We start from the raw sequence: 56,945 nt of genomic DNA on the forward strand, positions 1-56,945 counted from the left end.
TTTTTAGCTAACTTAATAGATGTTATTTATGGGCCCATAGTCTAGCTTGGTTAGGACGCTACCCTCACACGGTAGTGATCGCGGGTTCAAGTCCCGCTGGGCCCATATTAGATATAGTATTCAATAATGATGAAAATTACACAGAGATAATTTTTCTTTTTTAAAAAAAATTATTTGTACTATACTGAAAAGTTCTTTTTAGAATAATATAAAAATTGAATCTTTAGGAATATTACTTATCTCTTAACGTTATCTGAACTAAAGTTACTTAGAATATTTGTAGCAAAAACCTCATACGATATCTAGATTAATATATTATTCATAATACAAGATAGTTAAAAGAAGCATGAAATTGAGAAAATTCAAGCTCAAGATTCCATTTAACAAACTAATAATGAAAGTTACATCGTTGGTAGTCCAGTTTTTGCTTATACTAGGATTGTTTGCCGTAATACTATCTACCATATTCAGTATAATCTACTCTTTAAATCAAGGTTTACTTGCCGTAGCATCCGTAACTTTGGAAAATGCATTATTGATAGTAGTCTTTCTTGAGATTTATTTAAGCGTTTTTGATTTTTTTGAAGGAAAGGGTAGAAGTATAGTATATGTCCTCGATGCTACAATGTCGTTCATTTCTAGAGAAATAATAATAGATGTACTAACAGCAAATATCAACTATGTTAATATTATATACCTAGGTGGAGTAATAGGCATAATAGCTTTTAGCAGATTCATAATAACTAGAAAAAAATCAAGAAGTACGGAAAAGCACAACTGACTCGTAATTGGGATCTATTTTAACATTTATTATATTTAGCCTTTCTGAGTTTCTATTTTTTAATGCGTCTTTAAGATCCATATAAGTATCAACAGTTATAGCTCCTATTGATTCTAGCTCTCTATCTATATCTATAACATAATTCGTTCTACCTATAGTTGGCATGTCAGACTTAGTAGTATCTAAGTAAGAACTAGCCTCATCGTTAAATATAACTATAGTACCTTTAGCTTCTCTAGATTTATAGTGTAGTAAACTAAGGTTCTTCTCTGCTGTAGATATATCTATTATGCCTAGAGAATTTGTTTTAGACTCTATAATCCCTGCAATTCCAATACCCTTTTCTAATAGACTTTCACTAGTAAACCAAATAGGCCTTTCTATAGGCATTCTTATTGAATCAAAAGTAACTGCAGATAAGTCTACAAATATCCTATCGTAAGTGAACTGTTGAAGTAACCTTACCACATCGTATGGCCATAGATTATTATGTGGTTTCAATGAAGGAAGTTTCTTGTTTATACGAATTTCTTTTTCTATATCAATATCGCGTGAAATATTTTTTTGTTTCAAAAGCGTAAGTAATTCTCTTAAAAATAAATTTGTATCTGCAACTATAGGCTGATGAGGAATTATAATTTTTCCTATATCTTCCCCATCAATATTGTTATGCATAGTAAACCCTTTGAATTTCATTGACCAACCTGCTGTAGATAATTGCGTAAGTCTAGATCCTAAAATCAATATAGAATCTGCTTCGCTTAATAATTTATTAGCAATATCTGTACCAAATAATCCTAAACCTTCTCCAGCAAAAAGAGGATGAGAAGATGGTATTGCGCCTTTAGCTCTAATAGTAGTTATTACTGGTGCTTTTAATATTTCGGCTAATTCTACTAAATCCTTTGAAGATTCACTAGCTATTACTCCGTAACCTGCAATTATTAATGGTAATTTAGAATTAGCTAGAACTTCAGCTACTTTAGCTACAGTATTCTTATCTGGTGTTTTCTTTTCTGGTTTCTGTTCTGCTGGAGATAAAGGATATGCCTTAAGCTTAAATAAGTCTTCAGCTATCTCTACGTATGCAGGCCTCATCCTGTTACTTAAAGCTTCCTTATAGCATTTTTCTACATTAACAGTTATTTCTTCTATACTTATCGCTCTTTCCCTTATTTTTGTTATAGGAGACAAAATTGCAGAAAGATCATCATTAGTTCTTAATTCTCCAACTCTAGCCCTACCTATATCTCTGTAGGATCTTATAGTTGAAATGATTAATAATGGGACTGAATCACTAAAAGCTTGCGCTATAACACCTATGCCGTCTAATAGAGACGTACCTGGAACCTGGATAACTACACCGGCTGTATTATTTTCCATCGCATATGTATAAGATTGCAATAATGCGTCTCTAGATGAAATATTATAATCAAGAAAAATTCCATATTGTTTAAATCTTTCTGCTAAAAACTCAGGTAATGAAATTGTAGTAAAAACCTTATTTACACCAAGTTCCTTGACGACAAAGGCCAGCGCCTCATCCCCAGACATTTCTTTTCCAACAGTTTCTTCTTTCCTTTTAGGCTGGCTCAAAATGCATCAAAATATTAATGAAATTCATTAATTTAAGCTTAAAAGCTGGGGACGGGATTCGAACCCGTGACTAACGGGTCTCTGCGACCCACTGCGGCCCCTAGCGCTACCGATGGGCAGTGCCGCCTTAGACCGCTCGGCCACCCCAGCCTCAAGTATAAAATTATGAGTTAAAAATTATAAAGTAATTGCAGTGAAAGACTTGTGAGGTTAATTGATAAATTTTAATGACATAGGGAAAGTATTATCAGAGATAAAAGAAATAACAGATTTTGTTATAATAGGAGATACAGTAGTCGACCTATGCCTTAAACGAAAAGGAACTGAAAGTGATGTGGATCTTTTCCCATTATCAATAAGTGTTATAACGGAAAGTGATAAAATCAGAGAATTTGCCTATAATAAAGGCTGGGATTACGGTTCAACTCCATTAGACACACCACGACTAGTAATTCCAATAAACGATGATCAATTACAAGTAGATTTCTATGAAAATTTTCAAGACTTTTATGTGCCCAAAGAAATTATAAATAGCGCTAGTGAAAGAAAAATTGGCAAATATGACTTTAAAGTAATTAAATTGGAGGATTATATTCTATTAAAAGCTAATGCGTACAGAGAGGAAGATGAAGACGAACTAAAAACCTTATTATATTTAGTAGGTGAAGGAAAACTTACTATAGATAGAGATTATTTAAAAAAGCATGTTAATCTTTTCGAAGAAAACTCTAAGAGTATAAAAGACAGATTAAATATGATAGGATTTAAAATATAGAAAAAATTTATGCTTTCTTGGTTGGCAACTCTTTCTTTTTTGGTCTTAAATTAGTGCTATGACAACGTCTACATTTTGTAGCTTTTATAGAATTTAATGCGCCACAATTTCTACATACTTTTTTTATGAATACTCTCTGCTGTACTATCTGCAATTTTACGGGGTCTGTAAGAGGCATTCCATTACCCGCTACTTATATATCTGACTAGTTCATAAATATTGCGGTAAAAAAGGAGTGTGGAATTCGGATGAAAATTCCTCTTGATTATTTGTGTGTTAAGAGTGGACTTCTTTGTAATAGGTGCCAGAGCTTAGTAGACAGTGGACAAGTGGACAGTTTTGAGATAAATGTAATGAAAATTCTGTTAGATTTAGAAGATACTCAATTCAAAGAGCTTAAAGATTCTACTTATTATAAAGCAATAAAAGTGAATAATCTTTTAATTCTACTAGTAAGCAGTGGACCTTCTATGACAATACAGAAGTGGATTAAGGTAGCTAAAGTATTACAAGAGAAATTAGGTATGAAAGTAAGAATAATTGAAAAAACAAGTAATATAAAAAGTAGTGCAGTACAACTATTATCTCCAGCTAGAGTTTTAGGAGTTAATACGGTCTGGTTACCTGATGGATCAGTACAATATGTAATAAGAGTATCAAGAACAGAGAGAAGATTACTACCAGCAGACGCACTAGTATTAGAATCTGCATTGTCTAAAATTCATGATACACGAGTAAAAATAAGGGTTGAATAATGCTCAGAACACATTTTATAAACCAAATAGTACCTCAAATGGAAGGTAAGGAAATAACACTAGCAGGCTGGGTTCACCTCGTTAGAGATCTTGGTGGTAAAAAGTTTCTAATACTTAGAGATAAGACAGGATTAGGCCAAATTGTAATAGATAAAAATTCTAATTCCTTTCAAGTTGCTAAAGATCTAACTCAAGAATCTACAATAATGGTAAGAGGAATAGTAAAGGCTGATAATAGAGCACCTAACGGAGTAGAAATTCATGCAATAGAAGTAATACCTTTAAGTATAGCTAAATCACCATTACCTTTAGATGTTTCTGATAAAGTAAAAGCAGACCTTGATACAAGATTAAAAGAACGTCTATTGGATCTAAGAAGATTAGAGATGCAAGCAGTAATAAAAATTCAAAACAATGTAGTAAAATCCTTTAGAGAAACACTATATAACGAAGGATTTACAGAAATTTTTACACCTAAAATAATAGCTACTGCAACTGAAGGAGGAGCACAATTATTCCCTGTTATATATTTTGGGAAAGAGGCTTTTCTTGCCCAAAGCCCACAGCTTTACAAGGAATTATTAGCTGGTGCTGTAGAAAGAGTATTTGAAATAGCACCTGCGTGGCGTGCGGAAGAATCCGATACCCCGTATCACTTGGCAGAATTTGTCAGCATGGATGTAGAGATGGCATTTGCAGATTATAATGATATAATGAACATAATAGAGAACTTGATAGTTAACATGGTGCAATATGTTAAAAAATATAATGAAAATGAACTAAAAACTCTTAACTACGAATTACCTGAAATTTCAAAGCCAATAAAAAGAATAACTTATTCTGATGCTATCGAAATGTTACAAAGTAAAGGGACAAATATTAAATTTGGAGATGATATAGGAACTCCAGAGTTAAGAATACTAAATAAAGAATTAGGGCAAGACCTATATTTTATAACAGAATGGCCAGCCTTGGCAAGGCCATTTTATACAAAAAGAAAGGATGATAACCCAGAAATAAGCGAAAGTTTCGATCTAATATTTAGATGGTTAGAACTAGTATCTGGAAGTACTAGAAATTACAGAAGGGAAGTTCTTGAGAAGGAACTAAAAGCTAGAGGGCTTAATCCTATAAACTTTGAGTTCTTCATTAAATGGTTCGATTATGGAATGCCTCCACACGCTGGGTTCGGAATGGGTTTACAGAGATTAATGATAATGTTTACTGGATTACAGAATGTAAAAGAGATCTCATTATTCCCAAGAGACAAGAAAAGACTAGTGCCTTAAGTAATCTCCAAAGGGTTTGCGTTTAATAATTCTTTTAAGAATACTGTTGCATACATTCCTCTATCTATTGCAAATGTTATACTACCGTTTTCATATTTCAATTTTCTTATTTTCATGAATGCCTTTCTAGTTATAGGTTTAAGGTTAAATTTTAATTCATTATTCTTAAATTCCTCTTCGAAAATACCTTCTTCATCTAATATTCTTATACAGTCGTCATCACATTTTGAAATTTCTAAAGGAAAGGTTAATGTGAAGTTATCCTTATCAGGAATATCTCTTAGTTCATCAATTTTTCTTGATAAGTATCTATTAAACAAATAACTCTGATAAGCTTCTACATAAAAATATAGCGGTATTTTAGAAGATTTTAGTGCTTCATAACAATTTCCAGACCTAATAAGATTTTTTAATAGCGTTTTCTCCTGTGCAAATGAACTAGGGATATATCTTAATGCCTCTTCATAATTATTGTTATAAATCATTTTCCTTATATCTCGCATTATATCTGACTCTGAGTAGAAGGGCATTGATAATATATACATTATAGCCTTACACCATTCTTCTTTAAGCAAATACCTACCTACGATATGTGTAATAGGTCTTTTGGTTCCAAAACGCTGATATCCTATATATGCTGGTAAATAAGGATTTTGAGAAATTATATTTAATCGTGTTTTTATTTCCTCCTCGTCATCAGAAATTAGACGAATATTAAAAATATTTCCAGTATGAGATATTTTAGAGTTATAATATCCTAAAAAAGTTACATGGAAATTATTTCCATTATATTCTTTCACGTTTGAGGGAGCATCTGTATAAATTAATTGAAAAGTAATTGCGTTTGTATCTTTAATACCTAAATACCTTACCTTCTTATGAAATATTCTGCTTAATTCATTAATTACTGAAAAATGATCCCTATTAACTTTTTCTAATAAATAAAACGCAAAATTCCCTATTTCGTCTCCTTTCCATTCCGTTACAGGAGTGTAATTTACTTCTTCTATGACTGTAAATCCCTCTGGTCTAGGTATCTTTGCACTAATTTTATTCCAATTATAATATAATTTTTCAATACCTATAGAAAGATCTAAAGGATCTAAAGTAATTTTAAATCACCCGTAATTTTATCTATTAAATAATCTTCTGAAGGACCTATTCCACCACATGTTACTGTACCTGGTTCCAATTGCGTCCTTCCTGCGTCTTCTATTAATGAAATAGGTAAGCCTAGTTCTTTAGCTTCTTCTATTTTAGTATTGAGCTCGACAATAGAATTTACTTTCACTACTATTTTAGGCTGACCTTCATTTAACCATTCAAAAAGCCAACTTTTCCATCTTGAATTACTTGAATTCAATATATCTATGACTAAAGATACTGCTGCATGAGCTACTTGAGCTGCAATTTTCCCTTTCCCCATCTTAATGTCCGTTCTTACAATTATAACCATCTTCATTTATATCAAAACCACTCTGATACATTTATAAGCTATATAGAGTGGTTAATAAAAGGGATTAGAAAATGTCAGTTAAGCTTAGTTTGAAGGAAGAAATAGTTCCTCCAGTATGCTCAAGCTGTGGAAGAATAATACATCCTAGAGAAAGAGGAGTAGCGTTCTATTGTCCTAATTGTGGAGAGGTTCTAATACAGAGAGATATGTATTGCAGATTACAGGGCGTTGAATATACATGCCCAAAATGTGGATTTACTGGACCGTAAGGTGGTATAATGACAGATGTATTAGTTGTACTGAAGGTTTTTCCTGAAGGAGACGATGTAAATCTAGATAATTTAGCAGATAATATATCGAAGAAATTGCCTGAAGGATATAAATTAGTTAGAAAAGATACTGAACCAATAGCGTATGGCTTAAAGGCGCTTGTTCTATATATTCAAATGCCAGAGCAAACAGAAGGTGGGACCGATACTTTGGAAAATTTGGCATCAGAAGTTGAAGGCGTAAGCCATGCTGAAGTTGTTGGAATAACAAGGCTAGGTTTTTAAAAAGAATAAAGTTAATCTCTTTTATCCTCTGTATCATATTATTTTAGTGGAGATAAAACTTGAGTGCTAGTTCTCAGGTTCAACCAAACCAGAGACGTGAGTTAATACTTAAAGTGCTTGAAGCTAGACAAAAAGATGTAGGTAGAGGAAGAGTAAGAATTGACACTGATATGATGACACAAATAGACGTTAGTCCAGGCGATGTAGTAGAAATTGAGGGACAAAGAAAAACTGCAGCAATAGCATGGCCTTTGGCTCCTGAGGATATGACAGGAGAAAAAGATATAATAAGAATGGATGGTATAACAAGGAAAAACGCTGGCGTCTCAATAGGAGATAAGGTGGTAGTAAGAAAAGCTAATGTAAAGACGGCTACTTCTATAAAGTTAGCTCCTTCAAACTTCTCTATAACTGTGGATCCAGGTTTCGTAGCATATGTAAAGAAAAAACTAAAAGAATTTCCTTTCGTAGAAGGAGATACAGTTCTAATACCAGTATTAGGCCAAGCTATACCATTTACTGTTATTCAAGTTAGACCTACAGGAGTAGTAATGATAACTGACGAGACTAGTATAACTATAAGTGATAAACCAATAGAACAGAGTAGGTATCCTAGAGTTACTTATGAAGACATAGGAGGAATGAAGAATGTAATACAGAAGATTAGAGAATTAGTAGAATTGCCATTACGACATCCAGAACTATTTAAGAGACTTGGAATTGAGCCACCAAAAGGGATACTATTATATGGCCCTCCTGGAGTAGGAAAAACATTATTAGCCAAAGCAGTAGCTAATGAAACAGATGCATATTTTACGTCAATTAATGGACCGGAAATAATGAGCAAGTTTTATGGAGAGAGCGAACAAAGATTAAGAGAAATTTTTGATGATGCAAAGAAACATGCACCAGCGATAATATTTGTTGATGAAATAGATGCTATAGCACCTAAAAGAGATGAAGTGATAGGTGAAGTAGAAAGGAGAGTAGTAGCTCAATTACTTACATTAATGGATGGACTAGAAAATAGAGGTAACGTGATAGTAATAGCTGCAACCAACAGACCTAACGCAGTAGATCCAGCTCTTAGAAGACCTGGAAGATTTGATAGAGAAATTGAAATACCTTTACCGGATAAACAAGGTAGACTAGAGATCTTACAGATTCATACTAGAAATATGCCATTATCTAAGGATGTAGATCTAGAAAAGATGGCAGATATAACTCATGGATATACAGGAGCAGACCTAGCAGCATTAGTAAGAGAAGCAGCAATGATAGCATTAAGAAGATATCTACCAATGATAGATATAAGTCAAGATAAAGTTCCACCAGAGATCCTAGAACAGATGGAAGTAAGGATGGAAGATTTTACTAAAGCGCATAAGGAAATTGTACCAAGCGGATTTAGAGAAATATATATCGAAGTTCCAGAAGTAAAGTGGAATGACATAGGAGGACTAGGAGATATTAAAGAAGAATTAAGAGAAGTTGCAGAATATCCTCTTAAATTCCAAGAGTATTATGAGACTGCTGGTGTTGAACCGCCAAAGGGTATACTATTATTTGGCCCACCAGGAACAGGTAAAACAATGTTAGCCAAAGCAGTTGCCACAGAAAGCGGAGCAAACTTCATAGCAGTAAAAGGACCAGAAGTACTATCCAAATGGGTAGGAGAAAGCGAAAAAGCAATAAGAGAAATATTTAGGAAGGCGAGAATGTATGCCCCAGCGGTTATATTCTTTGACGAGGTCGATGCAATAGCTCCTATGAGAGGCTTATCCTCAGATACTGGTGTCACAGAAAGATTAGTAAACCAAATGTTGGCTGAAATGGATGGAATAGAAAAATTAGATAATGTAGTTATAATAGCGGCAACTAATAGACCAGATATACTAGATCCAGCATTACTAAGACCTGGCAGATTTGAAAAACTAATTTATGTACCACCTCCAGATAAAAATGCTAGATATGAAATTTTGAAAGTTCATACAAGAAAGGTAGTTTTAAATGATGATGTAAATCTTGAAGAGCTATCTGAAAAGACTGACGGATATACAGGAGCAGACCTAGCAGCATTAGTAAGAGAAGCAGCAATGATAGCTATAAGAGAGGGAATGAGAGGTTGCATAACTAAAGTTAGTGAATTATGCCCAAGTGATGACAGAGATTGTAGGGATACAAAAATGAAAGAATGCATGAGTGGAGCTAGCATAAAAATAGAAATGAGACATTTTGAACTAGCTATGAGGAAAGTTAAACCATCAGTAACACAAGATATGGCACAATTCTACCAGAATTGGATAGAAAAAGCTAGACAACAATTACCTAGACAAGTAATAAAGCCCAGTACATTCACGTGAAACTATGTGGAGAGAATTACCGTTAAACTATATAGTCCTTGAAAAAGTTAGAAAATTGGAAGGACCAATAAAAGACGATGATTTATATTCAGAAATTAAGAAGGAAGTTGATTATGATTTTTCTTTCTCTGATTTTCTTCGAGCATTAATGTCGTTAGAGATAAGAGGATATATTTCAGTATCGTTAATAAGAGAGAATATAAGAATGATTAATTATATAGGTGATAAGGAATCGGAGTAGATTTATCTGACTTAGTTGAAGACGTAAAAGCTGAGATAAACTTAGCTGAGTTGCGTGGGAAAAAAGTAAGTATTGATGCATATAATGCAATATATCAATTTTTGACAGCTATACGCCAACCAGACGGTACACCACTTATAGATTCACAAGGTAAAATAACAAGCCACCTTAGTGGAATTTTTTATCGAACCATTAATCTAATGGAAAATGGTATAATACCGATATATGTTTTTGATGGAAAACCACCAGAGCTTAAATCTGCAGAATTACAAAGACGTAAAAAAATAAAAGAAGAAGCGGAAAAGAAGTTAGAGAAAGCAAAAGAAGAGGGAAAAACTACAGAGTTAAAAAAGTATTCTCAAATGGCAACCAGACTTACAAACGAGATGGCAGACGAAGGAAAAAAATTGCTTAAAAGTATGGGTATTCCAATAGTAGAAGCACCGTCTGAAGGTGAAGCGGAATCAGCATATATTAACGCAATAGGATTAAGTTTTGCTACTGCAAGCCAGGATTATGATTCACTATTATTTGGTGCGAAAAATTTGATAAGAAACTTAACTATAACTGGAAAAAGAAAATTACCTAATAAAGACATATACGTCGAAATAAAACCTGAAAGAATTGAACTCGAACCACTACTTAAAAAGCTTGGTATAACAAGAGAACAATTAATAGATATAGCGATTTTAATTGGAACAGATTATGATCCTTCAGGGATAAAAGGAATAGGCCCCAAGACCGCTTATAGGCTAATTAAGAAATATGGAAGAATAGAAAAAATTATTGAAGCGAATGAAATTCCAAAGAATTCTATTGATTTCGATATTAATCAAATAAGGCAACTATTTCTAAATCCGAATGTGAAAAAACCAGAAGAGAATTTAGACTTGCAAAATCCTGAAGAACAAGAAATTATAGAAATTTTAGTAAATCAACATAATTTTAATGAAGAAAGAGTTAAAAGTGCATTAGAAAGATTAAATAAAGCAATAAAAGAAACTAAAGGTCTCTCAAGACAAACTGGACTTGACCAATGGTTTTAAGATTTAAAACAACATTATAATTAGGTTTATATGTTGCGTAGTCGAGAATATATTTGTGTCACAATTACGCTATTTTCCAATATTTCTTGATCTTACTAAATTTAGAGTATTAGTAGTAGGAGGAGGAAGAATAGGAAGTAAAAGAGCGTTAAAGATGTCTAAGTATTGCAATAATGTAACAGTATATAGTCTAGAATTTAGTCAGGAATTACAAGAGAGTAAAATTAATTTAATTAAAGGAGACGCGAAAAATATAGATGAGAATTTCCTAAAAAACTATGATATAATATTCGTAGCTACAAATGATCAATTAGTCAACAAAGAAATATGTTTAAAGGCTATAAAACAAGGAAAATTGTGTAATAATCCTACTGATACAGATATATCACAATTCATAATGCCAATCTTTTATAGTGACGAAGACGTTGAAATAGCTGTTACTACTTATGGAAAATCTAGTCTTGTCTCAAAAATGATTTTAGATAAAATAATTAGTAATATCCTAGATGATACTACTATTAGAACAGCAATTGAAATTATGTATGACATAAAGAATTATCTTAAGAAAAAAATAAATGACCCCTCAATAAGATATAGGTTATATCACGAAATTTTCAATGATAATGATTTTGAAATTTTTATTAAAGATAATAAAATAATAGAAGCTAAAAAGAGAGCAGAGGAGATAATAAATGAATATGCTAGAAAATGAACTAAATAAAAGGTATTATGCATTAATATATACCTACAAAACTATTGGTCTAGAAAATTTAAGTAGTCACTACTTGCGAGAATCTGAAATAAAAGCTTTAGCTTCACACTTTGATGGAGAAATGATTTTATTACAAACTTGTAATAGAATAGAACTCTATTTGTACACAAAAAGTGAGAATAATATAAGTTATTTCCTTGAATATTTAGATAAAATACATGGTAAAAATATAAGCTCTGACGCATTATTACTTACTGGGAAGGAGGTTGCTAAGCATTTATTTGAAGTAGCAGCAGGTATAGATTCACTATCAATTGGGGAATATGAAATATTAAGCCAGATTAAGTTAGCAGTATCTAATTCTAATAGACTTGGAATATCTGGTAAATGCCTAAATACGCTTTTTGAAAGAGCCATAAAAATTGGCAGAAGAGTAAGAACATCTACAAATATTTCTCGTGGAAAAGTCGGAATATATTCACTAGCTATAGAACTAGTTAAATCAAAATTTGGAAATCTTGATGGCAAAAAAATAGCAATCATAGGTGCTGGAGATATAGGGAAAAAATTAGCTTTTATGTTGTATAAGGAAAACGTAACAAATGTAACAATATTAAATAGAACCCCAGAAAAAGCTAAAGAAATAGCAGAAAAATATGGGTTTAAGTATGCTAGTCTTGATTTTAATCTAATAGACAATTATGATATAGTATTCGTTGCTATATTTTACCCTGGCAAGATTACCGTACAAGGAGAAAATATCATAATAGACTTATCTTCACCTACTGTATTTCGAGGAAAAAATGTAATAACAATGGAAGAATTACAAGGATTATCTAAAGAATATTTAGCACAAAGAATGAAAGAAATATCATATGCAAAACAGATTATAAGTGATGGAATAGAAGAATTCTTAAGAGATTATGAAAATATAAGATATAATGAGATTGTATCAAATATAATGTCTAGAATAGAGGAAATTAGAGAAACAGAAATATCTAAAGCTATAAGAAAAATTAGTGATAATAATGCTCAAGAAATTCTTGATGCTATGACCAAATCAATGATAAAGAAAATATTTGCTCCGTTACTAGATAAAATAAGGATTGCACTAGAGAATGGCGACACAAACTACATTAACTACATTTTAGAATTATTCAATAATGGTAAACTTCCCGATATTAAGACCGAGGAGATTAAGGAATAATAAGCTTATTAGAGATTTAGTAGCAGAAACTTCTATATCTGAAAAAGATCTAGTTCTACCAATATTCATTAAAGAAGATATCATTACGCCAGAGAAAATCGAGAGTATGCCTGGAGTGCTTAGATATCCTCCAGATGACTCCCTTATAAAATATGTAGAAGAATCTTATTCTAATGGAATAAGATATTTTATATTATTTGGTGTGCCAAAATATAAAGACGATATAGCTAGCTCAGCATATGATAAAAATGGAATTATACAAAAATCTGTTAGATTACTAAAAGAAACGTTTGACGACAAAATCATAGTAATTACAGATGAATGTACAGATGAGTATACCTCCCACGGTCATTGTGGAATAGTGAAATCTATAAAAAATAGTTATTACGTTGATAATGATGAAAGTCTTAAGATACATGCTAAAATAGCATTATCTCAAGCAGAAGCAGGATCTGATGTTATAGCACCTTCTAGTATGATGGATGGAGTAGTAGGTGCAATAAGGAAAGAATTAGATAATGCTGGCTTCCAAAATACATTAATTATGTCCTACAGCGCTAAGTACGCTTCTACTTTTTATTCGCCATTTAGAGAAGCTGCATACTCTAAACCTGCTTTTGGTGATAGGAAAAGTTATCAAATGGATCCAAGAAACTCGGAAGAGGCTATAAAAGAAGTTGCACTCGATATAGAGGAAGGAGCTGATATAATTATGGTAAAACCTGCTCATACATATCTTGATGTAATAAGCCTAGTTAAGAATAGCTTTCCAGAGTATCCTTTAGCTGCGTATCATGTTAGTGGCGAATATTCTATGATAAAAGCCGCTGCACTAAATGGATGGATCGATGAGAGAATTGCAGTATTAGAAATTACTACTGCGATTAAAAGAGCAGGAGCTAATTTAATCCTGACATATTATGCAAACGAAATAGCTAAATGGTTAAAAGAGGAGATGCCGTTTTGAATAAGGATCTATGGAGAGAGGCCTTAAATTTATTTGCTGGAGGAGTTAATTCTCCAGTTAGGGCTGCAGTTAAACCTCAACCTTTCTATACTGATCATGCATATGGACCATTCCTATTCACTGAAAATAATAAGAAAATAGTTGATTACGTGCTAGGATATGGGCCATTAATATTAGGACATTCACCCCAACAAGTAAAAGAGAAGGTTATTGACCAAATTAATAAAGGATGGCTTTATGGCACGCCTTCAAAAGTAGAAATAAAGTTGGCAGAGAAGATATCGCAACATATTAGAACTGTAGAAAAAATAAGGTTTGTAAATAGTGGAACAGAAGCTACTATGAATGCTATAAGATTAGCAAGAGGTTACACAAAGAGAGAGAAAATCATAAAATTTGACGGAAATTATCATGGGGCTCATGATTATGCGTTAGTGGATGCTGGTAGTGCTGCTACAGAATTCGGAGTTCCAATCTCTGACGGAATACCAAAAGACGTTCTTAAAACAGTACTACTATGTAACTATAACGACCTAGACTGTGTTGAAAATTTTCTTAAAAAAGAGGACATTGCTGCAGTAATATTAGAACCAATAATGGGAAATATGGGTGTTATTCCAGCCGATCAAGATTTTCTAGAAGGATTGAGAGAGCTTACTAAGACATATAATTCGTTGCTAATATTTGATGAAGTAATAACTGGATTTAGAGTGGGTCTAGAAGGTGCACAAGGACTCTATGAAGTTTATCCTGATCTAACCACACTAGGTAAAATTATAGGAGGAGGTTTTCCTATAGGCGCAATAGGAGGTAAAAAAGAGATAATAGATAATTTCACACCAAATGGGAGAGTTTTTAACGCTGGAACGTTTAATGCAAATCCAGTCTCTATGGCAGCTGGATTAGCTACAATAGAAGAATTAGAAAAGGGTAAGCCATACGATATAGCTAATGCTGCTGCAAGAGAAATAGTTGAAGAACTAGACAAGATCCCTATTTTCCATACAATAAATTCTGTAAAAAGTATGTTTCAGATATTTTTTGGTATAGAAGAAGTTCATAATGCAAAAGATGCTAGAAATGCAAACAAAGAGAAATATATAGAGTTCCAGAGAAAACTACTTGATAATGATATATTCTTCCCTCCAAGCCAATATGAAACAATATTCACATCTGCAGCACATACTGACGAAATAGTATCTCTAACAATTGAAAGAATTAAGAAGATTGCAAGTGAAATTAAATGAAAATTAAAATAGCTGCAAGAAATTCATTATTAAGCAAAGTTCAAGTTAATATAGTAGAGGCTAAACTTCATGACATGGGAATAGAAACAGAATTTATAGGAGTTAAGACTAAGGCAGATTACTTCATTTCAGAACCACTATATAGGCTAGGCCAAGGCGTGTTTGAAAAAGAGGTAAATGAATATGTAATTAATGGTGAAGCAGACATTGCAGTGCATAGTATGAAGGACCTAACTACAGAATTAGATAATAGACTATGTATTCTAGCTACAATAAAGAGAGATTCGCCCTATGATGCGCTAGTAGGTAGTAAAGATATATATAAAATAGAATCTAAATCAGTGGTAGGCACTAGTAGCATTAGAAGAAAAAATTTTATAACATTTTTGAGGAACGACCTGGAAGTAAAAGATCTAAGAGGAAATATAGATACACGAATAAGGAAATTGCAAAATAAAGAATACGATGCTATTATAGTTGCTGAAGCAGCTATTAAAAGATTAAAATTAGATGTTCAATATCAACAGTTAAATCCAATTGATTTTACACCCGAAATAAACCAGGGAATAATAGCAATAGTTGGAAAAAAGAGCAGAAAAGAATTATCGACAATAAGGGAGCTAGACGATAAGAATACAAGAGATGAGGCTACTGCAGAAAGGAACGCTTCTCGTATAGTAGGTGGAGGGTGTCACTCACCTATAGGTATATTTTTCAAAAAAGAAGATAACTCGCTGTTTGGCATAGCTAGTTTCAGTAATGGTAAAAGAAAAATTACAGTAGAAATATCATCAAATAAAGAACCAAATATAGTTGGAATCGAATTAGGCAAAAAACTTTTAGAAGAGATGAAAAATGAAGGTATTACTATTTAGTCCTTCATTAAGCGAAAATATACATAATAAAGATATAGAAATAATAAATATACCACTATTTGAAATAAAATGTATTTCATATAAAAAAGACTTTGATGATTATGAAGCGATAGCATTTACAAGCAAAAATGCCGTAAAATGTTTTGATGATTGGGATAAAGTTAAAAATAAAAAAATATTCGCTATAGGTAAGCCTACTTCCGAGTTAATAAGAGAAAAAGGATTTAATTCAATTTATCCTAGTGAATACGATAGTATTCATCTATCAAATCTAATCCTTGAAAGTGGAATTAAGTCACTAGTAGCATTTAGAAGTAGTAAAGCTTCTGCAGATATGAAGTCTATTCTCTCAAATAAAATTGCCTACATGGAAATATATGATTATAAAACTACGATTATCAAGGAGAATGTAAAAAAGGCAAAGGAAGAGCTAAAGAAATGTAATGTTAATATAGTAGCATTAACTAGTTCTGAAATAGCTAGAACCATAGCTAGTTTTTTAAATAATTGCTATAAGATAATAAGCATAGGGCCAATGACTACGAAAACTATAAGCCTTCTTAGGCCGGATCTTAAGATAATTGAAAGCAATGAGCATGATTTTGAAGGAATAATAAGGAAAGTTTTGGGGGAATAGTATGGAGGATGTTAGGGAGTTACTGGTAAAAATTTTGAGGAAATTGGATCCCAAATTTGTTGAAGATAGTCTAGATATAAAATATATACAGAATTTTAAAAATAGATATGATGTTTTTGGTCAGTTTAGAAACGATATAGGAATTTATGAGTTTGCAATAAGTTTTGATAATAAAGGAAACATAAAGCGAAATCATATAAATATGATACGTCCACTTAAGTTCGATGATGAAATACAAAAGAAGCTTAGGGAATAAGGTGTAATTTTTGAAATTTTTATTAATAATCATTGATGGTATGGCTTATCATTTATTTGAGAGATTCGTTTATAACTTAAACACTTTTAGCAAATTGGCAGAAGAAGGATCATATGGCCCATTAGAGAGTACTTATCCTTCCATAACTCCAGTAGCACTAGCATCGATAGTTACAGGACTAAATCCTAAGAATAATGGAGTTACAGGGCCTAGAATATTTGTAAAAGGTAGAACAATCTCCTCTCCTTTAACAGCATATAATAGTTACTCATTAATCGCAGAACCTATATGGAGCATTTTAGGTAAAAAAGGATTTAAGGTTATAGTAACGTCATCACCTCAAGCGCTTCCAGACATATGGAAAAATAATAACGTTATATTATTTGATCCTTACAAGGCTAAAATCAAGAAATGTAGTGAAGGTAAAGTCATTAATGAAGGAGAAAATGAGTTTCTAAATAAGAAATGGATATTAAAAAAATCGGGTGACTCATTCCAGCTTACTTTAGAAACTCCAACAGGTCCTTTAGATATAAAGGCTAATCAAGATGAATGGATAGGACCAATAGAAATTCTTGCAAATTGCAACAACAGAGACGTAAAAGGTATAGTTTTTCTACATTTTAGAGTAAATAATGTTTACATAAGTCCTCCGAGCTTCTTGACAAATTGGGGGAATAACGAGTCTCTCGTTAACGAAGTATGGGAAAAAATATCTAAAAAAGTTGGAATGTTACTCGATGGAGATTATAAATCACTAAGTAAAGGTCTAATAACTTTAGAGGAATATATTAAAACCGCAGAATTGTCTTTTAATTTCTTTTATGAATATTCAAACTTTATTTTGAGAAAAACCGAATGGGATCTAGGAATAACATATCTTCCAATAGTAGATAACTTTCAACATTTATTTTATGGAATAGACGATGGAAAATCATTAGATTACATATTTTCTGCATATAAAATGGCTGAAAAATTCGTAAATTCATTACTAGATTTAGCAGATAATTTAGCAATAGTTTCAGATCACGGAATTATGAAAGCTAAAAAACGAGTATATGTTAATAAAATATTACAGAAAATTAATGTACTTAGAGTAGATGAGAATAAAATAGACTGGAAGAGAACAAAAGCTTTTTACGCCGGCGGTGGAATAATAAGAATAAATCTAGTTGGAAGAGAAGAAAAAGGTATAGTGAAAAAAGAGGAATATCCAAAACTAGTAAATTATATAGTTAAAAACTTAGAAAATTATGTTGATCCTTCTAGTAATGAAAAAATATTTCCAATAATTTATGAAAAACAAACTCCTGCAGGGGATAGAGAAGGAGATATAGAACTGACAATTGCAGAAATGTATTCTATGAGCTCTAATAATGAAAAAGATAAAGAAATAGAAGATATAATACCATATAAAAATTCAAGTGGTGATCATGGATATTATAGAAAGGACGATCTTTATGGGATAATAATTCTTTATGGAAAAAATATAGCACGTAATAGAAAAATTAACGCTAAATTGGTAGATATTGTACCAACGATTTTAAAAGTATTTAATGTAAACTATAATAAGTTAGATGGAAAGCCTATCTTAGATGCTATAAAATGATTTGTGCCAGAAGCAAGAAACAAAGACGATGTAGAATTCCAAAAGATTGTGAAACCGGTCTTCCATATACTCAGATAATTCATAATGGAAGACGAGAAAATTTATGTACTAAAATTTCTTTAGAAAACCTCAATATTCATTCTAGGCTATATTTACCACTAAGTAGTGAAATTATTCATAAAGTGAAAATTTTAAGATATTTTCCAAAAATCATAGAAATAGCCTCGAAAAACATTAGTTTACCGTCGTTTTATTTACCATCTATCGAATATAACGTAGATCACTTATCAATTGAAAACATGATAATAGGAGGAGGAATATCTGGTCTTTCATTGTTAGAGAATTTAAATGAGACAATTTTAATTTCGGATAGTTTAAATGACGATATCTTCTTTGATCCATTATCAGATAAAAATATTGTGGAAAAGATAAAAGGAATTATAAAAGAAAAGAAAGATAAAATTATTAATGGGTTATTCTTGGGAAAGTTTGATGAAGGATATCTAATAAAAACTGAGGATACATTGTTTATTGTAAATGCTAAAAATATCATATTTGCCAATGGCAGTAGATATATTCCACCGTTATTTAAGAACAATGATATACCAGGGATAATCTCAAGAAGAATGTATTTAAGAAATTATAAGTCAATAGGAAAAGTAATGGTTATTGGATCGTCAGATGATGCATTAAAGACTGCAATTATAGCTAAATCCAAGGTACTTTACAAAAAAGGTACTAATATGTTTTCTAAAAAATGGATTAACATTGCAGAAAAGGAAGGAATAGATATTATAGGAGCAGATAAGATTAATGTAAAAAGAAAAGGAAAAGAACTGCATATAAACTTTGATGGAATAGAAGAAAAAATTAATGCAATAGTCTATGCGATTGTAAAACAACCTCGATTAGAGGCTATTTCAAATTCTAATATAGATTATATATTTTATTCATTTTCTCATATATATCTTCCTACTCATGATATAAATGGAAAAGCAAAAGATAATATTTATGTAATAGGAGGAAGTAGAGCCATTTCAGATTATGAAACTTCTTTTTTAAGTGCAAAAATTATTATTGATGAAAAATATATTGACGAATTTCGTAAAAAAATAAACGAAAATGAATCTCATTTGATACATTTCTATTCAAAAAATTGGGAAACTCGTACCTCGCCTTATATTTTCGGTGACAAAGGTTATTTCTGCGAATGTGAAGACGTGACTTTTTCTGATGTAGCAAATGAAAAAAGAAAAGGGTATAAAACAGTTGAAGATATAAAAAGAACTACTGGCGCATGCACTGGAGAGTGTCAAGGTAAAATATGCAGTTATCTTTTAGGAAGTTATCTGGAAAGTGAGAAATTAATTACTTTTAGATCACCCTTATATCCGTTGTGGTAAAAATGAGCATAATTGTAATTGGAGCAGGAGGACATGGATTAAGTCTAGTATATCACCTATATAAAAAAGGTATTAGTGATATTATCCTAATAGAAAAAAACAGAATAGGATACGGGTCCAGCGGTAGAAATGCTAGTAGATTTAGATATCATTTCAATAGTAAAGAAAATGTTAATTTTGCAATAGAGGGAATAAGATTTCTTATAAGAGAATCTAAGGAAATGAAATATAATCCATTATTGCTTAAAACTGGATATTTATGGTTACTAGATAATGAGAACATAGACATTTTTAGGAAGCTAGATAAAACGTGGTCGTCTTTAGGTGTTGGAGGTAAATTTATGGATTGCAATAATTTTGATTTTCTTAAATATGGTGAGACGTGTTACTTTGCCCCTCAAGACGGATCATTTCATCATGATTATATTTTATATAGCTATTTTGAGGTTATAAAAGATAAAATTAAGATTATTTATGACGAAGTAGAAAAAATATTAGTAGACGATAAAGTAAGAGGCGTAAAGTTAAAGAGTAATAAAATAATAGATGGTGATATTGTAGCAGTAACAGCTGGTGCCTGGAGTTCATTACTTATTAACGACGTTCCAATATATCCAGAAAAAAAAGAAATATATATCACGGAAAATATAAAATTCAAAGTTAAGCCGTTAGTTATAGACACCAATCATGAAATCTATTTGTCTCAAACTTTAAAAGGAGAAATTATAGGCGGTATAGAGGATAAAAAGGACTATTCATTTTATCCATTTACGATATCTTTGGAAAATACAATTAAATTTCTAAAAGGGGTAAGAAATCTAATAAAAGGAACAGAAGGAATAGGAATACTCAGAGGATGGAGTGGATATTATGAAATGACTCCAGATCATTCACATATAATGGGATATTCAAATAATTGGCCTGATGGTCTTTATATAGACGCAGGATACAGTGGACATGGAATGATGTTTTCGCCTTTTTCCGGTAAAATTATGGCTGACCTAATAGCAGATAATATAAAATCTAAATTTATTAATATTTTCTCCCCTGATAGATTTAAAAATAATCAACTAATACAAGAAAATATGGTAATCTAAGGAAGACTAAAAGCATTTCTCTTTAATTTATCTCTAATATATTTAGCTAATTCTTTCGAGTAACCGTTTCTTCCTCCATCTGTAATAATAGTTTTTGCAGGCGAATTATCAACATAATATATAGTCTCATCAAAATCTCCATGATCACTAAACGCTACTACAAAAGTTTTATTATCCAGCTTCCTTATAGGAACGCTAAATTGCCAACCAGATAATAGAAAATTGGTAAAATCACTACTACGTTTTTTAAACTCATTAAAATGTCTAAATTCTATATACCAACCATCTTTTATTATATCTTTACTCTCTTCATCTTTTATATTAAATATATCATCTATTTTTTCGCCATATTTTTTAGCTACTTTAGTTATTTCGAATATTTTTCCCTCTGCTAAAAAAGGAGCATCTATACCAGACTTTCTAAGGAATTTCATAACTTCTTGAATCTTACCATGATATGCATAAATTCTAACTGGACCATTTATTAATGAATCTCTGATATAGTCTGGAAATAAGTATTCCATTTCCTGTTTAAATGGTCGTCTAAATTCCGGTTTACCATATGTAGAGTCCAAAATTAGAATATCAGAATCTAAAATTGGTGTCCCGCTACCTGGATTTTTAAAATCGCTAGTATATCCAACACTTGTTCCATCTTTTAATTTTATATATACTTGTGCAGACCCTAAAATATGTTCTGCAGGTTTTAAAGAAATAGATTCTCCTTCCATGTCTAAACTTAAATTATATTTTAGACCGAATTTTTTCTTAAGCGGAATTTTATATCCTAAAATTTCCAATACATCTAAAGTTTGAGGCGTAGCTATAATACCTAAACATTCGTTTATACTTTTTGAAAGACCTAATATATGATCAGCATGAAAATGGCTTACAACCCTAAAATTTCTTTTTGAATGACCGTCTATGGTAAAATTCTTACCTACTATTATTGCTCCTCCACGCTCTATTTCTATGCTCATATTAAAATACATCTTACATAGTCCCTATTATTAGATATTCTCACTAGTTTTGTCATCAATCTTCTTTAGCTGTGAATTATACATCTCATAGATCTCCTTAGAAGTTGTTGCGTCTTCTGGGCTTTTATCTGGTCTCCATCTTATAAATCTTGGAAATCTTACAGAGAGTCCACCTTTCTCATAATTATCTTTACAACAAGTATGTAATGGAGAGATAGTTATCTCAGCACCTATTATTTCAGCTACTAATGATGGAGTAACCCATACATCAGGAATCATCTCGGAATCTACTCTAGGATGTTTATCAGATCTTTTTAGTTCTTCAATTTTCTTTTGCAAGTTATCTAGTTCTTCATCAGTAAATCCAGAAGCTACTTTGCATACGGTTTCAAATACATCCTTATCAGGATTATATGCTGCCATAAGGAAAGAACTATATTTACCACCTTTCTTTCCTTTACCATAAAACGCACCGACTAAAACAAGGTCTACAGTATCTGCCATTTCGCTCTGATAATCTCTCTTAAATTTAATCCATAACCACCCTCTAGATCCAGCTTGATAGATTGAATCATTAGAAATAGATTTTAGCATAACACCCTCTGCACCTTCTGATATAGCTTGATAGAAGAATTCCTTAAGTTTATCAGTGTTATCCACAATTATATGAGTTGCAATATGAATCTTATCATTCTGTGATAATATTGATTCTAGTTTCTTCCTTCTCTCTGGTAAGGGCTTGACTGTATAATCCTCGCCCTCATAGTACATTAGATCAAATAAAAACACATTTACGGGGTATTCTTTTATTGCCTCATGTATATCTGATTTCCTCTTCCTATGCATAAGTTCCTGAAATGGTCTCATCTCGCCACTTTCTGGGTCTACTGGTATTACTTCGCCTTCTACTATGAATTCCTCTCCTCTTATAAAATTACTAACGTATTCCACTACATCAGGATATTGACTTGTTATATTTTCTAGTCTTCTAGAAAATATGAAAATATTATCTTTACTCTTATGAATCTGAGCTCTTTCTCCGTCGTACTTATAGTCGACTAGAGCTATATTGTTCATTTTTTCCATCATTTCTTGAGGATCAGATAGTCTTTCTGCTAACATAGGTCTTATTGGAATTCCAGGTTGAGGCTTTATTGTCTTTATAGCTTCTATTCCATTTTCAACTAATACCTTAGCTATATTACCTAGATCTGCCCTTAAATTATACGCTCTCTCAATAAGAGGCCTAAAATTCTGTCCACCGCCAAAAGTTATTGCTAGCGCATCAAGTACAGTAGCATCGCCTATACCGACTCTGAGTCTGCCATCTACAAATCTTACTAGATATTTAGCTTCTAAAGGAGTAGCTTTCTTTAATAAGCCTGCTAATATTCTTATCTTAATATCTCTACTTCCTTCGCCTTGAGACGTAGCTATTTTAACTAAGTCATCATAAGCCTCTTCTACAGTTAAACCTTGACTTATTTGAGAGCCAAAATAAGATAATATACTAGAATTTTGAGTATTTTGCTTTAGATTAAAAGCTACTTGACCTAAATCTCCTAGATTTTTAAATTCTTTTTCTATTTCCTCTTCTTTAGCGCTAGTAGCTATAGAAATTGCCTTTATTAGAAATTTTTCACCTATGCCTATTTCTGGTTGTCCAGTAAAATCTGGCCACAGTTTACCCTGAATCAGATATACTACCTTATCTATAACAGTTTTATCAGTATTTTTGAACAGGTCAGCTAGAGTGGCTGTAAGTTGAATTCTCGAACTGATTTTTTCTAGTTTATCAAAGTAATCTGCTATAACTTTAAACTCCATAAAAATATCTATTATACAAGCATTATTAATATATTCGGTGATGAAAAAAGGCAAAAGGAGGAGATGACTTATCAGAGTTACTCTGATTTTAATTTTTCAATGATATAGAATATATTTACATATAATTACCCATTTTATAAAATGCAAAAAGGTCTTAAAATGGTACATTTGAATAAAATACTCATATGATTTTAGGAGATAGAGATCTAAAATATTATCTAGAAAAGGGATGGATAATAATAGATCCTCTAAATTCAGATAGTATAAGAGAAAATGGTGTTGATCTAAGAGTAGGAGATCAGATAGCTAGATTTAAGAATACAAATAAAATCTTTACATTAGACGAAAATGATATAAACGAGTTCTTTATAATTGAAAAGGGTACAGAATTTATAATAAATCCTCAAGAACACGTATTACTAACTACAAAAGAAATGATCAAACTGCCAAGTGATGTTATGGCCTTTGTAAATATGAGATCGTCTTTTGCAAGACTAGGACTTTTTGTTCCTCCTACTATTGTAGACGCTGGATTCGAAGGTCAAGTTACAATAGAAGTACTTGGCTCTGCCTTTCCGATAAAAATAAAGGAGGGAACACGTTTTATACATCTTATATTTGCCAAAACATTAACTCCTGTAGAGAATCCATATCATGGAAAATACCAGGGACAAAAAGGAGTTACCTTAGCTAGATTTAATTTGCAAGCATCTTCCAACTTTTAGTGGAATTATCAAAATATACTGCTCCTGCGCTTCTAAGTTTCTGGAAAAGCTTATATTCTGTCCTATTTAGAAATTTTTGAGCATCTACATCGTCTGCTGTATGAATATCATTTAATTTTTTTGAAAATTCCTCAAAAAACTTGGGATCTAGACCTATTCTTTCCTTTTCTGTGTAAACAATTTTGGCTCCTTGCTTCTCTAATTTTTCAAAAAATAAGTCGGGATTCTTTAGTTTTACTTCGCTTTCATATATGGCACCTTGGTCTCTTAAATAATCTATAGCAGTTTTTTTCTCTCTTTGTTCCTTTTGTTCGTTTCTATAAATAGGTTCCTTCCTAGGCTTAGATTCATTTTCCACACTTTTAGTTTCTATATTTTCTATTTTTTCAGAAATTTCTGCAATCTTTCTTTTTAAATCTTCTACTTCAGCAGTAAATGGATTTACCATATCTTGCACTTTTCGCTCTATTTTTCTCACTATATCATCTACATTGGAAATCTGGGTTGGTTGAGACGATGAATTGGATGAATAAAATATACGTGACTTAACATAATCTGAAAGTAAAGCATAACCTTCTCTTCTAGCCTCTTCTTCTAGTTTAGAATACTCTTCGTCTGTAAACTTAAGAATTAATACCCTCATGTACCAAAAAAATTATGCTTAAACCAATTTAAACTTATTGAAAAATAAGACCTTATCATACCTTCTGTTTTTGTATTAGCGTATCAACGAAGTTTTCTTCATTAGGAACGCCTATAAACTCGACAGACTCATTAACAGCTAAAGCTGGTACAGACATTACTTGATACTTTTCAGCTATATCTTGGTTCTCATAAGCTTCTACTACCTCTGACAATACATTACATTTTTCAGCTTTGCACGCTTCGTACGCAACCATATGAGATAAGAGAGCAGCGTATGGACAATATGGACAAGAAGGTGTTACTACTACTTCTACTTTAACCTGACCATTTAACTTTTCTTTTATTGCAGATACAGTATCTGGACTAAGTCCACTTTCTCCTTGTGAAAGCCTAACTATTGTTTCAACCAATGCTCTAATTTCTTCTCCTAAAGGAGCACCAGTCCATCTTATATATCCTTTTAGGAAAGCTACTGTAGGTACTCTAGAAACTTTAAACTCTTCAAACTGCTTATCTTCCCCATTAGCTCTGTCTATTACATTTACCTTAAGTAAACTTTCACCATTACTATCTTTAGGTGCTGCGTCTCTTACAAATTCTACAAATTTCTTAGTTACTTCACAATAATTACAATTACTATCTTTTGAATCAATAAACACATATATATCCACAGGATTTTTCATATCTTTAAGAGCATCCTGCAGAGCATTTTGCACTTCTGGTGTGAATAATTCTGCATAGTCTTGTTCTGCCATACTTAGTTCACTCTATAACTCTTTACTTCCTAACCTAAAAAGTTATTATCTAAATATATTTAGACCTAGCTTATTTCTTCTAAAAGTTTACATTTAACCTCAGAAGGTTTTATCATAACTACTTCAGATCCTGGATCTAATTCTCTAAATATTATCCCATGAAATTTCTTAACTTTGACGTTTTCGTCAAGCCAACAATCTGGTGTTAAACCTGCCTTTAGGCATGTCTCTGCCAAAAATGTCTCAGAATCCCAACAATATTCCATTGCTACTTGAGGTAAAAGTAAACCAGAATGAAATATCCCTTTTTCAATAATTAAACCGTCTTCTCCTACAGTTACTAACTTAGGCAAATCTTTTTTTGTTCCAGATATTTCTTCTGGTTTAGTTAAAACTGTAACTTCTATAATTACATTTTTGAACTCTCCTTTAGTTAATGGCGAAAATCTAGGATCAGAAAAAGCTGCAGCTATAGCAGCATTAGCTACTATATCTTTAATAGGCGCTACTGCTTCCACATAACCTATGCATCCCCTAAGAGAATATTTATTGCCAGTTTTAGTTTCCAACGTAACAAATGCCAGACCTTTCTTATTAATTATATCGTCGAATATATCTTCTTTGTCTTTAAGTAGCCCTAGCTTCAGCATTATTGCTTGTCTTGCTATTTTTACTAGTTTCTTTCCCTCCTCTAGACTCAGATCTTCTATTTTTACTAAGCTCATTATCTTCTATTTTACTTCTAGCTTTAATAAGAATCTCTTCTATAGATTTCCAGTGTTTTCCTTTCCAGTACTCTTTTCTACACCTTGTACATTGCCACTTATTTTCTCCAGTTTTTAGTAATATTCCATTACATTCGGCACATCTTGTAGCCTCTATGTTAACATGTAAATCTATTTTGTATTTTTTTGACATTTGAGCCAATATATCAATAAGATCATAATCTGGATCCACAAAGAAGCACTGTAAGTTCTTCTTTTTGGCTCTATTGCATAATCCTCTATCTCTCGTAATGATTATTCTATTCTGCTCCTGAGAAATCTTAATTATCTTCCAATCCTCATACGAATTATCATATAACGTATCATAACCCAATATTCTAAGCCACCTAGCAAGACGGCCTAACATAGCATCTACAATAAACTTTTGTATAGGCATTGTCAAACTAAAATATTATACACCGTAACAAGTATTAAAAACCATGCAACAAAAAGAGTTAATGTACCCTTACCAAAAATTAACCACTTTTTACTTGGCTTAAATAAAACAATAATCAAAGCAACACTTATTATATATCCAATTAAAATCGCTATACCAGAGATAAAAAATGAACCTAAAAATGGGGAAAAACTTCCTATTATTAAACCTATTATACCTCTCATCAATAATATTTTATCTTCTTGATCCACATATCAATATGTAAATGTCATGGCTTTAAAGTTAACAAGAAAAAATTCTATGACATATTTTGATTTATTGGCATGGATAGTAGAGAATTCCAATCAAATCAATTGCAGAATAGATAACATATATTCTACTGCAATACACAATTTATTTATTTTCAAATTACATTGTAGCTCTTCTACTAAAGATCTTATAATTGAACCAGGAAAAAGAATACACTTTAGTAAATACGATAGAGAAAAAATATTTGACACAAAAGCCAGAATATTAAGAGAACTAATAAGAGATAGTATAATTAAAAAAGTAGAAATTTTAGATGAAGAAAGAATAATTAGGCTAGAACTTAGTAATGATAAAGTCGTCTATGTTGAACTTTTACCTAGAGGATTATTAGTAATTACTGATATAAACAATAAGATATTATTTTCTACTGAATATAAAGAATTCAAAGATAGAATAATTAAACCTGGATCCATTTATACTGCACCGCCTAAAATACAAATAAATAAAGAAGATTTAGAAAAAAATATTAAAAAAGGAAATATATCAAAAATTTTAGGAGTACCACAAGAAATAGTAACAGCATTAGATATAAAGATATCATCGATAGAGAATTTAGAGGAGGCTAAAGAAAGAATAAATAAACTTATTGACGAAATAAAAAGTGGTAAAATTCAGCCTTGTGTAAGTAATACTAATGTCATGCCAATAGAATTTAATGGATGTGAAAAAAGAGCTAGTTTTAATGATGCGTTAGACGATTATTTTACAAATTTAGAAAAAGAGGAGACAAGTATAAAAAGATCTGAAAAAATAGAAGAAGAAAAAAAGAAGCTTGAAATAACAATTTCTCAAGTTGCTCAGGCAATTGAAGAGGATAGGAAAAAAGAAGAAGAACTACGAAAAATTGGTAAAATAATAATGGAAAACTATGATAAGATCGAAAAAGAAATAGAAAGAAATACAAAAAGATTTACTATAAATATAAATAATGTGGAAATTGAATTAGATCCAAAGATTTCAGTTTTAAAAAACGCATCAAAATATTTTGATGAAGCTAAAATATATTCTCAGAAGGCTAAAAAAGCAGAAGAAACTCTAGAAAGTTTAAAGAAAAAATTATCAGATATTAATAGCCAGATAGAGAAAAAAAACGAAGAATCTGCGTCGATTTTCAAAAAAAGGGAGTGGTATGAAAAATATAGATGGGCATTTACTAGAAACGGCTATCTTGTAATAGCTGGGAAAGATCAGGATCAGAATGAGAGTCTAGTTAGAAAGCTTCTTGATGAAAAAGATATATTTATGCACGCCAATATTCAAGGTGCATCAGCAACTATAATTAAAAATCCAGTAAATATAGATGAAAGCGATCTTAAAGACGCTGCTCTAATAGCAGCGTGCTATTCTAAAGCTTGGAAAATTGGATTAGGCGCAGTTGATGTATTCTGGGTTTATGGAAATCAAGTATCTAAATCACCACCAACTGGAGAATATTTACCTAAAGGATCGTTTATGATATATGGAAAGAAAAATTTTATAAATAGTGTAAAACTGGAATTGGCTATAGGAATATGTAGAAACGATAATATTTTTAACATAGTAGTAGGTTCGGAAGATGTAATTTCGCAAAAATGTAAAATCTATGCTTTACTTATACCAGGAAATGAAGATCCTTCTAAAATTTCAGAAAGATTGGCAAAGATATTTTCTAAGAAACTTTCTCTAAGTTCTAAATTATTACAGTCTGAAATCTCTAAACTATTGCCTGGCAAATGTACTATAAGAAAAATAGAAGAAGCTAAAGACAAATCCGAAACTTCATTAAGCAATAATAACCCATGATAAAATATTAATAATATAGACATTATGCCCGTAAGCTCTTTAGCCGAAAAGACTTCCTTAGTTTCTTCCTCAGAATATATTATTTTAAAAACGTTACTTCAGTTTAGAGATCAATTTGAAGCTGTTCCGCAATCTTTTCTGGCTAGGCAAATAAATTTTAGACCTAAAGAAATGCAGATTTCATTACTAAAATTAATAGATTTAGGTTTGATAAACTATGAAAAACTAGGAGGAGAAATCTCTTATAGAATAAACTTTTCTGGTTTAGATACTATAGCAATTAAAAACTTATATATTAAAAATATCCTGAAAACATTAGGAGAAAAAATAGGAGAAGGAAAAGAAAGTGTAGTATATTATGGATATGATTTTAATGATAATACGTTAGCAATAAAGTTCCATAGAATAGGTAAAAGTAGTTATAAAAAAGCTAGAATATTACGTGGTTATACCGAACGAAAAAGTTGGATTACCATAACATTAGATAACGCAAAAAGAGAATTTGATGCACTAAAATGCATACATGATAATTCAGGATATGTACCTAAACCTATAGCAACTGAATATAATGCAGTAGTAACAGAATTTATAGAAGGAACTTTACTAAATAATTATGAATTGAAAGATCCTAATAAGGCGCTAAATAGTATCCTTGGAACGTTAAGAATAGCGTATAATTATTGCGGTAAAATGATACATGGAGACCTCAGCCCTTATAACATACTTGTAGATAACGATGAAAATGTATATATAATAGATTGGCCACAGTGGAAGGTCGATGATCACGTATTACTAAATAGAGATTTACAAAACATTTTATACTATTTCTCTAAAAAATACAATATAGAATCAGATTTCGATAAAATTATGAAATATATAAGGGGATAAAAATGGGGAAAATTCTTGGTATAGATATTGAACCTAAGAATAGTCCTTTATCATTGTCACAAACTAAGTATTCGATAGTGGTAATAGATGATAAGGGAAATATAGTTGAAAAAATGGATAATTGCCCGTTAAGTAGAATAATAAGACTAGCATGGGAACAAGAAATTTCTGTAATAGCAACAGATAATATTTATGAATTAGGCAGTAATGATAGGGAAATTATCAAAGCTATAAGTTTACTTCCAGATAATGTAGAAGTAGTGCAAGTAACCTATGTAGATGGAGAATTTAAAGATATAAGAGACGTAGCAAAAAATTATGGAATAGATATACAAGGAAAGCCTAATTCTACAAAAACAGCTTATCTAGCAGCAATTCTAGCTCTTAAAGGAGCCGGGACTAAAATAAAATTAATCGAAAATAAAACTAAAATCGTTATATCAAGAGGAAGGCATCTAGGTCCTGGAGGGATGAGTTCTAACAGATATAAGAGACATATTAGAGGACTGCTCTTAAGAGTATTTAAACAAGTTAAGGAGTCATTAGATAAAAACAATATTGATTATGATGTAATAGTTAAGAGAACTAAATCTGGAATTGAAAATGCTACATTCATAGTTTATGCACCACGAGAAAGTCTTTTTGGAATTGTTAAGAAAATGAAGGGACATGATCTTAATTTAGAAATAAGGCCAGTATATAAGACAAAAATAGAATTCGGAGATAAAAAAACTAGTAATCTAAAGCCTTTAATAGTAGGGATTGACCCAGGGTTAGAAGTAGGGATTTCTGCCATAGATCTATATGGAAACCCTGTTTTATTAACTAGTAGACGTAGTATAGATAGAGAAGATATAATTACATTACTACGAGAAAAAGGTTCACCAGTACTTTTAGCTACAGACGTCAATCCTTTACCAGACGCAGTGAAAAAACTTTCAGCTGCACTAAAAGCTAAAGTCTATATTCCAGAAAAATCTCTCAGTGTAGATGAAAAACAACAATTACTTAATGAATATTGTGATAGATTTAGTCTTAATATTAGCGATCCTCATATAAGAGACTCCTTAGGAGCAGCATTAAAGGCATATAAAGATCTAGAAAAGAAACTACGACAAAGCGATAGTGTGATAAGAAGATTTGAGATAGATATAAACGAAGATAAGGTTTTTAAGTGTATAATGGATGGAAATACAATAGCAGAATGTATAGAAAGGGAAATAGAAAATAAGTTAGAAAGTAAAACCGAGACAAAATTATCTTATGTTAGAAATCAAAATGCCGTAGATGATAATGTATATAAACACTACGAATATGAAAATAGTTTACTTAAACATGAGATAAACAGATTACGATCTCTAACTAGACAATTGTTTAAAGAAAAAGCTGAATTGGAAAAAAGAATAGAAGAAATAAAATTGGATTACAGATCAGAAGTGCAACGAGATAGGAAAATATATGAATTAAATAATATTTTGGAACAAAAAAGCAAAATTATTGAGAAATTACAAAATGAAAATTCAAAATTAAATATTAAAAATGAAAAATTAAATATGCTTATATATGATATCCTTAGAGACAAAGTAAAGATAATAAATAATAACTCTCCTTTAATTACAGTTAAAAATGGAAAATTATTCGTTTTTGATGAGGAAATCAATGATGATATAGTATTGTACATAGACAGCGATTTTGCAATAGTAGATCCTTCTTTATTAAACGATATTTATATATTAAACAAAGAAAAAGAAATAGAACGAACAATAAATATAGATGGAATTAAAAAAATAATTGAGAACTATAGAAATATTAGGTCAAAAGAGCATAACTTTTCCGTCTAATATTAATTCTGTTATCTTATTAAATGATGCTAGATACTCTTCTACTATTCCATTTATCTCATTCTTCAAATTATTATCAATTTTCCCATCGCCAGAATTTACTTCAACATTAACTATCAATGGATCATCAATAGGCCTGCCAATTTGACCTAATATTTCTACTTGAGTATTAAGAACATGAGTATCGTCTGTAACTTTTTTCGCAATAAGATTGGCTAATACATTATAGATCTTTCCTACATGATTAACTGGATTTTTACCTGCAGTAGCTTCTAACGACATCGGTCTCATAGGTGTAATTAGACCTACACCTCTATTTCCTCTTCCAGTCATTCCATCATCTCCATGCTCTGCGGAAGAACCAGTAACTGTCAGATAATAGATACCAGATTCTGGTTTATCACCAGTATTTATATTCACTTTTACATCATAGTTAGGTGCAAGATTATGGGCTAGATCTAAAACCTTCTCTCTAACTTGCTCTTTAATCGATATATAGTGTTGTGCATCTTCTATTAATTCACTTATAGTTGCCATTGCAATGGTTAGTTGGATTTCATTACCCTTTCTTAGACCCATAACTTTTATATCTTCTCCGACTTCTGGAAGTTCTAATTTAACATCTTTAGAATTCAACGTTCTTTCTGTCTGAAATACTAAATTTTCTAGCGTAGAATAAGGTGAAAACCCTACACCGAAGCTAGTATCATTAGATAGTGGAGTGGATTTGCTTTTCTCAAATATACCCACAAGATCAGTAGAACCTTTACCTACCTTATAATCTACTATAACATGTTTTTCTGAATCTAAATATCTAAAATGAGATTTTATCCAGTCTTTAACACTCTCTACTATAATAGTTCCAATTGGTATATTATCTATTCCACTTTCTGTTCTAACTTCAGTAGTAGCTCTACCTGCAACTATAATATAAATTGGTTGTAATACGTCTCCACCCTTAAATACTGGATTAGCTTGCCCACCTACTACTAATGTCTTGTCAAGATTATGATGTAATATTGTTCCATAATTCTTTAGATAATATAATGAAAGCTTTCTACTTGCTTCTTCTGATGCTGAATCGGCGATATAATCTGGATGTCCAGTTCCCTTACGTTCTACTAGCTCTACTTCAAGCCTATCCATACTAGATATCCTAGCCAGTTGCACGTTTATATTTTTCATATCAACCAACTTTTTGTGTGATTTTAAAAGCTTACTTTTCTTTTGTCATTATACTTTCATAGTCTACGCTTACAAATAATATATTGCTACCTCTAATTAATACTCTTCCATACTTAGCAATTGCCTCGCTAGATCCTTCAGTAAGTTCAGTACAATCACGTAAAACTAAGTTCATAGTACCATCAGTCTGCTCTAATTTTCCTATATATTCTGATCCATCCTTAAGTTTTACAAGGACTACTTTATTTACAGCTGCTCTCAAATTCTTTAACGGATTCTCTACTTTCGCTTGCAAACTTAATCTCCTCTTTTAAGTAGTGAAATAAACTCCTATAAAAGAATGACGCGCAATAGAAGAAACTCTTTTGAATAATTTAATATTAAGTCATGTATCATGGAAATAAATGTAGATGATCCAGAAGAGATACTTAAAATAGCCGAAGCATTATCTTCTATAACGAGAATAAATATTTTAAAAATTCTTAATGAATCGCCTAAAAGTATTACAGAACTTAGTGAAGAACTAAAAATGACAAAAGGCAATATTAGTAATCAAGTAGCTTTATTGGAAAATGCTGGGCTGGTTGATATAGAGTATCAGAATGGTGTAAAAGGAATAAAAAAGATTATTAAAACAAAATATAATAGAATAATTATAAGCTTAGATATTAGCAGCAGCCCTAAGGAAGCCAACAAATAATGGTGCAGGATTAAGAGGTCTACTCTTGAATTCTGGATGTGCTTGGGTTGCTACAAAGAATTTATGATCCTTAAGTTCTATTACTTCAACTAGACCATTTTCGCTAACTCCTGAAATTGTCAATCCTGCAGATTGAAGTTTATCTACATATTCTGGATTTACTTCATACCTATGTCTATGTCTCTCAAAAATCTCTGTTTTCCCATATAATGAATAAACCGTAGTACCTTCCTTTAGTATTACTTTTTGCGAACCTAATCTCATAGTTCCCCCAAACTGCGTTACTCTTTTCTGATCATCTAAAAGTGTTATAACTGGATAGGGAGTAGAGGGATCAACTTCTGTAGTATTCGCATTCTTTAGATTAAGTACATTTCTTGCAAATTCAACAACCGCAAGTTGTAATCCATAGCAGATGCCCAAATACGGTACATTATTAACTCTAGCATAATGAATAGCATTTATTTTACCTTCAACACCTCTAGCACCAAATCCTGGCAAAACAATTATTCCGTCTATTTTTTTAAATTTATCATTAAGATTTACTATATTTTCTAAATCAGTAGATTCTATCCAAACAATATTAACTTTAAGACCTAAAAAAGCTGCTGCATGAAGAACTGCTTCTTTTATACTCAGATAACTATCTTTTAATTTAGTATATTTACCTACCAATGCGACGTTTACTTCTTTTGAACCGTCTTTAAGAGATTCAATAAATGATTTCCAGTTCGAAATATCTGGTATAGTATCCTTTAGATCTAATTTTTGTGTTAATTTATGAGTAATTCCTTGCTCATTTAGTATTATAGGAACTTCGTATGAAGTAGGTACATCATAGCTTGAAAATATATAATCTGCCCTTACATTAGTAAATAACGCTATTTTTTTCTTAGTATCTTCGTCTAATTTCACTATAGATCTAGCTATTATTATATCTGGTTGAATACCTATTCTTCTTAGTTCTTGAACACTATGCTGTAACGGTTTAGTTTTTAATTCGCCAGTTACGTTTAAATACTCTACTAAGGCCACATGTACAAAAACTACGTTATGCTCTTCCTCCTCTAAATGTAATTGTCTAACAGCTTCCAAAAATGGCAAACTCTCTATATCACCTACTGTACCTCCTATTTCTACTATCACAATATCTGCGTTATCTAACTCTCCAGCTTTCCTTATCATAGATTTTATTTCATCTGTTACATGAGGTATTATCTGAACTGTTTGACCTAAATACTTACCTTCCCTTTCCTTTTTTATTACATTAAAATATACTTTACCTGCAGTTACATTATTATATTTATTCATATTAATATCTAGAAATCGCTCATAATGTCCTAAATCTAGATCAGTTTCGGCTCCATCGTCTGTAACAAAAACTTCTCCATGCATGTATGGATTCATCGTACCTGCATCAACATTAATATATGGATCTACCTTAACTACTGTGACTCTATAACCCATGCTTTTAAGAAGTAAGCCCAACGAAGCTGCAGCAGTACCTTTACCTACACTTGAAAGTACTCCACCTGTTACTATGACATACTTACGCATTTCAAGTAATCACAGTAACGCATTTTCATTTTTCTAGAATAAAAGTTCTTTTGTAGATTAGTTTATTATTACACATCTACTTCTTTAAATCGATATGATTAGAAATTCTCTCTTAAATAAGCTAAGAGAAAGGAAAAATTTACAAGTTGCTTTAGATTTCATTAACATAAACGACGCAATTAAAGTAGCAAAGCAAGCTATAGAGGGAGGTGCAGAAATTATTGAAGATGGAACACCTTTAATAAAATCCGCAGGTATTCAAGGTCTATTAAAGCTAGATGAAATAGCTAATGAAAAAATATTACTAGCAGATACTAAAACTGCAGATGCAGGCGATATAGAAGTAGAAATAGCTAAGAGAGGTAATGCGAAAATAATGACAGTATTAGGAATAATGGACGATTCTACTATAGAGTCTGCAGTAAATAAAGCTAAAGAATTAGATATACTTGTTCAGGCCGATCTAATAAACGTTAAGGATACAATACAAAGAGCAAAAGAATTACATGATATAGGGGTTGACATAATAGGATTTCATGTCGGGCTAGATGTTCAAAAGAAAAGAAACATAACCGTAGCCTCCTTAAAGGAAGAAATAAAAGAAATATCTAAATTCACAATAGTATCTGTTGCAGGTGGATTAAACGCTAGCAATATTAAAGATTTACTAGATATACCTATTAATATTTACGTAGTAGGAGGCGCGATAACTAGAAGTAATAATCCTTATGAGGCTACAAAAGAAATAGTTAACGTAATAAATACCAGTTACAAATAAGTAATGGGGAAAAATTTGTCACAGCCTGGTCAAGCTTCTAAATCTAAAGAACTTAAAAATGTTTCAAAACAAGTTATTACACCAAGCATCTTAAAAGAAGATAAGAGGAAACTAGAATTATTATATATTATAAAAGTACTAAATACTATATCTGAAAGAGCTCTTACTACACTCTTGTATGAGGCTAAAGACAAAGGATTAGACTTAAAATACGAATTTAACACAGTAGGAAATAATATATTTAGTCCATCAATAAAGGAAGATATAACAACTCTACTTTATTTAGGACTTATAGAGACAGATCCTTCAACTAAAAAGTTAAAATTGTCTACAGATGGTGAAGAAGCCCTAGAATCTAACTTAGCCTCTATAGACGATAATTTCAAGAATCAATTAAATCAAATATTAAATGACGTAAAGAACAAAATTGTTGCAATAGATGAAGAATATTCCTTAAAATTGAGATCAGAAAGGAGATCTAGAAGAAGATAATTATTTTACATAGTTGTAAATGTTCCTCTCCTACCTTGGTTTTGTTGTTCTTCTAGTAATGGTCTGCTCCATATTAGCGGGTCTAATTTTCCTTCTTTACCAAGTTTTGTTATTAAATCCCTAGCCTCTGATGTATGTCTTATGTCAAGTTCTAATAACTGTTCTAAAATTCCCCAGCTGGTCCTCTTAACATCTTCTAACATTTCTTTTGGCATATGCTTTATTACCATAGGATCTTGAAGCCACTGATCAAAAGCTTTTATCGTTCTCATCATATGTTGGAATGCTACTCTAGACGCTAATATTAAATCTAATCTGTCCATTGCTTGATCTTGTTTCTGCATATCCTTGAGAGTTGCTAGCAAATTCTTTTGCATCTTTATCCATTCGTCTAGATTAGATATGAATGAGTTTTCCAAAGCTTACACCAGAATAACTATCTGCAAACTAATTAATAAGTTCATTTTAACTCCCTAAATTTACTGGAAGTCCATTCTCAGTAATCTCTTTAGGAATCTTCTGCTTATATTTCTCCAGGAATTTTATATCGTCTTCCTTTTTCCTTAGTTTATCTGGAAGCATCCTAGGTATCTCGTCCATAATTGGATACCATCTCTTACACGAAGGACAATAAAGCAATCCTTCCACTATTTCTTTCTTATAACACTCGTCACAAGGGGGTTCTGAAATATCCTTGATATAAGCGTTTTTATATGCACAGTATAGCTCACATAGTGGTTTTTTCTCGTCAGTAGATCTATCAACATTTTTTTCATCAAACACAAAAAGTTGCATTGGAAAATGTTTACACATAGGGCAAGCCAATATATCCATTAACCTATATTTCAAGCTAGACTACCTACAAGTTTTATTAAATCATTAGCTAATGAAGTTGCCTCTTTTTCGTCCTTAGATTCTACCATAATTCTGATTATTGGTTCAGTACCACTTTTTCTTACTAGAAACCAAAAATCATTTCCTATTATTTTTACACCGTCTACTGTTATTATTTCTCCTTTATTTCCATATATTCTTTTTAATTCGTCGTAGATTTTTTGAACATTTGTGGTAGTCTTTATACTTACTTTAGTCTTTATTGGATAATATTTAGGCAATCTATCAAAAAGTTCTGCAGAACTTACATTTTCATTAGCTAAATACTCTAACATTAGCGCAAAAGACATTGCACCATCCCTCACATATTGATGCTCAGGAAAGATAAAACCACCATTTTCCTCAAAACCTGCTAATCCTTTTTCTTCCATTAAATAATGTGCTATATCTACGCTTCCTACCTTTGTCCATTTTACACTTATATTATACTTTGATAAGAACTCTTGAACTAGAACTGAACTAGAGACTGCAGTAAATATTCTTCTAGGAAACTCTGATTCTTTGGTAGATACCCAATACGATAAAAGAGTTCCACTTCTGTCTCCCCATTGTACTCTACCTTCAGAGTCTATAAAAATAACTCTATCAGCATCGCCGTCATGGGCTATAGCTAAATCTACACTTAGGTCTTTAGCTATTTTGGCTGTTTCTTTTAAACTATCCATTGTTGGTTCTGGCATCCTAGCAGGAAACAAGGGATCCAGATTAGTATTAGTAGTATAAATTTTGCATCCTAATTCTCTAGCAACTATGGGAGAAGTTATAGAACCTACACTATTAGCACCGTCTATCAAAACTTTAAAATTCTTTTTCCTAATCTTATCTACGTCAACATGAGATAAAACACCATTAACATATGTATCTATAATTCTATCATCTCGCTTGATATCATAAGTTAGGTATGTCCAATCAGCTGTGGAAAACTTATCATTAAAATATATATCTTCTATAATATTTTCTTTATCTCTAGATATTTCCACTCCGTCTCTATCTATAACCTTTATACCATTATATTGTGCTGGATTATGACTAGCAGTTATTATAACACCTGCATCATAGTTAAGTGTCTTTACAGCATATTGTAATGTTGGAGTAGGTGCGAATCCTCCTTCATAAACCTTTATACCAGTACTTAAAAGTCCACTTTCAACAGCCCTCATAAACATATCTCCGCCAGCCCTTGCATCCCTGCCTATTAATATTGTAGAGCCTTTCCCAAAGAATGTACCAACTGCCTTACCTATTTTTAAAGCTAATTCTGGAGTTAACTCGTTATTTATAGTTCCTCTAATTCCATCTGTTCCGAAAAGCTTTCCCATACATTTTTAATAACACTTACCAAATATAAATCTAAAAGGAAAACGATTATCATCAATGTTTACGTAAAATCCTTATCACTTAAGGAATAAAGATATTATGCTAAAACTTTTCGAAACTACTGGAGTGTCTTATTATGCATAAATTTCAGTTTTTCCAGCGGAAATCATTTCTTCATTCGACCCTCTTTTCATCATTAATCTTTTTATACAATCCTTTACTAAATTAATATTGCGGTCGTAGTCCAGCCTGGATAGGACGCTGGCCTCCCATAAATTATGGAGTGAGCCAGTAATCCCGGGTTCAAATCCCGGCGGCCGCATAATTCATATACGTCTTTTAGATATAATCTTTTTAATTATACTAAAAGTAAATACTACAATAAAACTTTTTACTTATTTATCTTTATAATAGCTTATGAATGATAAAGAAAAACTAGAAATATACGATGTTATAATAATTGGTGCAGGGATAGCAGGGTTAAGCGCAGCACTTTATTCCGCTAGACAGAAACTGAACACGCTAGTAATATCAAAAGATCTAGGAGGGCAATTAAATTTGACCCAATTAATTGAAAATTATCCAGCAATATCTGCAGATACTGGAATAGGCCTAGCGTCTAAAGTTGAATCTCAAGCCAAAAAATTTGGTGCAAAATTTATTTATGGTGAGGAAGTTTCAGCAATAGAAAAGAAAGACAGTTTATTTATAGTTAGAGGTATAAAAGACGAATACTTTGCAAAATCTGTAATATTAGCGTTTGGAAAATCACCTAGGGAACTTAAAGTTCCAGGAGAAAATGAATTAAAAGGAAAAGGGGTTTCATATTGTGCAATATGCGATGCGGCATTCTTTAAAGATGTCCCTGCTGCTGTAGTAGGAGAAGGAGATCCAGGTTTAGAAGCTATAGATTTGCTAGGTAAATATGCAAAACCTGCTTATTATATATCTAGAAGTTTACAATTAGCAGGAGAGCCAGATCTTGTAAACAGTGTAATGAACAATAAGAATATTATCCCATTATTAGGATACACTGTCGAAGCTATTGAAGGAAATTCTAAAGTAGAAGGCATCAAAATACGAAATATAAAAACTAATGAAGAAAAAGAAATTAAAGTAGAAGGCATAATAATAGAAATGGGATATTTACTCAATACAACATTCCTTAAAGGTTTAGTAAAACTCAATGAAAAGGGAGAGGTTATAATAGATGATTTAGCAAAAACATCTATGGATGGCATATTTGCAGCAGGAGACATAACTCAAATACCTTACAAACAAGCCGTAGTAGCAGCAGCAGATGGTGTAAAAGCAGCGTTATCTGCGTATAATTATATTAGAAGTTTACAAGGATTACCGCCTGTAACAGTGGACTGGAAAGCTGAAAAAAAGAAAACTGTTATATCATTTAGATTATAATTTCTATATTTTAAATTATTTTAAGTTTAATATATATATAAGGAATTTCTATGATATAATTAAAGAACAATGTTAAGCTATATATAAAAATCAATAAAAAAGTTTTTTTCATCAAATTCTTATAAACCGTATATAGCTCATAGATTAAAAATCTTAAAAAATACGAAATAAACCTAGATTATATGAAATCATTTTCAGTAGAGTTAAAAGATATTATAACCGGCAATATTTCAACTTGATAAGGATTGGGTATCAAGGATAACTATGGCAATGATTATTGTGAGTTTAGTATGGGGTATACTAGGAATAATAGATGCTCTGATGGTTAGAATCCAAGAGGCTGCATGGGCTACTAGTTCATCCCTACTTTTAACTTCTCAAGAGTATTACGGTTCTATAGCATTACATGCTATGCGAGATTTCTTTGCATTTGCAGTACAGTTAGAATTAGCTATTTTCATTTTTATCTCATTTAGGCTAATAAAAATGCAACCAAAAAGAAATGGATGCTCAACTTGGGATTCATTCTATTTAATATAGCGTTTATGTTAATAGAAGGTCCAATAGTAGTATTTCCAACATTTAATGATAATTATTTCCCATCAGATAGTTGGTATTATCTATCACCATATGGTGTTGCTGGATATTCACAGTATGTAGTAAGTCCATTATGGTATTTTGGTTGGGAAATAATGGATGCTGGAGTTTATTTAATGGTTATATGGATGGTTTATCAATTTTATATGCTTCTAAGGAAATGAAAGAGAAATTGCCTATATTTTCAGTATTTTCAATAATGACTGCGCTTATGATAGCTTTAGGTTGGAGTGAGGCAACTGCGGCAAATACATGGGACTTATTAGCATATTATGGTATATCAAAGCTAAATGTAATTTCTGATCAAATAGCGTTCGGTATATTATGGCATTCAATAGTATACATGACCTGGATGCCTGCAGTAGCATCATTATACTTTCTTATTCCTATTTTGGCTAATAAGCCTCTATATAGTGATAGAATGGGAAGAATTTCAGCACTGCTTTATCTAATATTTTCAAATAACGTTCCAATACACCACTTATACATGGTAAACTTACCAGTAGGAATAAAAGTCCTTGAAGAAGTATTAACGTTCGCTGTGGTAGTCCCATCAATGATGACGTTCTTCAACTTATGGGCAACAACAAAAGGAGCTAAAATCAATCTTAACTTAATAAGTGTTTGGATATCAATAGCTTTTGCAGGATCTATAGCTGCAGGAGTAACTGGAATAGCCAACGGAGATCTGAGTTTTGATTCTATAATACATGATAGTATGTGGGTAGTAGGACACTTCCATGCTATGATATTCTTCTCAATTGTTCCAGCAGGATTCGCGACACTATATTACATGGTACCAGCATTAACAGGAAGACAATGGTATTCCAATAAGCTAGGATGGATTCACATGGTTGGATATGTGATAGGAACAGTAATGATAGTAGTAGGTTTTGACGACTTAGGTTTAGAAGGACTAATGAGAAAGGCTGAAATATTCCCATTAATACCTGCATATATAACTCCTGAAATATTAGCTAGTGCTGGCGCTTTTATAGCAGATACTGCTACATTATTATGGTTAGGTAATCTAGTGCTAACATTATTAAAAGAAGAACTGGAAATTTTGAGAATATGAACGTAAATGCTGTAATATCTACAATAGCTATATCACTTCAAATCCCACAAAACTCAGAACTGACTATTATAAATAAAGTTAAAAAACACCTATAGTAAAACTTTTTAAAAAAAATTCTTAATTAAATATTTTTATATGAAAATAATCTTTCTAGGTATGCTTGTTCCCAATTATCTTTTTGTAGTGTATATTCTTTTTTAAGCTCTGGATCTTTAGATGGCTTTGGAGGCTTAGAAGTTAGATCTAATCTGAACTGAAGACTGTATGTTTCTAATTTTCCTTCAAGATTTCCCATATATGCCCAACCTACAAATGCATATTGGACTGGAACTTTATCTGATATCCCTTCAATTTCCATTATTTTATTAGCTGCAAATAAAGAGCTTTCGAACGCTATTTCTTGATTTTTAGGGAAAGGCAATTTTGCTACATCCCCAGCAGATAGCACGTCGTCATATTTAGGATGTCTTAAATCTTGTGGAGATCTTACATCGACATAATCATCTCCTAATCCTGAATCTTTTATAAAGGACGGTGCTCTATTTGGCTCTAACATAGCAAGAATATCAAATTTATATTTCTCTCCACTCTTTGTTATTACTTCTTTATCATTCATTTCTATTATCTCTTGGTTAGTAACTAAGTTGATCTTAGCTTTTTCAAATACTTGTGAAACTATGTCAGCAGTGAATGGAGGCTGTGTTTTATCATTAGCGTCTATATATGTAATATTGAATTTATCTCTAATTCCTCTATATTTTAATATTGTATGAATTAACATAGCTGTCTCTGTAGGAGCAGGAGCACATCTATAAGGTGCTTTAGGTGCATATACTACTATATTACCTTCTGTTTTAGTCCAAACTCTTTCTTTAAGAACATTTACTCTTCCTAAATCATAAACTGTTGTATTTTTCCACCACCATTTGTCATATCCGTTTATACTACTACCATCAAATATTATACCAGGAGCGATAACTAAATAATCATACGAGACCTCTTTAGTAGTACTGCTTGTAGTTTCAGAAACATATATTTTTCTTTCGTCCGGATCAATCTTATATACGCTACCTACAGTTAATTTTATTCCTTTCTTGCCTACTTCCTCGTATCCTCTTACCATTCTTTCGTATTTTTGTTCACCAGTTAACAGCAATGGTCTGCTAGGTCCAGTAAAATAATACTGATCCTTATTTATAACAGTTATATCGAAGCCTTTAGAAACTAGTGTTGTAGCAACTCCCATTCCAGCTATTCCGCCACCTAAAATAACTATCTTTTTCATAGTTTATTTATATCTTATAAAAAATATAGAATTTTCTAAACATAAATATAATGGCAAGCATTATAAGCTAGTTTAACCAATATTATATTTTCAAATTCTTATTTCTAAATATCAAATATATTAGAAATATATCTATAGATAATTTTTAAGCCTTTTTTTAGTTAAAAATAGTATTGTAACCTAGATTATAATCAATTAAAGTTAAATCTTATGATTGTTAAATAGGGAATTATGTCATTTAATGGAAAAGTTGTTGTAGTAACTGGAGGAACAAAAGGTATTGGAAGAGCTATTTCTGAAAAATTTAAGTCACTAGGGGCAAATGTTATTATACTATATAACTCCTCTGACAATATAGCAAGAGAACTTGAAGAAAAGGGATTTCTTACTATAAAATGTGACGTTTCAAAAAGATCACAAGTAAAGAAGGCCGCAGAAATAGTCGCAGAAAAATATGATAAGGTTGATGTATTAGTTAATAATGCAGGAATCTGGTATCTATTTTCCTTTGAAGAGTTTGATGAAGAAAAATATGAAAAGATGATGAAAATAAATCTAGATGGCACTATTTATGTTACATACGAATTCTTACCCTTAATCAAGAAATCCAAAGGCGTTATAATAAATATGGCATCGAATGCTGGTCTAGGGACTTCGGCTATAGGAAATACTTTCTATTCAATAACTAAGGCAGGAATAATTATTCTAACACGCAGATTAGCTTATGAGTTAGGGAAATATGGTATTAGAGTTAACGCTGTAGCACCAGGCTGGGTAGAGACAGATATGACTATAGGAGGAAAAAGTGCTGAGGAAATAGAAAAATTAAGACAATGGTTTAAGGATAGAACTATGCTACATACAACAGGAAAACCAGAATATATAGCAAATATAGTAAGTTTCTTAGCTAGTGAAGACTCCACATATATAACCGGTCAGATAATAGTAGCTGATGGAGGAAGAATTGATTATCTTACACATGGTATTTAGAAATTTTTATCCTTATTCTTGGATGTAATAATTATAGAATATTATAGATTAATAAAATATCTTTTGGAGGTAGGGAGAACCAGATAGCGGCGCCTGGATTTGAACCAGGGACCTCAGGGTTATGAGCCCTGCGGCCTACCAGGCTGGCCTACGCCGCTATTTTACCCTACCTACTTAACTACATAACTGCTTGATATTAAAATCTAACTTGCAATATTTAGTTACGAACTATGTAACTCTCTACGGAACTAACGCGTCTATATTTATAAATCCCTAATTTTTAAATTGCACTTGTAATTTCCACCTTTATCTGACCTTTTTCCTCTTGTATATTAGCAGATATAGATGCTATATCCACTATAGAAGTTATAAGATCTCTAGCCGACGAAACAAGCTTCTCTTGGATATCTTGTGGATAAATAGGAAAAGATATAATTATTTGATTATTATTAATGCTAATAGCTCCAACTAAAGAGAAGAAGAATTTTATAACAGATATAAATATAGGAATTATTTGATTATTATTTAGTGACATTTGTCTTATTAATAATCCAAATCCTCTTCCTAAATCTATCCATTGGCTTTGCTGTATATTGGATATAGCTGTTAGAGGTACTATAATTATTCTCTTATACTTGAATAGCTTTTCCATTATTATTATCTCATCTTTAATATCTTTCAAAGATACTCCAGACTCTTCAATATCTAACGCCGCCTCTACTAGTTCATTAGTATATTTATATGCGGAGTAATTTTTCTTACTTGCGTTTTCCGACAGTCTATTATATATATCGCTTCGCATGAAGCAGGGATGTCTACTATCTTTTTTCATGTATACATCTTGTATACAATTGTATATTATTATTTTAAAATTTTTCTTTCAGTGGCTGCCCACTAACTTCACAAAATCGGTAAAATTTTTGTCATCATCTAGTTGGATTTATTTAAGCTGAATTAAAAGTCTTTTTTATGATATGTGCAGGAGTTGACCCAGGTAGCGAAAGTTATGCAATAGCTTTCGTTGATGAATTAGGAAGATTAGTAAAATATTATGAAATCCCAACAGAACTTGTCGTAAACGCTAGTATGTCTATTGTTAAATACATAGCCGATTTAAGGCCAAAATTAATTACATTACCTTCTGGACACGGTTTACCATTCTACAAAATAAGCGATATTCAAGATAAAGAAATATTTCTACTTACATTATCTGATCCTAAAAAAACAGGACCATTACATAATTTTCTAAGGGCCGCTAAAGGCCTAAATGGAGTAACTTTACCTTCGATTGTAGAACTAGAAAGCGTTCCAAATTATAGAAAAACTAATATTATAGATATGGGTACTGCAGATAAGCTAGCATCTACCTTTTTTTATAGAACATTTTTCGATAGTTTTGTACTAGTAGAAGCGGGTAGACATTTTTATTCTGTTATAGTTGTAATAAATGGAAAAGTTATAGACGGATTTGGGGGTACAGTAATACCTGGGCCCTTCGCACCTGGAGCCTTAGACGGAGAAGTAGCATATCTTTTATCTAAATACTCTAAGATAACTAAAGACACAATATATACTAATGGCGATAAAAAAAGAGCTATAGAAATTGTAAAAATTATTTCAGAATGGTATAGTACAAAATATGATATACCTATAATAATTTCTGGAAAAGATAAATATAATATAGATTTTGGAGAAAAATTTGAGTTCAAATTTAAAGAATCTGCTATAGGAGCCTCATATATTGCTAATGCTCTATGTGGTGGTATATATAGAAAATATATTGATATGCTTAAGAGTAGTAACACACCTATATATTATGTGAGACTTAAAGGATGGGAAGAAATTATTTCCTTGATAAAGACGCTTTAATAGACAAGAATGACAATATATTTTTTGTACTTACTAATTATAACCCTTATGGCTATGTCTTTGCATATTTAAAATATATATATACAGGAAAAGGTTTATGGAAAGGATTTGATAGAAATTTAAGATACTATGGAATAAGAAACTTATTACAATCAAGGCAAGAGTTTATTTATGAACCTTGCTTTGGAGCTTCTTTCCCAATTAAAAGACTTTCAGAAGTCAAAAAACACTTAACTCCAGAAGATAAGATAGATGAGATTATCCGTAAAAGTAGCACGTCAGAATTAGACGAAATAATATTGGATTTAATATCCAAGATAGATGTAAAAAATATAGGTATTACCGGCTCAATTCTCCTTAACATTCAGCATTCTAAATCCGATATAGATTTTGTCATATATGGAGATAAAGACACTGAAGATTTCTTCAATACTTTTGAGGGATTTGATATTGATAAGGATTGGATTTTGGAGACTTCTAAAAATTATAATATACCAGTAGAATTAGCTAAAAGTTTATACAATAAAAAAACTAGAGGAATATATAAAGGTATAAAGTATTCTATATTATTTGTAGATAATAAACCATGGCAATATTGTAAAGATATCTGTATAAAAGAAGGTCCGATAAAAATTTCTGGCGATATTTATGGCGACGTAAGAGCATTATACTATCCATCAACGGCATTCCTCTTCAGTAATAAAAAAACTTTTAAAATATTATCTTATGAGGGTATATATAATACTGTACTATATGGAAATCATAAAGTAGAGATTTATGGAATGTTAATGGAGTGTAATGAAGATAATACTATAATTGTAGGTGATAGAGAAATTGGAGGTTACATTAGACCTTATATGCAGTGAGATAGCAGGATTATTAAGTAAGTCAAGTATTATAGAGTCTCTAGTATTTAAGCCTGGCAATGCCTCAAGATATCAAGATATAAACAGCGTAAAATTTAGAGACATACTAGAGTCTGCAATAATTTCTGAGGAAAGTTACAAAATTGCATGTAAAAGAGGATTTTATTCTGATAGACCTATATATGATTTATTGTATAGATCAATATATATATCCAAAATTATAGATGTAAATTTCTCGATATTTGGTACTGAAATTAGTTTATTACCATTAGCATATAGTTCTGTTCTAGCTTATAATCTAGATTCATTAATTTCTATGTCTACTCAAGTAGTTAGAAGCCTAGATAGGGACGATAGCAAATGGTTTTCTAATTCACTCAATGAACTTAAATTGTCATACCTAGGAACTTTAAGTTCCATGGACTTTAGAAATATGGAAGAAACTCTATGGAACGTATTCATGTATTCTTCAAACGAAGATAGCTTAATAAGAAATATAGTAAGAAATTATGAATATAGTATAGAAGTTTATAATATAATTAGACAAAATCCTTGTAAAGACTTTGAAAATAATATACAAACAGCGTTTATACGGATACTTAGTAAAGTGCCAGACGGTTTAATATACAGAAAATTTGGAGCCAGAGTAGCTTTACGAGTTTCTGACTATGCATCAAAATTACCAGAATGTCCATCCCAAAGCGATCTATATGAATTTAACAAATTTCTAGTCTCAAACAAATATAACCCTGGCTCTACAGCAGATATTATAGCTACTGGATTAGCATTATATAATTTGGATAAATGGTATGAAAAAACTCGCCTTAATATCAGGCTTCCCTTGCCAAGAGGATGTGATAGAATATATAAATGATCAAAAATTTGACGCAGTAATAGGATTAGGAGATATAGAATGCCCACAATTTCTAAATAATTTTTATGGAATACTTGGCGAATTTGAAAGCGTATTTGTAATGAAATACTTGAAAAAGACAAATAGATTAATACAAACCTCTATTTACGGATTATCTGTTAATTTTTCAGATAAAATCGTAATAACACATTTTCCACCTAAAGGTTTTGGTACAGGTATAATAGGAAATTTTATGATAGGAAATGAGGAGACAACTAAAAAAATTCTACATAACAAGCCTAAAATAGTATTACATGGACATTCAGAATATCCATCAATATCAGAAAAAAATGGCATAAAAATAATATCTATAGGCTCATTATATAATGGGTTTTACACTGAATATTATCCTGACAACGTAGAATTTGTGTTTAAAAGAGCTGCCATTAAATACGCATCTTCTCCATCAGCATAATAATGTTTTAATATTTTTATTTTTACAAATCCATGCTTTTCATACATGGAAATTGCAGGATAATTGCTTACTCTAACTTCTAAATAGACCTCTTCAGCGCCATAATCATCTTTCATACTTTTCATTGAAGCTTCTAATAATGAGCTGCCAATACCCTGATTTCTAAATTGTTCTAGGACTGCAATAGACACTACATGACCTTTTTTTACTAGACTAGGTATTGATTTAAAATTACTGAATCCATATTCAATTCTAGGCATTATATAACCTACTATATCTCCGTCAATCACAGCTACATAAAATGCCTTATCATAATCCTTCACGTGTTCCACAAAAAAATAATATGGATAGTTCTCTGGGAGAGCTAATCTATTTATTTTCATTATTTGATCAACATCATCAAGCCTTACATTCCTTAATGTAAAAGTTGACTTGTGACTATTAGTAGCTTGCTCCATGCTATAATGTTTTTATTAGTAGTTTATATACATGTTTGAAGAAACTTATGGTTCATCCATCAAAGAGAATTATAGGAGAAATATCAGAAGAATTGCGCAATAGAAAAATTCTTCTTGGTGTAACTGGAAGTGTAGCAGTATATAAATCCATAGATCTAGCTAGAGAGTTAATGCGTATAGGAGCAGAAGTATATGTAATAATGAGCAAAGGTGCTCTAAAGCTAGTATCTAAAGATATTTTCGAATGGGCTACAGGAAACCCTGTAATAACTAAACTCTCAGGAAAATTAGAACATGTCGAACTATCGGAAGAATTAGATACTATGATAATTGCACCAGCTACTGCCAATACTATTACTAAAATAGCTCAAGGAATATCCGACACTCCACTAACTACAACAGCTCTAAACTTCATAGGAAAAAACAAACCAGTTTTTATAGTTCCATCTATGCATTTGCCTATGTATCAATCGCCACAAATTAAAAATTCTTTAGAATATTTAAAATCAATAAATATAAGAATAATAGACCCAATTATTATAAATGATATAGCCCATTATCCTGAATTATCATTAATATCTTCCCAAATTTCAGCTGCACTAAATAGAGGAGAGGATCTTAAAGGATTCAAAATTATAGTTACTGCAGGACCTACTAGAGAATATTTAGATCCTGTAAGATTCATTAGCAATCCTAGTAGTGGAACGATGGGGATTGCTATAGCAAATGAAGCATACTTTAGAGGAGCTGACGTAGTTTTAATTCATGGGCCATTATGCTCAAAAATCAAATCATACGTAAAAACAGAAGTGGACGTATTTACTACAGAAAATATGGCAAATGAGGTTAGAAAATATGTAGAAAAAGGATATAATATAGTAATATTAGCTGGAGCTCCAGCAGATTTTAAATTCAAGATATCCTATAATACAAAAATAGACACGCATAATAAGGAATTGCCTAAAATAGAGATAGAAAAAACACCTAAAATATCAGAATATATAAATGGAAGAGCGTTCATAGTAGGATTTTCTGCAGAAACTGTAGAAAGCGATAATGAACTTTTAGCCAAAGCAAAAATAAAAAAGAACTTACATGGATTTGATTTAATAGTAGCTAATAATGTTAAAAGAAAAGATATAGGATTTTCTTCTGAGTATGACGAGGTATATATCATAGGGAATTCATTTACTAAAAAGATAGACAAAACATCTAAACAGGAAATAGCTAGAGTATTGCTTGACATAGTGAAGAAAGAGTTTAAAAGTAATATCAATAATCATATATAAAGTGGCTCGAGTAGCTCAGCTCGGGAGAGCGCTGGGCTGTGGACCCAGTGGTCCCGGGTTCAAATCCCGGCTCGAGCCCCATTTTATGGTAGACCAAAAATCATTTTACAAATACAAATTCAATATTAAATCTCATATTTTTTCTTCATAAGTAAAGGAACATATTTCATTATACTCATAATCAAGAGCATTAAGAATAAATGTATTAAATAATCAATGTAAATAAAACGGATTCTATCATACACATCTTTATCATTTTCTAATATTATAATAATATTTCTTAGTTTACTTGTAGAAATATAAAAGATCTAATACAATTCTTAAAAATTTCCTAAAAAATACTGTAGAATTAATTATCTAATTTCATTAAATCCTCATGAATAACTAATAACAAATAAAAATTATTTTTATTAATCAGATTTTGAGTCTACCGTCACGGAAGGGGTCTTTCGCCCTCTTTGAACCCTATATAGATTAATTAGTTGGGGAGGGTAATACTCTCCAACTGGGAAACATGGTCGACCCTTTGACTGAAGCAAAGTCTTCGAACGGGGGCGTGACAAACCCCTACCATCGGACTGAACATTGTGATAATATGCACGGATATAGGTGTGATAAAGAGGTAGGGATCCTAGGAATAGACATATCAAAAGATCATCTAGTAACGAGTGAGGGGAGGGTCTACGAGAACAACAAGAAGGGTTATGAAGAAATACTAAAAGTGAAACTAAACACAATAGTGGTCGAACCGACAGGAGCATACTCAATAAAACCATGTCAATACTTCAAGGAAAAAGGGATCAAGATACTACAAGTAAGCCAAAACTATGGAAGGAGAAGGACTTGAGAGGAAAGAAAACAGATTTTTACGACGCACAAAAACTAATAAACATGGCAAACAAGGCAAAGGAGTACAACTACAACCCATTGAAAGAACTAGTAACACTATATATCTTCCTAAAAGACCTTGAAGTAAAGTACAAGAACAGGGTAAAAAGAGCACTATTCCTAGTCAGTGACGAGGAAAAAATAAGCAAGGAAATGCTTGAAGAATTCTCTAAAGGAAACTTCAAAATACAATTATACAACTTAGAGTACACAAAGATCGTACTTGAAGAAATCGAAGTATTATCTAAAGCACTACTGGAAACAAGCGAGAAAATAAAAGAAGTAGAGAAAATGATACAATCACAGTCTGAAAATCACGTTCTATTAACTATACCGGGAATAGGAAAACTTTCTTCGGGAATAATAATAGGCATTGTTGGGGACATTAAACGCTTTCCTAACCCTGAGTCCTTCGTAGCCTACTGTGGTTTAGACCCAATAGTTGAGAGGAGCGGTAAAGCTACTGTAAGGGAATATCGAAGAAGGGTAATAAGTACTTGCGCAGCTTGTTCTACTTCCTCGCTGAGATGAATTACTCTCGTAATCCTACATTACTAGAATTTTACGAGAACCATAAGGAAAAGTTGAAGGGAAAGAAGTTGTACACTGCTTTAGCCAGGAAATTGGCTAGAATAGTTTGGAGTGTTTGGTATAATAATAAGCCTTATGAGCCTAAGTGATCCTCCCCAAATCGCCACGTGGATTGAAAGGTACACGTGGCAATCTTAGTTGACATTATGCTTGAAGTTCAACCAAAATATTTATTACTGAACGCCCCTGTTAAGATAAATTCTCTTATCAGTATAGTACTTCTATATAACATTATAATAAATGTTTTAATAATATAATATTATATTGTGTAAAATAGCTTTATCATAATCCTATCCATAACTATTTATTCGTAATTATGTCTCTATGTTTCTTAAGACTAAGTAGTCTCATGCTAGGAGAAAATTCTGCTAAGAAAAAATTAGTTTTAGATTTAATAAATGGAAAAACAATAGCTATACCGTTAGATACCAATATTACTATAATAATTACAGTAAAAAATAACAAAATAAAGAAAAAAGTATATTTTAAAAATACAAGAAACATAAGCAAAGAATACAGAGATCTTGTGATATTTCCGATATTTATTACAATTTAATGATATTATCTTAATACTCTAGGTAATATTAAGATGGCTAATAATAGATTAAAGAGTACTATAGCAGAGAGAATTATATATAGCCTGTTCTTATCATATAGAAAGTATATTAGAGCTAATGCGGTTCTTATTACAGGAATTGAAATAAGAACCATTAAACCTATGTATATGAAACTTAGGCCACTGAGGTCTGTAAAACCATTTAGTATAAAAGGTAAGGAAGCAGTAGAAGAATTAACTACTGAAACTCTAGAGAATAATTCATTTAGTGTATAACCGTCTGCACCATGCTCAATAACAGTTATTGCGACACCTATAGCTACTAACACTATACTTAAAATAACGCCAACCCTCATAACTATTCCAGTTACCGCATCTAAATCTGTCATGAGATACCTAACCCCCTCAATATCATCTGAATTCCTAAAAATGCCAATAAAATTATAAAAACTGTTCTTATCCTTTTATTCTTTAATTTTACTAAAGTTCTTGTGCCAGTAAATGCTCCGATTAGAACTCCTATTGTTGTAGCAGCGGCTATAATTGGTTGAATATATCCAAACGCCCAATATATTCCACTGCTAGTAGCTGCAGTTACACCTATCATAAAATTACTAGTAGTTGTTGTGACCTTAATAGGTAAATTCATTACCCAATCCATTCCTATGACTTTTAAAGCACCAGACCCTATTCCAAGAAGCCCTGACACGTATCCTGCAGTAAACATTACTAATTCGCCGTAAATCCATCTTACGCCATGATATTTTACTACGCTATTTAACGCGGCATCATAATATTCTCCATTCATCTGGAAAAATTTTGTGGACCAGTCTGGAGGTAACATGTCTGGTATTTCCGACTTACCTCTCTTTAATGTAGGATATACAGAACCCAATAGAACAATTCCAAAAACTATATAAATTATATTTTCTAAATGATGGGAATAAATAAATGTAACAGTCAAAGAACCAGCAATAGCGCCTAATGTTGTAGCAGTTTGTAACGATGTACCTATTTTTAAGTTTATTATCTTATCTTTTATATATGCACTTGCTGCGCCACTTGACGTGGAAATTGTTGAAATAAGGCTAGCTCCAGTTGCATAAACTATTGGAACTCCTGTATATAGAGTTAGAATAGGTACTAAAACAGTACCTCCTCCTAATCCAGTAAGAGATCCTAGATATCCTGCTATAATAGAAGCTATAAGTACTGCTAAGAAAAGTTCTATTCCAGTTAACATTCGAAATCCCAAAAATATGTTATAGATATGACTAATTAAAGTCTACCTAGTAAGCATCTGAATTTTATATTGAACTTAACGTTATTATTAAGGACATAGTTCTATTATCATCTAATTAGTCTCAAATCTAATATTTAGACTAAAACTAATCTATTATAATACTTTCGTTAAATTGATATTATTTCTCTATTATTACTCAATTTACATAAAAATATTTATACTTCTATTAACAATCAATTTTTAATTATTTAATTAATTATAAAGATATTATTAAATATTTTAAAATTAAGTACAAAATGTATTACAAGATTATTATTGCAAAAAATTAAGATAGAAAATCATTTGAGGATACTCTACTAACATGAGAAATATTAAAGTAAAAATAGAAATAAAATATATGCCGCCGCGGGGACTTGAACCCCGGACAACCCGGTCTTCAGCCGGGCGCTCTCCCGGGCTGAGCTACGGCGGCACTTAATTATATCTAAAGTCTTAAACTTAAAATTTTTGCCGAAATATTATGTAGGGGCTCGGCGACTCTCTAAGAGAAGCCCTTAAAAGGGCGCAATGAAATAGGGTCTCCAGGAGCCCCAACAATGAAGAAAATATTATTAGTTCAAATAAATAAGGTAGATAGACTTATTTTACAAAGCATAGTAGATGTATTATTAGAAAGAAAGTTTAGCGTAAATATATTTCCAGAAATATTTCATATATCCATAAACGCATATGATTGGAATGAAGACAAGTACATTTCAGATATTATTTTGAAAAAATTTCAAAGCAGGTTTAATAACTTTCCATTTGATATTATTATTGGAATTACAGATATAGACATCAATAATACAGATAATTTTTATATGAAAAATGGTAATATAGCTATTATACCTATTAAAAACATATTTAATAAAAATAACGTGAATCTTTCTATAGAAAGAATTAACAAAATAATATTTTACATTATAGGGATGTATAGTGGAATAGATAATTGCAAGAATTACTGCATAATGAAGGGATTTAAAAACATAGAAGAGCTTGACTCTTTACCTTTAGACTATTGTGATTCTTGTATGACTAGAATCAAACAAAATAACTATTGAAAATAAACTCTTATCTTAGTATAAAATTATCGATAGAGATAACGGTGAAATAATATTTGTTATCTATGTTACAGACGCTATTAAATATCTACAACAAATGTTATAGTATAGCTTCCGTCTTCATTCCGTTTAATTTCCATTTCGTTGTATGTCATAGCTTTAACTAAGGTTCTTCTCTCATGCTTGTTTTCATCGAATTTTTCTCCGCTTACTTTAGCTGACAATTTAATATTATCTAAGTCTATATTTACAGAAAATCTACTAAATAATAACAACTCTGTATCATAATAAAACAACAAAGCTTCAATCCATCTATACAGTAGATTTTCTAAATCAAATCCCTCTACTTCTATCTCCTTATCTACTTTAGGAACTACATGAGAAGTATCAGTCATAATTTCAAACACTGCTAATCCTGCGTTTTCAAAAGCTTCATTGATGTTTTTACCAAATGCTCTTATACCTACATCTGACGTATGATCGAAAAACTCGAATTTTTTCATACTAAAAGCTTTTTTACCTTATTGCTTTTAACTTTAATTGAAGAAAAATGGGAGGAAGACAAAAAACCACATTATTTATGACTAAAGAAGTAAGAAAGGAAAGAAGAACTACTACTTCTCAGCAAACTTCTTCGAAATAACTGACACGCTATAGTATATTATTATTGATAAAAATAAATCTGTAAATAAGTAATAAGAGTTTTTTGTAGATTCATATGTTATTACTATGTTGATTATTATTAAGATAAGTATAAATGTCTTACTTTTCATCTTTAATCACTAGAAAATCTCAATAGGAATTGGCAATCTAGACGAATATCCGCTAATAGCAGAACCTAATCCTATTGATAATCCAGCCAATATAGTTAGATATGCTGCAGGCAAAACGACTGTTCCTTCAACGTAAAATGGAATAGCCTCTGTAGCTAAGAAATTCAGAATATCACTAGCACTATTACTATTAACAGCAGGAGGATTAAGAACATTGACACCTAGTCCGGTCAGGAAATTAGGCAAGTAAGGTAAACCTATGTAAAATACTACTGCAAAACCTATCAATGCTCCACCTATACTCCTACCTATTCTAAAAGGTAATGACAAAAACAAAATTCCTAATGCTATAAATATTCCTACATTTTCATTTACCAGATACGATATTGTCAAAATAGTTTCCATAGTAGCAATCAAACCAGTTAAAAAAGAAAAGAAGATAGTTAATGGCGATAAGAAAATAGAAACTGCAGGATCTTGAGATATTGAAATTGTGGCATACAATGTTCTTATAAGGGTATAAATTTCTAACTCTTGTGCGATAACTTGATAAATCCAATTATAAAAACTAGTCCAATTTGATCCTATTATATTAGATATTTGTTGAGAAAAATACAATATAGCTTCAAAAGAATTAACTAAAACAGCGGAGTATATGCCATCTGATATTAGTTTAGGTCCCCATTTCTTTATTCCATATACCGGAATTGGACTACCCATTAATAATACTCCAATAAAATAGGTCAATATAGCTAAATTAAATGCTATGCCTAGAAAATAAAATGAGTTAAACATTTTCTCACCTTATATCTGACTTGCAACGTATGATACTAGACTAAATACTGTGGTACCTAAAGCTAACCAAAAAGCTGCTAATATTGCGTCTTCTATAAAATCTTGTCCAGTCCGTTTAATTTTAAATATTGGTATAGGCGAGCCTCTTATGGCCCATCCTATCGCCCATGCAAGGATAAATACACTCCAAGCTATTTCTGTTACTTGAGTAGTTATCTGTTGTACAAGAGTTTCAATACCTGTCATTACAATCTCCTTAACATATTAAATATGTTATAAATGATTCACAGAAGACTAAAACTAAATTACTAATAAAGATATTTAAGGTTAAAATAATTTAAATTAATAGAAAATAAATTCCTAATTCCTATTATAGGAATTATTTTCCTTTATTTCACTATATAATAAGCAAATATTATTTATCATTCATAAGATAATAAGTTACCTAATAATCACAAGAGATTTTAGATAGATAGATCTTTTGACGAAACATATCTAAGAATTATATCTATTATATTATCTACAGACATTCTTTCCGTATTAATACATAAATCAAAAACAGATAAATCTAAGAGATCTATACCATAATACTTCCAAAACCGTAAATAATGACTTTCTTCTCTAGCTATGACTTTTTGTATGGCTTCCGAATATGATATATTATCTCGCTTAGATATTCTCTTAGACCTTTCCTCTAATGAAGCCCAAATATATATATTATAATCCGCTATGTCTTTTAATAACCATCCAACTATATGAGATTCAACTACTACATTACCTTTACTAGCTATATCGAATATTTTTTTGTCGATCTCTTTATCTATAGAGAAATCTTTTTCCGCAGCTAAATTAAGATCAAGAACGTCTTTCCCTACATTTTTTGCCATATTTCTAAATAACTCTCCAGCGGAAATATAACTCAAATTAAGTTTATTAGATAAAATTTTAGCAATAGTAGTTTTCCCACTTCCAGAAGGACCACTAATTACAACAATCATGAAATTCCTCTCATGGAGGACTTTATAAGTTTCTCAAGACAGCTATGACAAATATATCCACCATATGGCCTTTCAGGACGTTTTTGAGTTTTACTAAATTTATTTACATTGTTTGTAACT

65 protein-coding genes, 6 tRNA genes and 1 pseudogene (1 of these 72 only partly in view) are annotated in these 56,945 nt (G+C 31.3%); 42 read left to right on the top strand and 30 right to left on the bottom strand.

Annotation, left to right across the window (positions count from 1 at the left end; all coding sequences use genetic code 11):
• The first annotated feature begins 30 nt into the window (after positions 1-30).
• Together DFR85_RS22490 and DFR85_RS22495 are read left to right on the top strand one after the other, a co-directional pair.
• Positions 31-105 (top strand) — tRNA-Val (locus tag DFR85_RS22490).
• A 241-nt stretch (positions 106-346) separates the two neighbouring features.
• A complete protein-coding gene (locus tag DFR85_RS22495; protein WP_110270199.1) occupies positions 347-781 on the top strand; it encodes a phosphate-starvation-inducible PsiE family protein in 435 nt (144 codons plus the stop codon).
• Here the strand turns inward: DFR85_RS22495 and DFR85_RS22500 are convergent.
• Both DFR85_RS22500 and DFR85_RS22505 read right to left on the bottom strand, forming a co-directional pair.
• Entirely contained in the window at positions 755-2,377 is a 1,623-nt protein-coding gene (locus DFR85_RS22500; protein WP_110270200.1) for a thiamine pyrophosphate-binding protein, read from the bottom strand. The genes DFR85_RS22495 and DFR85_RS22500 overlap by 27 nt on opposite strands.
• A 43-nt stretch (positions 2,378-2,420) precedes the next feature.
• A tRNA-Cys gene (locus tag DFR85_RS22505) sits at positions 2,421-2,527 on the bottom strand.
• A 64-nt stretch (positions 2,528-2,591) separates the two neighbouring features.
• On the opposite strand from DFR85_RS22505, the gene DFR85_RS22510 reads away from it, so the two are divergent.
• Positions 2,592-3,152, top strand: a complete 561-nt coding sequence (locus DFR85_RS22510; RefSeq protein ID WP_110270201.1) for a nucleotidyltransferase — start codon at positions 2,592-2,594, stop codon at positions 3,150-3,152.
• A 7-nt stretch (positions 3,153-3,159) separates the two neighbouring features.
• Here DFR85_RS22510 and DFR85_RS22515 read toward each other — a convergent pair whose 3' ends face one another.
• A complete protein-coding gene (locus DFR85_RS22515) occupies positions 3,160-3,330 on the bottom strand; it encodes a 50S ribosomal protein L40e (protein WP_110270202.1) in 171 nt (56 codons plus the stop codon).
• A 70-nt stretch (positions 3,331-3,400) separates the two neighbouring features.
• Here DFR85_RS22515 and DFR85_RS22520 point away from each other — a divergent pair, with 70 nt between their 5' ends.
• Positions 3,401-3,907: a transcription elongation factor NusA gene (locus DFR85_RS22520; protein WP_110270203.1), complete on the top strand. Its 507-nt coding sequence runs from the start codon at positions 3,401-3,403 to the stop codon at positions 3,905-3,907.
• Positions 3,907-5,196, top strand: coding sequence for an aspartate--tRNA(Asn) ligase (gene aspS, locus DFR85_RS22525; protein WP_110270204.1), 1,290 nt, complete (start codon positions 3,907-3,909; stop codon positions 5,194-5,196). The genes DFR85_RS22520 and aspS overlap by 1 nt, the downstream gene beginning before the upstream one ends.
• Here aspS and truD read toward each other — a convergent pair.
• Both truD and pth2 read right to left on the bottom strand, forming a co-directional pair.
• Positions 5,193-6,308 carry a tRNA pseudouridine(13) synthase TruD gene (truD, locus tag DFR85_RS22530; RefSeq protein WP_349290778.1) on the bottom strand — a complete coding sequence of 372 codons (1,116 nt, stop codon included), beginning with the start codon at positions 6,306-6,308 and terminating at the stop codon, positions 5,193-5,195. The two genes, aspS and truD, sit on opposite strands and share 4 nt — an antisense overlap.
• Positions 6,299-6,658, bottom strand: a complete 360-nt coding sequence (pth2, locus tag DFR85_RS22535) for a peptidyl-tRNA hydrolase Pth2 (RefSeq protein WP_110270206.1) — start codon at positions 6,656-6,658, stop codon at positions 6,299-6,301. The genes truD and pth2 overlap by 10 nt, the downstream gene beginning before the upstream one ends.
• A 65-nt stretch (positions 6,659-6,723) precedes the next feature.
• Here pth2 and DFR85_RS22540 point away from each other — a divergent pair, with 65 nt between their 5' ends.
• Genes DFR85_RS22540 through DFR85_RS22610 form a run of 15 tightly spaced genes read left to right on the top strand, consistent with a single transcriptional unit; the run spans position 6,724 to position 20,866 of the window.
• The gene (locus tag DFR85_RS22540) at positions 6,724-6,921 is read left to right on the top strand and encodes a zinc finger domain-containing protein (protein ID WP_110270207.1); all 198 of its coding nucleotides are present in this window, start codon (positions 6,724-6,726) and stop codon (positions 6,919-6,921) included.
• 9 nt (positions 6,922-6,930) lie between these two features.
• Positions 6,931-7,206: an elongation factor 1-beta gene (locus DFR85_RS22545; RefSeq protein WP_110270208.1), complete on the top strand. Its 276-nt coding sequence runs from the start codon at positions 6,931-6,933 to the stop codon at positions 7,204-7,206.
• Positions 7,207-7,265: 59 nt separating this feature from the next.
• Positions 7,266-9,569 (top strand): CDC48 family AAA ATPase, encoded by a 2,304-nt coding sequence (locus DFR85_RS22550; RefSeq protein ID WP_110270209.1) that lies wholly within the window; start codon positions 7,266-7,268, stop codon positions 9,567-9,569.
• 4 nt (positions 9,570-9,573) lie between these two features.
• Positions 9,574-9,810 (top strand): hypothetical protein, encoded by a 237-nt coding sequence (locus DFR85_RS22555; RefSeq protein WP_110270210.1) that lies wholly within the window; start codon positions 9,574-9,576, stop codon positions 9,808-9,810.
• Positions 9,801-10,856 (top strand): flap endonuclease-1, encoded by a 1,056-nt coding sequence (gene fen / locus DFR85_RS22560; RefSeq protein WP_110270211.1) that lies wholly within the window; start codon positions 9,801-9,803, stop codon positions 10,854-10,856. The genes DFR85_RS22555 and fen overlap by 10 nt, the downstream gene beginning before the upstream one ends.
• Before the next feature lie 55 nt (positions 10,857-10,911).
• Positions 10,912-11,568 carry a precorrin-2 dehydrogenase/sirohydrochlorin ferrochelatase family protein gene (locus DFR85_RS22565; protein WP_110270212.1) on the top strand — a complete coding sequence of 219 codons (657 nt, stop codon included), beginning with the start codon at positions 10,912-10,914 and terminating at the stop codon, positions 11,566-11,568.
• Positions 11,549-12,775 (top strand): glutamyl-tRNA reductase, encoded by a 1,227-nt coding sequence (locus tag DFR85_RS22570; protein ID WP_110270213.1) that lies wholly within the window; start codon positions 11,549-11,551, stop codon positions 12,773-12,775. The genes DFR85_RS22565 and DFR85_RS22570 overlap by 20 nt, the downstream gene beginning before the upstream one ends.
• Positions 12,732-13,742 (top strand): porphobilinogen synthase, encoded by a 1,011-nt coding sequence (hemB, locus tag DFR85_RS22575; protein WP_110270214.1) that lies wholly within the window; start codon positions 12,732-12,734, stop codon positions 13,740-13,742. The genes DFR85_RS22570 and hemB overlap by 44 nt, the downstream gene beginning before the upstream one ends.
• Complete coding sequence (gene hemL / locus DFR85_RS22580) at positions 13,715-14,989, top strand: glutamate-1-semialdehyde 2,1-aminomutase (RefSeq protein ID WP_110270215.1); 1,275 nt, start codon at positions 13,715-13,717, stop codon at positions 14,987-14,989. Before hemB ends, hemL begins: the two co-directional genes overlap by 28 nt.
• Positions 14,986-15,864 (top strand): hydroxymethylbilane synthase, encoded by an 879-nt coding sequence (hemC, locus tag DFR85_RS22585; protein ID WP_110270216.1) that lies wholly within the window; start codon positions 14,986-14,988, stop codon positions 15,862-15,864. Before hemL ends, hemC begins: the two co-directional genes overlap by 4 nt.
• Positions 15,845-16,501 (top strand): uroporphyrinogen-III synthase, encoded by a 657-nt coding sequence (locus DFR85_RS22590; RefSeq protein ID WP_110270217.1) that lies wholly within the window; start codon positions 15,845-15,847, stop codon positions 16,499-16,501. The genes hemC and DFR85_RS22590 overlap by 20 nt, the downstream gene beginning before the upstream one ends.
• 1 nt (position 16,502) lies before the next feature.
• Positions 16,503-16,757 (top strand): hypothetical protein, encoded by a 255-nt coding sequence (locus tag DFR85_RS22595; RefSeq protein ID WP_110270218.1) that lies wholly within the window; start codon positions 16,503-16,505, stop codon positions 16,755-16,757.
• Between the two features lie 10 nt (positions 16,758-16,767).
• A complete protein-coding gene (locus DFR85_RS22600) occupies positions 16,768-18,366 on the top strand; it encodes an alkaline phosphatase family protein (RefSeq protein ID WP_168367145.1) in 1,599 nt (532 codons plus the stop codon).
• A complete protein-coding gene (locus DFR85_RS22605; protein WP_110270219.1) occupies positions 18,363-19,769 on the top strand; it encodes a (2Fe-2S)-binding protein in 1,407 nt (468 codons plus the stop codon). Before DFR85_RS22600 ends, DFR85_RS22605 begins: the two co-directional genes overlap by 4 nt.
• A 2-nt stretch (positions 19,770-19,771) precedes the next feature.
• Entirely contained in the window at positions 19,772-20,866 is a 1,095-nt protein-coding gene (locus tag DFR85_RS22610; RefSeq protein ID WP_110270220.1) for an NAD(P)/FAD-dependent oxidoreductase, read from the top strand.
• On the opposite strand, the gene DFR85_RS22615 is transcribed toward DFR85_RS22610, so the two are convergent.
• Complete coding sequence (locus DFR85_RS22615) at positions 20,863-21,846, bottom strand: MBL fold metallo-hydrolase (protein WP_110270221.1); 984 nt, start codon at positions 21,844-21,846, stop codon at positions 20,863-20,865. The genes DFR85_RS22610 and DFR85_RS22615 overlap by 4 nt on opposite strands.
• A 30-nt stretch (positions 21,847-21,876) precedes the next feature.
• The gene (locus DFR85_RS22620; protein WP_110270222.1) at positions 21,877-23,673 is read right to left on the bottom strand and encodes an ATP-dependent DNA ligase; all 1,797 of its coding nucleotides are present in this window, start codon (positions 23,671-23,673) and stop codon (positions 21,877-21,879) included.
• A 185-nt stretch (positions 23,674-23,858) separates the two neighbouring features.
• Here DFR85_RS22620 and dcd point away from each other — a divergent pair, with 185 nt between their 5' ends.
• A complete protein-coding gene (dcd, locus tag DFR85_RS22625; protein WP_110270223.1) occupies positions 23,859-24,398 on the top strand; it encodes a dCTP deaminase in 540 nt (179 codons plus the stop codon).
• On the opposite strand, the gene DFR85_RS22630 is transcribed toward dcd, so the two are convergent.
• The 5 genes from DFR85_RS22630 to DFR85_RS22650 all read right to left on the bottom strand — a co-directional run bounded on the left by DFR85_RS22630 (position 24,370) and on the right by DFR85_RS22650 (position 27,210).
• Complete coding sequence (locus DFR85_RS22630) at positions 24,370-25,041, bottom strand: CopG family transcriptional regulator (protein WP_110270224.1); 672 nt, start codon at positions 25,039-25,041, stop codon at positions 24,370-24,372. The two genes, dcd and DFR85_RS22630, sit on opposite strands and share 29 nt — an antisense overlap.
• Before the next feature lie 55 nt (positions 25,042-25,096).
• Complete coding sequence (pdo, locus tag DFR85_RS22635) at positions 25,097-25,798, bottom strand: protein disulfide oxidoreductase (protein WP_110270225.1); 702 nt, start codon at positions 25,796-25,798, stop codon at positions 25,097-25,099.
• Between the two features lie 65 nt (positions 25,799-25,863).
• Entirely contained in the window at positions 25,864-26,523 is a 660-nt protein-coding gene (locus tag DFR85_RS22640; protein ID WP_110270226.1) for a TIGR00296 family protein, read from the bottom strand.
• Positions 26,426-26,959 carry a Mut7-C RNAse domain-containing protein gene (locus DFR85_RS22645; protein ID WP_110270227.1) on the bottom strand — a complete coding sequence of 178 codons (534 nt, stop codon included), beginning with the start codon at positions 26,957-26,959 and terminating at the stop codon, positions 26,426-26,428. The genes DFR85_RS22640 and DFR85_RS22645 overlap by 98 nt, the downstream gene beginning before the upstream one ends.
• 2 nt (positions 26,960-26,961) lie before the next feature.
• Positions 26,962-27,210: a hypothetical protein gene (locus DFR85_RS22650; protein ID WP_110270228.1), complete on the bottom strand. Its 249-nt coding sequence runs from the start codon at positions 27,208-27,210 to the stop codon at positions 26,962-26,964.
• A gap of 19 nt (positions 27,211-27,229) precedes the next feature.
• Here DFR85_RS22650 and DFR85_RS22655 point away from each other — a divergent pair, with 19 nt between their 5' ends.
• From DFR85_RS22655 to DFR85_RS22665, 3 genes are read left to right on the top strand one after another with little or no spacing between them, the layout of a single operon-like run.
• The gene (locus DFR85_RS22655; protein ID WP_246253041.1) at positions 27,230-29,050 is read left to right on the top strand and encodes an Rqc2 family fibronectin-binding protein; all 1,821 of its coding nucleotides are present in this window, start codon (positions 27,230-27,232) and stop codon (positions 29,048-29,050) included.
• A 24-nt stretch (positions 29,051-29,074) separates the two neighbouring features.
• Positions 29,075-29,938, top strand: a complete 864-nt coding sequence (locus DFR85_RS22660; RefSeq protein WP_110270230.1) for a serine/threonine-protein kinase RIO2 — start codon at positions 29,075-29,077, stop codon at positions 29,936-29,938.
• Positions 29,939-29,940: 2 nt separating this feature from the next.
• Entirely contained in the window at positions 29,941-31,779 is a 1,839-nt protein-coding gene (locus DFR85_RS22665; RefSeq protein WP_110270231.1) for a DUF460 domain-containing protein, read from the top strand.
• Here DFR85_RS22665 and DFR85_RS22670 read toward each other — a convergent pair.
• Together DFR85_RS22670 and DFR85_RS22675 are read right to left on the bottom strand one after the other, a co-directional pair.
• On the bottom strand, positions 31,753-32,964 hold the full coding sequence (locus tag DFR85_RS22670; protein WP_110270232.1) for a methionine adenosyltransferase: 1,212 nt from the start codon (positions 32,962-32,964) through the stop codon (positions 31,753-31,755). The two genes, DFR85_RS22665 and DFR85_RS22670, sit on opposite strands and share 27 nt — an antisense overlap.
• Positions 32,965-32,995: 31 nt before the next feature.
• Positions 32,996-33,259: a U6 snRNA-associated Sm-like protein LSm6 gene (locus tag DFR85_RS22675; protein ID WP_110270233.1), complete on the bottom strand. Its 264-nt coding sequence runs from the start codon at positions 33,257-33,259 to the stop codon at positions 32,996-32,998.
• A gap of 99 nt (positions 33,260-33,358) precedes the next feature.
• Here DFR85_RS22675 and DFR85_RS22680 point away from each other — a divergent pair, with 99 nt between their 5' ends.
• Complete coding sequence (locus DFR85_RS22680; RefSeq protein ID WP_110270234.1) at positions 33,359-33,664, top strand: ArsR/SmtB family transcription factor; 306 nt, start codon at positions 33,359-33,361, stop codon at positions 33,662-33,664.
• On the opposite strand, the gene pyrG is transcribed toward DFR85_RS22680, so the two are convergent.
• Positions 33,626-35,221: a CTP synthase gene (gene pyrG, locus DFR85_RS22685; protein WP_110270235.1), complete on the bottom strand. Its 1,596-nt coding sequence runs from the start codon at positions 35,219-35,221 to the stop codon at positions 33,626-33,628. The two genes, DFR85_RS22680 and pyrG, sit on opposite strands and share 39 nt — an antisense overlap.
• A gap of 97 nt (positions 35,222-35,318) precedes the next feature.
• Here pyrG and DFR85_RS22690 point away from each other — a divergent pair, with 97 nt between their 5' ends.
• Positions 35,319-35,999: an orotidine 5'-phosphate decarboxylase / HUMPS family protein gene (locus DFR85_RS22690; protein WP_110271810.1), complete on the top strand. Its 681-nt coding sequence runs from the start codon at positions 35,319-35,321 to the stop codon at positions 35,997-35,999.
• A 15-nt stretch (positions 36,000-36,014) separates the two neighbouring features.
• The gene (locus DFR85_RS22695) at positions 36,015-36,491 is read left to right on the top strand and encodes a hypothetical protein (RefSeq protein ID WP_110271811.1); all 477 of its coding nucleotides are present in this window, start codon (positions 36,015-36,017) and stop codon (positions 36,489-36,491) included.
• 5 nt (positions 36,492-36,496) lie between these two features.
• Here DFR85_RS22695 and DFR85_RS22700 read toward each other — a convergent pair whose 3' ends face one another.
• Genes DFR85_RS22700 through glmM form a run of 3 tightly spaced genes read right to left on the bottom strand, consistent with a single transcriptional unit; the run spans position 36,497 to position 38,704 of the window.
• Positions 36,497-36,910, bottom strand: coding sequence for a DUF2153 domain-containing protein (locus tag DFR85_RS22700; protein ID WP_110270236.1), 414 nt, complete (start codon positions 36,908-36,910; stop codon positions 36,497-36,499).
• A gap of 46 nt (positions 36,911-36,956) precedes the next feature.
• Complete coding sequence (locus DFR85_RS22705; protein ID WP_110270237.1) at positions 36,957-37,340, bottom strand: Trm112 family protein; 384 nt, start codon at positions 37,338-37,340, stop codon at positions 36,957-36,959.
• A complete protein-coding gene (glmM, locus tag DFR85_RS22710) occupies positions 37,337-38,704 on the bottom strand; it encodes a phosphoglucosamine mutase (protein WP_110270238.1) in 1,368 nt (455 codons plus the stop codon). Before glmM ends, DFR85_RS22705 begins: the two co-directional genes overlap by 4 nt.
• A gap of 231 nt (positions 38,705-38,935) precedes the next feature.
• Here glmM and DFR85_RS22715 point away from each other — a divergent pair.
• From DFR85_RS22715 to DFR85_RS31905, 5 genes are all read left to right on the top strand, one after another.
• Positions 38,936-39,024: transfer RNA gene (locus tag DFR85_RS22715), tRNA-Gly, on the top strand.
• Positions 39,025-39,119: 95 nt separating this feature from the next.
• Complete coding sequence (locus DFR85_RS22720) at positions 39,120-40,121, top strand: NAD(P)/FAD-dependent oxidoreductase (RefSeq protein ID WP_110270239.1); 1,002 nt, start codon at positions 39,120-39,122, stop codon at positions 40,119-40,121.
• A gap of 264 nt (positions 40,122-40,385) precedes the next feature.
• Positions 40,386-40,661 carry a hypothetical protein gene (locus DFR85_RS31895; RefSeq protein WP_246253042.1) on the top strand — a complete coding sequence of 92 codons (276 nt, stop codon included), beginning with the start codon at positions 40,386-40,388 and terminating at the stop codon, positions 40,659-40,661.
• Positions 40,637-40,882, top strand: a complete 246-nt coding sequence (locus tag DFR85_RS31900) for a hypothetical protein (protein ID WP_246253043.1) — start codon at positions 40,637-40,639, stop codon at positions 40,880-40,882. The genes DFR85_RS31895 and DFR85_RS31900 overlap by 25 nt, the downstream gene beginning before the upstream one ends.
• Complete coding sequence (locus DFR85_RS31905; protein WP_246253044.1) at positions 40,879-41,796, top strand: cbb3-type cytochrome c oxidase subunit I; 918 nt, start codon at positions 40,879-40,881, stop codon at positions 41,794-41,796. Before DFR85_RS31900 ends, DFR85_RS31905 begins: the two co-directional genes overlap by 4 nt.
• A gap of 121 nt (positions 41,797-41,917) precedes the next feature.
• Here the strand turns inward: DFR85_RS31905 and DFR85_RS22730 are convergent, their stop codons facing one another.
• Entirely contained in the window at positions 41,918-43,081 is a 1,164-nt protein-coding gene (locus tag DFR85_RS22730) for an NAD(P)/FAD-dependent oxidoreductase (protein WP_110270240.1), read from the bottom strand.
• 231 nt (positions 43,082-43,312) lie between these two features.
• On the opposite strand from DFR85_RS22730, the gene DFR85_RS22735 reads away from it, so the two are divergent.
• Entirely contained in the window at positions 43,313-44,071 is a 759-nt protein-coding gene (locus DFR85_RS22735) for an SDR family oxidoreductase (protein ID WP_110270241.1), read from the top strand.
• An 84-nt stretch (positions 44,072-44,155) separates the two neighbouring features.
• Here DFR85_RS22735 and DFR85_RS22740 read toward each other — a convergent pair.
• Positions 44,156-44,229 (bottom strand) — tRNA-Met (locus DFR85_RS22740).
• A gap of 122 nt (positions 44,230-44,351) precedes the next feature.
• A complete protein-coding gene (locus DFR85_RS22745; RefSeq protein WP_162582711.1) occupies positions 44,352-44,903 on the bottom strand; it encodes a hypothetical protein in 552 nt (183 codons plus the stop codon).
• A 137-nt stretch (positions 44,904-45,040) separates the two neighbouring features.
• On the opposite strand from DFR85_RS22745, the gene DFR85_RS22750 reads away from it, so the two are divergent.
• From DFR85_RS22750 to DFR85_RS22765, 4 genes are read left to right on the top strand one after another with little or no spacing between them, the layout of a single operon-like run.
• Positions 45,041-45,940 carry a DUF1464 family protein gene (locus tag DFR85_RS22750; RefSeq protein ID WP_110270243.1) on the top strand — a complete coding sequence of 300 codons (900 nt, stop codon included), beginning with the start codon at positions 45,041-45,043 and terminating at the stop codon, positions 45,938-45,940.
• The gene (locus tag DFR85_RS22755) at positions 45,904-46,806 is read left to right on the top strand and encodes a nucleotidyltransferase domain-containing protein (RefSeq protein WP_110270244.1); all 903 of its coding nucleotides are present in this window, start codon (positions 45,904-45,906) and stop codon (positions 46,804-46,806) included. The genes DFR85_RS22750 and DFR85_RS22755 overlap by 37 nt, the downstream gene beginning before the upstream one ends.
• A complete protein-coding gene (locus DFR85_RS22760) occupies positions 46,775-47,680 on the top strand; it encodes a triphosphoribosyl-dephospho-CoA synthase (RefSeq protein WP_162582713.1) in 906 nt (301 codons plus the stop codon). The genes DFR85_RS22755 and DFR85_RS22760 overlap by 32 nt, the downstream gene beginning before the upstream one ends.
• Positions 47,661-48,134: a metallophosphoesterase family protein gene (locus DFR85_RS22765; RefSeq protein ID WP_246253045.1), complete on the top strand. Its 474-nt coding sequence runs from the start codon at positions 47,661-47,663 to the stop codon at positions 48,132-48,134. The genes DFR85_RS22760 and DFR85_RS22765 overlap by 20 nt, the downstream gene beginning before the upstream one ends.
• On the opposite strand, the gene rimI is transcribed toward DFR85_RS22765, so the two are convergent.
• Positions 48,065-48,592 carry a ribosomal protein S18-alanine N-acetyltransferase gene (gene rimI, locus DFR85_RS22770; RefSeq protein WP_110270247.1) on the bottom strand — a complete coding sequence of 176 codons (528 nt, stop codon included), beginning with the start codon at positions 48,590-48,592 and terminating at the stop codon, positions 48,065-48,067. The genes DFR85_RS22765 and rimI overlap by 70 nt on opposite strands.
• A 35-nt stretch (positions 48,593-48,627) precedes the next feature.
• Here rimI and coaBC point away from each other — a divergent pair, with 35 nt between their 5' ends.
• The 4 genes and pseudogenes from coaBC (at position 48,628) to DFR85_RS22790 (ending at position 51,916) form a co-directional block, all read left to right on the top strand.
• Positions 48,628-49,881 carry a bifunctional phosphopantothenoylcysteine decarboxylase/phosphopantothenate--cysteine ligase CoaBC gene (coaBC, locus tag DFR85_RS22775; protein ID WP_110270248.1) on the top strand — a complete coding sequence of 418 codons (1,254 nt, stop codon included), beginning with the start codon at positions 48,628-48,630 and terminating at the stop codon, positions 49,879-49,881.
• 4 nt (positions 49,882-49,885) lie between these two features.
• A tRNA-His gene (locus DFR85_RS22780) sits at positions 49,886-49,962 on the top strand.
• A gap of 433 nt (positions 49,963-50,395) precedes the next feature.
• Positions 50,396-51,449, top strand: a pseudogene (locus tag DFR85_RS22785) (IS110 family RNA-guided transposase).
• A gap of 260 nt (positions 51,450-51,709) precedes the next feature.
• Positions 51,710-51,916 (top strand): hypothetical protein, encoded by a 207-nt coding sequence (locus tag DFR85_RS22790; protein ID WP_110270249.1) that lies wholly within the window; start codon positions 51,710-51,712, stop codon positions 51,914-51,916.
• Positions 51,917-51,921: 5 nt separating this feature from the next.
• Here the strand turns inward: DFR85_RS22790 and DFR85_RS22795 are convergent, their stop codons facing one another.
• The 3 genes from DFR85_RS22795 to DFR85_RS22805 form a co-directional block, all read right to left on the bottom strand.
• On the bottom strand, positions 51,922-52,305 hold the full coding sequence (locus DFR85_RS22795) for a DUF1634 domain-containing protein (RefSeq protein WP_110270250.1): 384 nt from the start codon (positions 52,303-52,305) through the stop codon (positions 51,922-51,924).
• Positions 52,302-53,159: a sulfite exporter TauE/SafE family protein gene (locus tag DFR85_RS22800; protein WP_110270251.1), complete on the bottom strand. Its 858-nt coding sequence runs from the start codon at positions 53,157-53,159 to the stop codon at positions 52,302-52,304. Before DFR85_RS22800 ends, DFR85_RS22795 begins: the two co-directional genes overlap by 4 nt.
• 398 nt (positions 53,160-53,557) lie before the next feature.
• Positions 53,558-53,631 (bottom strand) — tRNA-Phe (locus DFR85_RS22805).
• Between the two features lie 124 nt (positions 53,632-53,755).
• On the opposite strand from DFR85_RS22805, the gene DFR85_RS22810 reads away from it, so the two are divergent.
• Complete coding sequence (locus DFR85_RS22810; protein WP_110270252.1) at positions 53,756-54,259, top strand: zinc metalloprotease; 504 nt, start codon at positions 53,756-53,758, stop codon at positions 54,257-54,259.
• An 80-nt stretch (positions 54,260-54,339) separates the two neighbouring features.
• Here the strand turns inward: DFR85_RS22810 and DFR85_RS22815 are convergent, their stop codons facing one another.
• The 5 genes from DFR85_RS22815 to DFR85_RS22835 all read right to left on the bottom strand — a co-directional run.
• Complete coding sequence (locus DFR85_RS22815) at positions 54,340-54,762, bottom strand: archease (protein WP_110270253.1); 423 nt, start codon at positions 54,760-54,762, stop codon at positions 54,340-54,342.
• Between the two features lie 279 nt (positions 54,763-55,041).
• The gene (gene cedA, locus DFR85_RS22820; RefSeq protein ID WP_110270254.1) at positions 55,042-55,827 is read right to left on the bottom strand and encodes a DNA import protein CedA; all 786 of its coding nucleotides are present in this window, start codon (positions 55,825-55,827) and stop codon (positions 55,042-55,044) included.
• A 9-nt stretch (positions 55,828-55,836) separates the two neighbouring features.
• Positions 55,837-56,073 carry a DNA import protein CedA1 gene (gene cedA1, locus DFR85_RS22825; RefSeq protein WP_110270255.1) on the bottom strand — a complete coding sequence of 79 codons (237 nt, stop codon included), beginning with the start codon at positions 56,071-56,073 and terminating at the stop codon, positions 55,837-55,839.
• A 218-nt stretch (positions 56,074-56,291) separates the two neighbouring features.
• Positions 56,292-56,825 carry a (d)CMP kinase gene (gene cmk, locus DFR85_RS22830; RefSeq protein WP_110270256.1) on the bottom strand — a complete coding sequence of 178 codons (534 nt, stop codon included), beginning with the start codon at positions 56,823-56,825 and terminating at the stop codon, positions 56,292-56,294.
• A protein-coding gene (locus tag DFR85_RS22835; RefSeq protein WP_110270257.1) for a 50S ribosomal protein L34e crosses the window boundary here: on the bottom strand, positions 56,822-56,945 show its final stretch. It continues 140 nt past the right edge of the window; the window shows 124 of its 264 coding nt (coding positions 141-264); its start codon lies beyond the right edge, outside the window; its stop codon occupies positions 56,822-56,824. Before DFR85_RS22835 ends, cmk begins: the two co-directional genes overlap by 4 nt.

It is taken from the genome of Acidianus brierleyi (assembly GCF_003201835.2).
Classification (GTDB): Archaea; Thermoproteota; Thermoprotei_A; order Sulfolobales; family Sulfolobaceae; genus Aramenus; species Aramenus brierleyi.

What these genes read in the sequence shown, in the direction of transcription:
- DFR85_RS22750 (WP_110270243.1), top strand. Translation starts at nt 45,041, where the DNA reads ATGATATGTGCAGGAGTTGACCCAGGTAGCGAAAGTTATGCAATAGCT.
- DFR85_RS22520 (WP_110270203.1), top strand. Translation starts at nt 3,401, where the DNA reads ATGAAAATTCCTCTTGATTATTTGTGTGTTAAGAGTGGACTTCTTTGT.
- DFR85_RS22545 (WP_110270208.1), top strand. Translation starts at nt 6,931, where the DNA reads ATGACAGATGTATTAGTTGTACTGAAGGTTTTTCCTGAAGGAGACGAT.
- DFR85_RS31905 (WP_246253044.1), top strand. Translation starts at nt 40,879, where the DNA reads ATGAAAGAGAAATTGCCTATATTTTCAGTATTTTCAATAATGACTGCG.
- DFR85_RS22815 (WP_110270253.1), bottom strand. Translation starts at nt 54,762, where the DNA reads ATGAAAAAATTCGAGTTTTTCGATCATACGTCAGATGTAGGTATAAGA.
- hemB (WP_110270214.1), top strand. Translation starts at nt 12,732, where the DNA reads ATGGTAAACTTCCCGATATTAAGACCGAGGAGATTAAGGAATAATAAG.
- DFR85_RS22495 (WP_110270199.1), top strand. Translation starts at nt 347, where the DNA reads ATGAAATTGAGAAAATTCAAGCTCAAGATTCCATTTAACAAACTAATA.
- rimI (WP_110270247.1), bottom strand. Translation starts at nt 48,592, where the DNA reads ATGGAGCAAGCTACTAATAGTCACAAGTCAACTTTTACATTAAGGAAT.
- hemL (WP_110270215.1), top strand. Translation starts at nt 13,715, where the DNA reads ATGGTTAAAAGAGGAGATGCCGTTTTGAATAAGGATCTATGGAGAGAG.
- DFR85_RS22570 (WP_110270213.1), top strand. Translation starts at nt 11,549, where the DNA reads ATGAATATGCTAGAAAATGAACTAAATAAAAGGTATTATGCATTAATA.
- cmk (WP_110270256.1), bottom strand. Translation starts at nt 56,825, where the DNA reads ATGATTGTTGTAATTAGTGGTCCTTCTGGAAGTGGGAAAACTACTATT.
- dcd (WP_110270223.1), top strand. Translation starts at nt 23,859, where the DNA reads ATGATTTTAGGAGATAGAGATCTAAAATATTATCTAGAAAAGGGATGG.
- DFR85_RS22620 (WP_110270222.1), bottom strand. Translation starts at nt 23,673, where the DNA reads ATGGAGTTTAAAGTTATAGCAGATTACTTTGATAAACTAGAAAAAATC.
- DFR85_RS22640 (WP_110270226.1), bottom strand. Translation starts at nt 26,523, where the DNA reads ATGAGCTTAGTAAAAATAGAAGATCTGAGTCTAGAGGAGGGAAAGAAA.
- DFR85_RS22555 (WP_110270210.1), top strand. Translation starts at nt 9,574, where the DNA reads ATGTGGAGAGAATTACCGTTAAACTATATAGTCCTTGAAAAAGTTAGA.
- DFR85_RS22680 (WP_110270234.1), top strand. Translation starts at nt 33,359, where the DNA reads ATGGAAATAAATGTAGATGATCCAGAAGAGATACTTAAAATAGCCGAA.
- DFR85_RS22735 (WP_110270241.1), top strand. Translation starts at nt 43,313, where the DNA reads ATGTCATTTAATGGAAAAGTTGTTGTAGTAACTGGAGGAACAAAAGGT.
- DFR85_RS22720 (WP_110270239.1), top strand. Translation starts at nt 39,120, where the DNA reads ATGAATGATAAAGAAAAACTAGAAATATACGATGTTATAATAATTGGT.
- DFR85_RS22800 (WP_110270251.1), bottom strand. Translation starts at nt 53,159, where the DNA reads ATGTTAACTGGAATAGAACTTTTCTTAGCAGTACTTATAGCTTCTATT.
- glmM (WP_110270238.1), bottom strand. Translation starts at nt 38,704, where the DNA reads ATGGGAAAGCTTTTCGGAACAGATGGAATTAGAGGAACTATAAATAAC.
- DFR85_RS22590 (WP_110270217.1), top strand. Translation starts at nt 15,845, where the DNA reads ATGAAGGTATTACTATTTAGTCCTTCATTAAGCGAAAATATACATAAT.
- DFR85_RS22755 (WP_110270244.1), top strand. Translation starts at nt 45,904, where the DNA reads ATGGGAAGAAATTATTTCCTTGATAAAGACGCTTTAATAGACAAGAAT.
- pth2 (WP_110270206.1), bottom strand. Translation starts at nt 6,658, where the DNA reads ATGAAGATGGTTATAATTGTAAGAACGGACATTAAGATGGGGAAAGGG.
- pyrG (WP_110270235.1), bottom strand. Translation starts at nt 35,221, where the DNA reads ATGCGTAAGTATGTCATAGTAACAGGTGGAGTACTTTCAAGTGTAGGT.
- DFR85_RS22670 (WP_110270232.1), bottom strand. Translation starts at nt 32,964, where the DNA reads ATGAAAAATATAAACGTGCAACTGGCTAGGATATCTAGTATGGATAGG.
- DFR85_RS22605 (WP_110270219.1), top strand. Translation starts at nt 18,363, where the DNA reads ATGATTTGTGCCAGAAGCAAGAAACAAAGACGATGTAGAATTCCAAAA.
- DFR85_RS22540 (WP_110270207.1), top strand. Translation starts at nt 6,724, where the DNA reads ATGTCAGTTAAGCTTAGTTTGAAGGAAGAAATAGTTCCTCCAGTATGC.
- hemC (WP_110270216.1), top strand. Translation starts at nt 14,986, where the DNA reads ATGAAAATTAAAATAGCTGCAAGAAATTCATTATTAAGCAAAGTTCAA.
- DFR85_RS22615 (WP_110270221.1), bottom strand. Translation starts at nt 21,846, where the DNA reads ATGAGCATAGAAATAGAGCGTGGAGGAGCAATAATAGTAGGTAAGAAT.
- DFR85_RS31895 (WP_246253042.1), top strand. Translation starts at nt 40,386, where the DNA reads ATGGCAATGATTATTGTGAGTTTAGTATGGGGTATACTAGGAATAATA.
- DFR85_RS22790 (WP_110270249.1), top strand. Translation starts at nt 51,710, where the DNA reads ATGCTAGGAGAAAATTCTGCTAAGAAAAAATTAGTTTTAGATTTAATA.
- aspS (WP_110270204.1), top strand. Translation starts at nt 3,907, where the DNA reads ATGCTCAGAACACATTTTATAAACCAAATAGTACCTCAAATGGAAGGT.
- cedA1 (WP_110270255.1), bottom strand. Translation starts at nt 56,073, where the DNA reads ATGACAGGTATTGAAACTCTTGTACAACAGATAACTACTCAAGTAACA.
- DFR85_RS22645 (WP_110270227.1), bottom strand. Translation starts at nt 26,959, where the DNA reads ATGCCTATACAAAAGTTTATTGTAGATGCTATGTTAGGCCGTCTTGCT.
- DFR85_RS22595 (WP_110270218.1), top strand. Translation starts at nt 16,503, where the DNA reads ATGGAGGATGTTAGGGAGTTACTGGTAAAAATTTTGAGGAAATTGGAT.
- DFR85_RS22630 (WP_110270224.1), bottom strand. Translation starts at nt 25,041, where the DNA reads ATGAGGGTATTAATTCTTAAGTTTACAGACGAAGAGTATTCTAAACTA.
- DFR85_RS22515 (WP_110270202.1), bottom strand. Translation starts at nt 3,330, where the DNA reads ATGCCTCTTACAGACCCCGTAAAATTGCAGATAGTACAGCAGAGAGTA.
- cedA (WP_110270254.1), bottom strand. Translation starts at nt 55,827, where the DNA reads ATGTTTAACTCATTTTATTTTCTAGGCATAGCATTTAATTTAGCTATA.
- DFR85_RS22660 (WP_110270230.1), top strand. Translation starts at nt 29,075, where the DNA reads ATGCCCGTAAGCTCTTTAGCCGAAAAGACTTCCTTAGTTTCTTCCTCA.
- DFR85_RS22610 (WP_110270220.1), top strand. Translation starts at nt 19,772, where the DNA reads ATGAGCATAATTGTAATTGGAGCAGGAGGACATGGATTAAGTCTAGTA.
- DFR85_RS22810 (WP_110270252.1), top strand. Translation starts at nt 53,756, where the DNA reads ATGAAGAAAATATTATTAGTTCAAATAAATAAGGTAGATAGACTTATT.
- pdo (WP_110270225.1), bottom strand. Translation starts at nt 25,798, where the DNA reads ATGGCAGAACAAGACTATGCAGAATTATTCACACCAGAAGTGCAAAAT.
- DFR85_RS22745 (WP_162582711.1), bottom strand. Translation starts at nt 44,903, where the DNA reads ATGAAAAAAGATAGTAGACATCCCTGCTTCATGCGAAGCGATATATAT.
- DFR85_RS22655 (WP_246253041.1), top strand. Translation starts at nt 27,230, where the DNA reads ATGGCTTTAAAGTTAACAAGAAAAAATTCTATGACATATTTTGATTTA.
- DFR85_RS22795 (WP_110270250.1), bottom strand. Translation starts at nt 52,305, where the DNA reads ATGACAGATTTAGATGCGGTAACTGGAATAGTTATGAGGGTTGGCGTT.
- DFR85_RS22665 (WP_110270231.1), top strand. Translation starts at nt 29,941, where the DNA reads ATGGGGAAAATTCTTGGTATAGATATTGAACCTAAGAATAGTCCTTTA.
- DFR85_RS22730 (WP_110270240.1), bottom strand. Translation starts at nt 43,081, where the DNA reads ATGAAAAAGATAGTTATTTTAGGTGGCGGAATAGCTGGAATGGGAGTT.